The sequence below is a fragment of the Streptosporangium sp. NPDC002544 genome (assembly GCF_040295965.1).
Taxonomy (GTDB): domain Bacteria; phylum Actinomycetota; class Actinomycetes; order Streptosporangiales; family Streptosporangiaceae; genus Streptosporangium.
This window is the reverse complement of record NZ_JBEOWJ010000014.1, coordinates 115,343-173,013: the sequence shown is the minus strand read 5'-3', so window position 1 is coordinate 173,013 and position 57,671 is coordinate 115,343. Positions and strand designations below refer to the sequence as shown.

Genomic DNA, 57,671 nt, shown 5'->3' with positions numbered 1-57,671 from the left:
CACGGCGACCGCCCCGGCGAAGGCGCGGATCACGTGGCAGCCCGCGACCGCGACCAGGTCCACCACCACCTCGTGCTTGAGCCAGTAGGTGTAGGCGAAGGTCAGCGCCAGGTATCCGACGACGACGGCCGGCAGCCGCCAGTCACCCGACAGCGCGGCGAACACCGGGGCGAGCACGACGAGCAGGGCTCCGACGATCCAGGCGAGCCGTACCGAGACCAGACCCGCCGCGATGGGGCGGTGGCGCTTGCGCGGGTGGCGGCGGTCGGCCTCGACATCGGCGGCGTCGTTGAGCAGGTAGGTGCCGCCGGCGGCCAGGCAGAACGCCACGAAGGCGATCAGCGCGCCCAGCAGGCCCTGGGCGGTCCCCAGCACGCCGGCCGCCGCCGGGGCCGCGAACACCAGGGCGTTCTTCAGCCACTGGCGCGGGCGGCAGGCCCGGACAAGGGCGACGGGCGAGAGGCGCCGGGCGCCCGGGAGGGGGAGCTCCGGCGCGGCCAGGGCGGCCGTCGGCGGATTCGCCGACGGCCACGCGGCCACCGCTTTCTCGTTCACCGGATCCTGGCTCGCCAGGATCCGGTCACCGGAGCTCACCGCATTCCGATCGTCAGCCCCGGCCGGTCCTGCGGACCAGGAGGAATCCGGTGACCAGCAGGGCGAGGCCCACCAGCAGCAGGATCACCGGGATCGTCACCTTGAGCAGGGTGATCTGACTCTTGCCCTCGGTGGCGTTGCGCACCAGCTCGTCGACGGTCTGCGGGGTCATCTTGGCCGTCGCCGCGAAGGCGATGATGCTGTGGGCGCCGTCCTGGGTCCTCAGGACGTCGTTGCGCTGCTGCTCCTGCTTGACCGGCGAGCCGGTCACCGGCTCGATCCAGTAGGTGTTCTTGCCCTCGTAGAACCGGTCCACCTGGACGTCGCCCGTCACGTCCGTCACGCCCATGATCGAGGCGGGGACGGTGCGGGTCTCGGTCTTCGTCTCCGGAGCCACCTGCTCGAACTTGTACGCCGGCAGGCCGTTGACGTCCTCCTCGCCGACGAACGTGGCGTCGAAGGCCATGCCCGCGGTGGAGTTGAAGACCTTGTAGGTCTTCTTCTCGACGTCGAAGGGGAACTTGTAGATCTGGCCTTCAAGCTTGCTGGGCTTCTTGTCGATATTCACCGCGCAGCAGTTGATGCCCTCGCCGGTGTACTTGTTGAAGGCGCTACGCCGTTCGTTGAGCGCGATGCCCGGGTTACCGTTCGTCGGGTCGTTGACCGCGGTGAACTCGTCCCAGACGACCCGGTCGCCCTGGGACTGGGACACGTCCCCGCGGGTGGTGACGGTGATGGCGAGGTCGCCGGTCATCACCTTGAGGTCCTTGGCGCTGAAGTACTGCGCTCCGGTGGCCTCCAGCTTGCTGATCCCGTATTGGGCGGCCGGAGCCGCGATCAGGCTGCCGCCGATCTGGAAACGCACCAGTGGCGCGAGCACAATGAGGAACGCCCCGACGGCTAACAGGATTACTCCGACGACCCGACGCATCTACCCTCCTGGGGGATTACAGCATGGGGGGTTTGGGGGGAAATATGTGGATTGACAAGGCTACTGACCAGTATGTTAGGTGCAGAGAGTGATCGACGTCACCGGGGGATGCGGAAAAGTGACCGAAACAAGTTCTAGATCGGAACAGCTCTCTCCGCAGGTTCCATCCAAAATAGTCGGTCATCTGGACACTCTGGACGGCGTGCGCGCCGTTGCCTCGCTCGCGGTGCTCGTCTTCCACGTCGCGAGCGAGTCCGGTGCCGCGCTCCGCGAAGGCTTCACCGGCGCGCTGCTCTCCCGCGGCGACGTGGCGGTGCCGATCTTCTTCGCGCTCTCCGGTCTGCTGCTCTACCGCCCCTACGCGGCCGCGCTGCTGTGCCGGACCCCCGCCGTCCGCACCCGCGTCTACCTGTGGAAGCGGGCGGTGCGCATCCTGCCCGCCTACTGGCTGGTGGTCGTGGTGGCCATGTTCATCTGGTCACGCGACCACACCTCCGACGCCTGGAGCTGGCTGACGCTGCTGACCCTCAACCAGAACTACGTCACCGAGACCTGGTGGTTCGGCCTGGGGCCCCAGGGCCTGGCCCAGATGTGGAGCCTCTCCGTCGAGGTGGCCTTCTACCTGCTGCTCCCCCTGCTCGCGGCGGGCCTGGCCGCCTTCGCCCGGCGCGGCGGGGCGGACGCGCACCGGCGGGCCCGGCGGCTGCTGATGGGCCTGGGCGTGCTGATCGCGCTCTCCTTCGCCTGGACACTGCTGACCTACTACCCGGAGTACCGGCCCTTCCTGAACAGCTGGCCGCCCCGGTCGATGATCTTCTTCGCCGTGGGGATGGCGCTGGCCGTGGTGCTGGCCTGGATACGCGCCACCCCGGACACCGACTCCCCCGCCCGGCGTTTCGAACGGGCGGTGTGGGCCTCCCCCGGCTCGTGGTGGCTGGTCGCCGCCCTGGCGTACGCCGTCGCCGCCTCCCCCGTGACCGGAACCCGCTTCCTCGGCATCGACGGCGTCTGGTCGGGCCTGTTCGAGCTGGCCCTCTACGCGATCGTGGCCCTGTGCCTGCTCGTCCCGGCCACGCTGCCACCGCCGGGCGACTCACCGGTGAAGGTCCTGCTCGCCAACCCGGTGATGGGCTTCCTCGGCCGCATCTCCTACGGCGTCTTCCTCTGGCAGTTCGTGGCCATCTACCTGTGGTACGGCTTCACCGAGCAGCAGCAGTTCTCCGGCAACTTCCTGGGCAACCTGGTACCCATCACCGTCATGACGCTCGTGATGGCCACCCTGACCTACCGGTTCGTGGAACGGCCCGCCCAGCGCCTCAACCGCCTCGTGCGCCCGCCCCTCCGCCCCGCGCCGGCGGAGGGCTAGGAGGGCTGCTCGCCTTCGGCGACCGGCGCCCCGAGGGCGACGCCGGTCATGCAGAGCGGGGCCGTCGGGTCGTCCATCACGATCTTCATCCCCTTGCCCACCCCCGTCACCGGGAAGTGGACGAGGCCGCCGGAGGTCTGCTGCAGGCTGAGCACGATCCGTTCCTCACCGACCTGCACGGTCACCGAGACCGGCCGGTCGGAGATGTAGACCAGCGCGCCCGCCGTGGCCTTCCCGCCGAAGGAGACCGCGTCGGGGAAGAACGCGGTGCCGTCCAGGGTCCGTATGCACTGCTCGCCCTCGCCCCGGGTGGCCAGGAAGCCGAAGATGCTCATCCGCACCAGCCTGCCTTCACGGTTGAAGACCTTGGCGTCCTCCGAGGGTTCCGGGTGCGCCATCCTGACCCGTACGGTCGGGCGGGCCAGCGGGGCGAGCAGATGGCTGCTGAGCCGCCGCTCGCCGTTGACCGGGAGCACGATGTCGTCGGGGACCGGGGTCGGATAGATCACCACATTGTCCGGCGCCGCGGCGAGCTGCCCGGCGACCGTTTCAAGATATGTCCGGACGTGGTCGCCGGTGAGGGTGTCCCGATAGGCCCCGATCGAGATCACCGACAGCATGAGGTAGGCACCCGAGGTCAACCCCGCGGCGAGGACGAGCGAGGACCGCGCGGGCAGCGCGCGGCGGTAGGCACCGCTCTCCCCGCTGACCGGCAGCAGGGCGAGCCCCAGGCAGATCATCAGGACGACCACCGCGTCCGCGACGTAACGGCTCTCCAGGCCCACCAGCGACGTGTAGTTGCCCCGGGCGATCACCGTGGGGATCGCGTCGGCGAGCAGCAGGTAGCCGCCCAGGACGAGCCACGCCCGCAGCGCGCGGCGCCGGTAGCAAACGGTGATCACAAGCAGGACCGCCAGGACCGCCCAGGAGACGGCGACGAGGGCGTCGGAGGGGGCGGTCAGGCCGCCGGTCGGGGTCGGCGCCCAGTCGACCGGACCCCCGATCGCCCCGCTGGGGAACGTCCGGCCCAGCAGAAGCGAGAGCAGGTCGGCGGTCACGCCGGGATCGGGCACCGAGGCGCCCTCCCCCGGCGCCGTGCTCATCCTGGCGAGGTAGAGGATCGTGTAGGTGGCGAGCACCATCACGTGCGCCGACCAGAGCCGCCAGTGCCGCCGCACCTCGCCGAGCGCCGAGGTGATCCAGCCCTTCTCCCGCTCCCGCAGGAAGGCGGTGGTCAGGGCGAAGAGCAGGAAGGTGACGAAGACCCCCTTGGTGCTGAAGGCCATGCCGACCACGCACCACGCCAGCGCGTGCCGGCCGTACCGGGTGCCCTCGCCGCGGGCGAAGCGGACCTGGTCGGTCAGCGCGAGTACCAGGACGAGCTGGAGCGGCACCGCGTTGATGGCGGCCGCCCACCAGCCGAACGCCGGAATCGTCAGCGGGGAGAACAGGAACAGGGTCAGCAGCGGCAGGATCGCCGGCCGGGTGCCGAACAGCATCCGCAGCAGCCGGAGCGCCAGCACGCTGAGCAGCGCCTGCGCGACGAACGTGACACCGGCCACCAGCAGCCAGTCGTAGGGCGCAATGCGCGAGAGCACCCAGGTCAGCGCGAGGGCGCCGGGCATGAAGTGGCCCTTGTGCACCCGGGTCACGAAGTCGAGGGTGAGGTCGCTCCGGTAGGCGTCGCCGACGAAGAGCAGGTCGTCCTCGACGAAGTAGGAGTCGCGCAGGATCAGCAGCCGCAGCACCAGCGACACCACGATGAGCAGGGCGGCGCCGAGCAGCACCGGACTGCGGAGGGCCGCCAGCCAGCCGGGCAGCACGATCCGCAGCGCCGGTGGCTCCGGCCGCTCCGGCCGTTCTGTCTCCGTGGCCTCCACTGGCCCCTCCCCTGCTGATCCCCGTGTTCCGGCGGAACACCCTACGAGTGTGAAAAGTTCGCTGGCGATGCGGTGTTATGCTCCGCCCCACCTGGTTTGTTCTACTCCGTAGAGGAGCAGCGTTGGAGACCCACCCGGCATCGTTCCGTGCCACCCTGGGCCGGTCCGTCGCCCTGCTCGGCGGCTTCCGCAAGGAGCAGAGCGACCCGGACTTCTTCTACGGCATGCTGGCCAGGGACACGGTGGCCCAGCTCGCCTCCTACACCGAGCTGGACGGCGCGCTCGTCGCCGACGTCGGTGGCGGCCCCGGCTACTTCACGGACGTGCTGCGGTCCGTGGGCGCCCGGCCGGTCTGCGTGGACTGCGACGCGGGCGAGATGATGGCCCGCCAGGGCGCCGCCCCGGAGGGCGCCGTGCTGGGCAGCGCGCTCGACCTGCCGCTGGCGACCGGCTCGGTGGACGTCTGCTTCTCCTCCAACGTGCTGGAGCACGTGCCGCAACCGTGGCGGATGGCCGACGAGATGGTCAGGGTGACCCGTCCCGGTGGTGTGATCTACCTGTCCTTCACCAACTGGCTCTCGCCCTGGGGCGGCCACGAGACCTCGCCCTGGCACTACCTCGGCGGCCACCGCGCCGCCGAACGCTACACCCGCAAGTACGGCAAGCCGCCCAAGAACCGCTACGGCGCCGGCCTCTACCCGGTCTCGATCGGTGCGGCGCTGCGCTGGGCGAAGCGGCAGCCGGACGCCACGGTCCTGGACGCCCTGCCCCGCTACCATCCGCGCTGGGCGACCCCGGTGATCCACGTTCCCGGGCTGCGCGAGATCGTGAGCTGGAACCTGCTGCTCATCCTGCGCCGCCACTGACCACCTCCTCCGGTACCGCCATGCCGAGCACCACCGCGCGCAGGCAGACCCCGTCGTCCTGGACCGAGATCCGTACCGGCCCCGAGGCGGCCCCGGCCGGCAGGTAGACCCGGTCCTGGCCGGCCCTGAGCGGGACCTCGGTCCGCCGCCCGTCCCTGAGCACCGTAGCGCGCGTGTCCCTCGGCACCCGGTAGTCGATGCGGAAGATGTTCCCCTCGTACCCGGCGGGCAGGTCGGCGACGGCGGTGCGGTCGCTCAGCGGGAGGCAGCCGCCGTCCCAGGCCGCCACCTGGGCGCCGAACACGGCGGCGGGCACCAGATGGCCGCGATCGTCGAAGGTCACCGCCTGATGAGCCGCCCCCGGGTACCTGATCCGCTCGCCGAGGGCGCCCTCGGCGAGCGGGCTGAGCGCCCGGGAGGTCAGCCGGTCCTCGACGGCCTGCCAGGGAAAGAACATCCGGTCGGGTATCAGCGAGGGGTAGACACCCGTCTGGGGGCCGAGCCTGGCCAGGTCCGCGCGGGCCGCGTCGAAGTAGGCGCGGTTGCGCTCGCCAGGCAGCCCCTGGGCGAACCCCGCGGCCGACACCAGGGTGAGCGCCACGTAGGCGCACGCGGCGGGAAGGACGAACGGCGAGACCGCACCGTTCCCGGGTGAGTCCTGCCCCGGGGGCCCGGTCTTCCGCCACGGCATCAGGGCCAGGGCCAGGCAGACGGCGAGCACCGGCGTCGCGTCGGCGATGTAGCGGCTCTCGAAGGCGTGCTGCACCGACCCCGACCGGCTGAACATGATCAGCAGTGCGTCCGCGACCAGCAGGTAGCCCACGGCCAGTGCCCAGGCACCGGCCGCCTCGGGGCGCCTGCGGCAGGTGCCCGCGACGACGGCCGCCAGGACCAGCCAGGCCACGATGACCTCGACGGCCCGGTGGGCGACCAGCGGGCCCGCCGTGGTCTCCGCCCCCCAGCTCAGCGGGCCGCCCACGAGCAGTGTCGGCACCGTGCCGCCGAGGAAGTTCCCGATGTACTCCATGGCCGTGTAGAACTCGGGGAGCGCGAACCCCTGACCGCCGCTCCGTCCCGAGGCCAGCAGGTAACCGGTCAGATAGGCGCCGCCCACCACCAGGTAGACCGACCAGAGTGCCCAGTGCCTGCGCACCGCCCCGACCACGCCGTGCTCGCCTGCCAGCAGCAGCACCGTGAACAGCAGCAGCACCGGCGGGATGAGCAGCGCCTTCTCGAAGAAGAGCAGCCCGGCGCACGTCCAGGCGATCCCGGCGAGCGCGTGTCCGGCGCGGCCGGTACGGATCAGCAGCAGCTGGGAGCGGATCGCCATGATCATGGCGATCTGCAGCGGCAGGATGTTGAGCGCCGCCGCGAACCAGGTGCCGGCCTGGAAGTTGGCGGGTGCGAACAGAAAGAGGGTGAACGGCACGAGGATGAGCGGCCTGGCACCGCAGATCAGGCGCAGCAACCGGTAGAGCGCCAGGGCCGCGCCCGCGTACAGCGCCATGATCACGATCGAGACCAGGCCCCAGTCGTAGGCGGAGATCGCCGTCAGGGCCCGGACCAGGGCGAGGGCGCCCGGCATCAGATGGCCGATGTGCACCCGGAACAGGTGGTCCCAGCCGAGGGGCTCGGCCAGCGCCCTGCCGACGAAGACGATGTCGTCCTCGGCGAAATAGGAACGGCTGAGCAGCCACCCCTTGACCGCGAGCCCCGCGAGCAGCAGGAGCAGCGCCGCGACCGTGAGCCCGTGCCGCCGCGCGAACGGGCTGTGCACCCAGCCGGGCAGCCGCAGCTCCACCTCCACCTGGCCGCCGCTCATCCGCGTTCACGCTCCGGTCCGGCACCGGCGGCCTTGGGAGGCCACACCCGCTCCATGAAGACATCGGCGGGCTTGGGGGGCCATACCCGCTCCATGAAGACGTCGGCGGACCGCGCGGGTCCGGCGAGCTCGGCCGGCCCCGGCTGCCCCGGACCGGCACCGGCAGGCTCCGGAGCCCGGGGAGGCCTACGGGGACGCAGGCCCCAGAGGACCAGCAGGAGTCCGGCGGCGAGGAAGACAGCGGGCAGCAGGTCGCGGACGACGAGGACCCAGCGGGTGAAGGCGCGGACGTCGGAGACCCTGGCGTCGACGTCCTCCTCGGACATCACCAGGTCGGCCCTGAGACTCTCCTTGCGCTCGATGCCGTCGGGGGTACGCAGGCCCTGGCGGTGCCGTTCCTCCACCTTCACGGTCAGGCCGCTCTCCGGCTCGACCCAGAGCGTGCGGGTCACCTGGGCGTAGCGGGAGACGCCGATGGCCCGCCAGGCGGGCAGTCCCAGCACCTTGCCGGGGAACTGCTCGGGGAAGTCCTCGATCTTCACCGGGCCGGCCGTGTAGGTGTAACGGTAGGTTCGCAGACCGTTGATCTGTTCCTGGCGCTCGTAGCGGAGCGGGACGGCCAGCCGGAGCGTCGTGTCGTACATCGGGTACGAGCGCGGCTCGGCGCGGAACGGCAGGCGGAAGGCCAGGCCCGACTGCCGGGCCTCGGGGTCCTCGTCGACATAGCTCTCGCAGCAGTCGACGGCCATCCCGGTACGGCGGTCGAAGGCGGTCCGGCGCTCGTGGTAGTCGATCCTGTTCCCGGCGGCGGTCGTCAGCGAGGTGAACTCCACCCACACCGCCGTGTCGGCGGTCCCGGCTCCCGCGTCCCCGCTCAACGTCGTGGTGGACACCAGCGGGACACCGGTGTGCGAGGTCAGCGTGCCGGTGTCGAAGTAGTCGGCGTCCAGCGTGACCATCCGGTAGGTCCTGCCCTGCTCCAGCGGCAGGACCAGCACGCTCTCGTAGACGTAGAAGCGGAGCAGCGCGGCGAGCGTGAGCAGGAAGGCGCCCGCGCCCGCGAACACCGTCCGGGGGATGCCGGCCCGGGTCACCGGCCCACCACCACCGATTCGGACTCGGGTTCGGGCCGCCGGGCCGTCCCGCGGCGCGACGGCGCGGGCGCCTCGGCCGCGGCGCGATCGGGAAGCCAGGCCGTCAGCCAGGCGAGCGCCAGCAGGCAGAGCACCTGCGGCACCACACCGGTCAGTGGCCCGGTGAGCACCTCGGTCGCGTCGACCCCGCCGTACCGGGTGCCGACGGCGAGCGCGAGACCGGCCAGGCCGGTCGGCACGACCAGTGCCCAGGGCGTGGCCACCGCGCCCGCCAGACCGGGGAGCACGCCGAGACGGGCGTGCCTGGCCTGGGCCACCGCCCCCAGCCAGGCGAACAGGAGTGCCGCCCCGGTGACGATCGCGACGCCCGCGAAGCCCCCGGTCCACAGGCCGAGAAGCGGGACGAACGGCCAGACCCAGAGCGCCCGGATCGCGACGGGCCCCGCTCCCGGCGACCGGGCAGGCCAGGCGGGACGGATGAGCGCCAGCGCCACCACCAGCAGCACCAGCGTCCAGCCGCCGACCAGCGCCGTGCGGTAGGCGGAGTCAGGCTCGTAGCGCATGGTCACGACGCCCTGGCCCGAAGGCAGTTCCCACGCCTGCCGCCAGCCGTCCAGCCTGACCGGCTTCAGTTGCCTGCCGTCGAGGTACGCCTGCCAGCCGACGTTGTGGTTCTCGTTGACCACCAGGTAGGAGGGGGCCGTGGCGGAGACCTGGACCCGGCGCTCCCCCTGCCCCCACGCCTGCACGGTGGCGGGCGTGGCCGTGACCGCGCCCCGGGCGCCGTCGTCGGACGTCCGCACCACCATCGACTCGATCCTGAAGGCGTCGCTGGGGGACGCGCTGATCCGCGCCTCCCCTACGCCCAGTTCGACCGGCTCGCAGGTCCGGTAGCCGAGCGGGCGGCCGTTGACCACGTCGTCCAGCGTGCCGCTGACGATCTCGGTGGCCGCCGGGTTGCCGTTCACGGTGAGCGTGGGACCGTAGCCGCAGGGCAGCCTCAGCGGGAAGGGCTCCAGCGAGCCGAGCGGTTTCACCCCCGGGATGGTGATCTCCGACACCTCGATCGACCGGGACGCCGGGGCGATGAAGCCGATCTCCAGGCGGTCGGCGCGGATCGGCGCGAAGGAGACGCGCCCGTCGGAGCCGACCCAGCCCTGTGCGGTGCGGCCGCCGCCGCGCACGCTCACCTTGATCGGCGGCTGCCCCAGGAACGAGTCGGGGAAGAGGACCATGATCTGCGAGATCGTGGTCTTCTTGCCGAGCTTGACGGTCAGCGTCGGGTGGCGGTCGGTGGTCTGGGCGTACCAGGCCGTGTCCAGGTCGCCGTCCATGGCCGCGCGGCCGAGCACGGCCGGATGGTCGACCAGCGTGGAGGAGGCGCTCACCTGGGGGTAGACGCCCGGGACGGTGGTGAGCAGATGGGCGGAGGCGGGGTCGGTGAGCACCGTCCTGCCGGTGACGACGCGTTCCCCCGCGTCCCGGACCGTGAAGGTGCGGTCGAAGCCGGAGCCGTCCTCGCCGGTGATCTCCAGGGACGGCGAGCAGGTCCAGGTCGCCGAGCCGTGCATGCACGGCGACGCGGACCCCTGGCGGGTCAGCAGCACCGTGCCCGGGTCCCGCTCGCCGTCGGCGGGAACGACGATGCTGCGCGTCGCCCGCACACCGGGAATCGCGACCTCGGTGATGCCGACCCGGGTGCCGACCCGCGACGCGGGCTCCGAGACCAGCTTGGTGACCCGGATCCGCAACCGGGAGGTCTTGCCGGCCGGCGGGTTCAGCAACTGCGGTTCCACCGAGTCCGCGACCGGCACCAGGCGCGTTCCCGCGTCGGTCTCCAGGGCGACCTCCGCCACGGCGGGTCCAAGCCTGCCCCTCTCGAACGCGACAGTGATCTTCGGCATGTCGATGGGCTCGACGAGGCGCACCTCCAGCCACTCCCCGACGGCTCCCTTCCAGCCGTCGGAGCGCCATCCGGTGCGCGGGTCGGCGTCGAGCGCCGCGTACGGCTGCCGCCCGGGGTCGCGCCGGTCGGCGGCCCCGATCCGCGACTCGGCGGAGGAGGCCCGCACGTCGAGGATGCTGGAGTAGCGGGCGGTCGCGGTGGCGGCGGTCCAGGCGGGGTCGGTGAGGTCGCTCTCCCTGCCACGTTCCAGCGGCTGGTCCTCGGTGAGCGTGGCGGTGCCGATCCGGCGCAGGTCGCCGAAGACGATCTCGCGGCGGCGCAGCGTGTCGGTCATCACGGTGTCCTCGGGGGGCGTCTCGCCCGTGCCCGGCTCGTCGCCGACCACCATGGGCCGGTCGTCGTCAAGCAGGTCCTCCTCGGCGAGGGCCAGCGCCGCCTCCGGGGCCCCGGTCACCCTGAGGGTTCCCTCGCGGGGCACCGTGGCGACGAGCGGCGCGGGGTCGGGGACCGCGTAGACCTCCAGTGCCTGGTAGGGCTGCTCGAACCAGCCCGCGGCCGTCGTGCTGGCCCTGGTCCCGAGCTCAGGGCCGAAGGCGGCGACCCGTTCCAGACCGGTGGACTCGGCGATGGTCTCGTGCACCCGCGCGGGCCAGGCGGTGCCCAGGCTCTCCCTGGCCAGGTCGTTGCGGACGAGCAGGTGGCTGACCCCCATCCGGCGCAGCGCCGAGGTGAGTCCCGGCGAGCCCCGGCCGGTGGCGAAGCGCTCGTCCACCGCCTGGACCAGCCTGGCCAGTCCCGGCGACCCCCAGGGGACGTTGGTGTGGGTGGCCCAGCGCACGGTCAGCAGCGACTGCATGGGCTCGTCCATCGGACGGCCCCACAGGTACTCGCCCCGGCGCGATCCGGGGGCGGCCAGCACCATGCCGTCCCCGGCGTTCTGGTTCAGCCAGGTCGCGGCCTCCCGCCAGTAGGCGGGCACGTCCTCGAACGCGCCGGCCGGGGTCGTGCCCGCGGTGGCGACGGGCGACGCGCCGAGTGCGACGAGGACCGCGGACGCCGCGAGGACAGGCCTGCGCCACCGCACCGGACCGGCCAGTGGCAGGGCGGCCAGGCCGAGGGCGAGCGGGAGTCGCAGCAGCGCGTCGAACTTGTGCAGGTTGCGGAAGGGCGCGAGAGGGCCGTCCAGCAGTGCCCGCACCTGCTCGGTCCACGGGTGGGCGAGCACGTCGGCGTGGCCGGCGGAGACGATCACGACCCCGGCCAGCAGGCTGATCGCGAGGAATCCCCGCTCCGGAGTGGCGCGGGCGGTGATCCCGGCCAGGCCGAGCCCGGCGACCAGCGCGGTCAGCGCGATCATCACGGGGCCCGTCGCCTGCTCGAACGCCGCGGGCAGGAACGCCGCCCCGTCGACCGGCAGGAACGCGATCCAGCCCGAGGTGCCGCGCAGGACGTTGATCAGCGAGGTGACGTACGTGGTGGCGTCGGCGGTCTCGATGAAGGGCAGGAAGGAGAAGATGTAGCGGCCCATCACCAGCAGGGGCAGCAGCCACCACATCGACACCGCACCCACACAACCCAGCCACCACAGCAGCAGGTGCCTCCGGCGAGGGCCGCGCTCACGGGTCAGCAGGTACAGCAACGGCACGACCAGCACGGCGAGCACGGCCACGGCGTTGATCCCACCGGCGAACAGGAAGGCCAGCGCCGACAGGGCCGCCGCCCTGCGCGGGCTCGCCCGCTGTCTGGCACCGTGCACGAGCGGCAGCAGGATCCAGGGCAGCACCGCGCTCGGCTGGAACTCCGAGGAGTTGACCCCGATCAGCGTGACGGCGTGCGGCGCCAGGGCGTAGGCGAGCCCGGCCAGTACGCGGGTGGCGGGGGTGCCGATGTCCATCGCGCGGGCCACCCGCTCGACGCCGACGAACGCGGCGCACAGCACCAGGGTCATCCACAGGCGCTGGATGTTCCAGGGAGGCATGTCCAGCGCCTCGAAGAGGGCGTAGAACGGGCCCATCGGGAACAGGTAGCCGTGCGCCTGGTTCTGCAGGTGACCGAAGAACGCGCCGTCCCACAGGTGCATCGCCCGGGCGAGGAAGCCGAGGGGGTTGAGCGCCATGTCGAGCTTGGTCTCGGAGATGACCTGGCCGGGCGAGGTGTTGAACGCGATGGCCCCGAGCAGGAGGCAGCCGGCCAGCAGGTGCAGCCGGTGTCGAAGCCGGGCGGGCCCGGTGTCCGTGCTGTCAGGGGTCAATGCGGTGCTCAAATGGGGTCGGTCTCACCCATGGCGAGATGGAGGTCGGGGGTCCTGACCGGCGAACTCACAGCGCTCACGGGCTGCTGTCGACGGGCGGCTACGGCGAGCTCTGTGGCGATAAGTCTGGTTATAGTAGCGCCAGTTCTTCCCCAGGTGAACTCGCCTGCCCAGGTCCGGCAGGCCTGCTGGACCGCCGCGCGCCGCACGGGGTCGGTCAGTTCCCCGATCGCCCGGTCCACCGCGTCCGCGAGCGTCTCGCCGTCCCGGACCAGCCAGCCGGTCACCCCGTCCTTGATCGAGTCGCGCAGCCCGGCGACGTCGTAGGCGACCGTGGGCACGCCGAAGGCGGCCGCCTCGATCACGGTGAGACCCCAGCCCTCGAACTCCGAGGCGGTCACGTTCAGCAGGGCCGAGCCGAGCACCGCGTTCTTGCCCGGCTCGCTGAGGAATCCGTGCAGGTGCACGCGGTCGGCGACGCCCAGGTCGGCCGCCACCGCCGCGAGGGCGTCGGACTCAGGCCCGCGGCCCACCACGTGTACCCGCAGCCCCGGACGGCTCTCGGCCAGCTCGGCCGCCAGGCCGACGACGCGGTCGACCCGCTTGTGGCCGACCAACCGGCCCAGGTAGACCACGGCGGGGTCGCCGGGCAGGGGATGCCGCGCGACCGAGCGGGCCACCGGGCTGCCGTTGGGGACGACCTGGATCGGGGCCAGCCAGCGCAGCCTGGCACGGAGGTCCGTCCTGGAGGACTCGGAAACCGTGATCGTGGTGCGGCGGCGGTAGAGCAGCCGGGCCACCGGCCCCTCGATGAAGCAGCCGATCCTGGCCAGCCAGGAGGGCAGGAAGGCGTGGAACTGCCGGTCGTGCACGTGATGCACCAGGCAGATCACCGTGGTGCGGCGCCGTACCACGAGGGGGGAGAAGAACGGGATGCCGTTCATCGAGTCGATGACCACGTCGAAGCGGCGGCGGTGCAGCAACAGCCAGAGCGGCACGAGCAGGTAGACGAGGTAGCGGTTGCCCATCCTGCGCAGCTCGACGCCGTTGCGCCGCTCGGCCCTGGTCTGGCCGGGCTCACGGCCGGTCACGAAGTGGACCAGGGCCCCCTGGGCGATCAGGTAGCGGCTGACCTGCCAGGCGTACTCCTCGGCGCCGCCGGCCGCCGACTGCTGTGGCTCGCGAAAGTTCAGCACCGCCACCCGAACCCCGCGCAGGGACGCCTCGGGGGTCTCGGTGACCTCCATGCTCAGGTTGGGCCACGACGGGTTGAACAGACGGGATCCGGCGTTCACGTTCCCGCCGGAAAAGGCCACGGTGTCGGCCACACTGTCTCCTCGGTCCTCTACGGCGACGCGCGCCCGACTCGGGGCACGGCGGAGCCACGCTCCGTACTGTCCATTGGTGTTCAGCCTGAGCGGCTGGGAGAAAACCGCGTCCGAGGGGCCCTTGTCCGGCCCCTCGGATCACCTGTCGCCGTAGTTGTACAGGGGCCGGTTGGGCGGCTCCGGGGTGGGGGCGGCCACGTTCACCACTGCCACGGAGGCACCCACCGCAAGCACCGTGCCAACGGCCAAGGCTGCGATCACTCGTAACACTGAGCTCTCCCTCCAGAATCCGGACAGTGTGCCGAGAGTAGAACGTGATTCATCTCATAAGCCATAGCTTTGGTGAAAATGTGACAAATAAAGTTACCCTCGGGTAGTTCGGAGGTCCGGGGATACGCCCAGCTCAGGAAGGTGCGTCAAGGCGCAGCAACCGGAGTTCGGACCCGTGGAAGACGGTCGCGGAACCGCGGAACGGGTCGTCGCCCCCCGGGATTTGGAACGGGTTGCCGCCCCCATAAATAAGAACATAACGGACATTCAGCCCTGCCAGTGCCGCCATCCGCCCACCCGGCTCGACGCCCAGCGCCGCCGCCACCTCGGCGGAAGCCGGATCCTCCGCCGCGACCCGCAGTCTGCCTCCGCCGGGCAGCCCCACCAGCAGCGCGTCGTTCCAGAGCACCCGGCGCCGGAACATCTTGGTCGCGGGGTCGAGGATCACCCGATCGCCGTTCCAGCCGAACGCCCGGTGCGCCCCCCACGGCAGCGAGAGCAACGCCCCCGGCGCGGGATCGGCGTTCACGATCGCCTGGACCTTTCGCCACTCGTCCGGGTAGTCCACCGCCGACAGCCTGCCGAACGCGCCGAGGGCGAAGGTGGGCAGGACCAGGACCGGGGTGGCCACCGCGACGGCCGCGACGGCACGCGAGTTCCAGCGCGCGACGACCGCGGCCAGGCCCACCGCCTGCAGCAGGACGAACGGGGCGAGGTACAGCTGCCCGTCACGGAGCGGCCCGAACCCGGGCCACCAGCCGATCAGGCCGCCCAGCACGCCGGGGGCGAAGGCCCCCACCAGCGCCACCGCCAGCCCGGCCACCGCCGCCACCGCCAGCCCCGCCCGGTACGGCTCCGCCGCCCCGGCGCCGTGGCGCGCCGGCGAGCCCGGCAGGCGAGCGAACCCCCAGACGGCGACCGCGGCGAGCAGCAGCCGTACGATCGCCGACCACCAGGTCTCCTGGCCGGGCAGGACGGCATGGGCGTTCCAGATCCCGCCCAGCGAGAGCAGGCTGCCGACCGTACCCAGTGGGCCGTCGGCCCTGGCCGCGAACGCCCAGGCCCCGGCCGGATCGGTCACGGCCCGGCTGCTCAGGGCGGGCACCAGCCAGGGCAGGCTCAGCACCGCCATGACCAGCGTGACCTCCAGCACCCGCCGGACCCGCACCCTCCTGGCGGGCGTCGCGGACCTTCCATCGGCTGTCACCGGCCCTGTCGCCGATGCTGTCACCGGCGCTGTCACCGCCGTCGCGAGCAGGGCCGGCGCGGCGACCAGCATCGCCTGGAATCCGCCCACCGCCGCCGGGAGCAGCGCGGCGACCAGCCGCGACCGCCCGCCGAGCGCCACCGCGCGCACCGCCCAGGGCAGTCCCGCGACTCCCAGCAGCAGTGCCCACTGGCCGAGCAGCAGCCGCTGGGCGAGGTAGGCGTTCCAGCTGTAGAAGGCCGCCGCCGCCAGACGGGGCCCCAGCCTCCGGGAGGGCGCCAGCGCGGCCGCGCCGGACGCGGCCAGCACGAAGATCCCCAGCAGCACGACCTTCTGGAGCACCTGTTCGGGGACGACCCGGGAGAGGAGCGCGACCACCAGGTCACTGGGCACCGCCCGGGGAAACCCCTCCCCGGGCAGCACCGGCGGCGGGTCGGGCACGAACACCATGTCGTACCTGAGCACGAATCCCGGTCCCAGAGCGGGCCCGAGAGCGAGCAGCCCGAACAGCAGGCCGAGCAGGGCAGGCGCGAACCGCTTCGCCGTCTCGCCCCACTCGCCGCCCATGCTGACCGACTTTATGTGCTTGCTCCGGATATACATGCATATATCCGGAGCTGTGGACTACTTACCCGGCTCGGGATCGCGGGGCAGGCCGAGCATGCGCTCGCCGATGATGTTGAGCTGCACCTCGGTGGTGCCGCCGTAGATCGTCATGGCGCGGGTGGCGAGCACGGCGCGGTTCCAGTAACCGGCGTCGCCGAGCTTCATGTCGGCGGCGACTACGGCCGAGGGGCCGAGCAGCGAGACCGCGCACTCCGAGACGTGCTGGGCGTGCGAGGTGGACAGCAGCTTGCGGACCGAGGCGTCGGCACCGGGCTCGGCGCCGGTCAGCTGCTTCAGGGTCACCCGCAGGCCGAGGGCGGCGATCGAGTGCCCCTCGCAGACGACCCGCGCCACCTCCTGGCGCTCGGCGGCGGTCAGCTCCCGGCCGAGGCGCCCGGCCAGGCCGAGCAGGTCCGGAACGGACGCGCCGGTGCCGCCCGAACCCCCCGAGAGCGAGACCCGCTCGTTGGACAGGGTGTTCCTGGCGACCTTCCAGCCCTGGCCCACCTCGCCGACGACCAGCTCGTCCGGGACGAACACGTCGTCGAGGAAGACCTCGTTGAACAGGTTCTCGCCGGTCATCTCGGTGAGCGGCCTGACGGTGACGCCGGCCCCCTTCATGTCGACGAGGAAATAGGTGATGCCCTCGTGCTTGGAACCCTCCGAGGAGTTGCGGGCGATGCAGATGCCCCACTCGGCGACGTGCGCCACCGAGGTCCAGATCTTCTGGCCGTTGAGCCGCCAGCCGCCCTCGACCTTCTCGGCCTTCATCTGCAGGGACGCGAGGTCGGAGCCGGCGCCGGGCTCGGAGAAGAGCTGGCACCAGATCATCTCGCCGCTCAGCGTGGGCGGCAGGAAGCGCTCCTGCTGCTCGGGGGTGCCGTACGCGGCGATCGACGGCACCACCCAGGCACCAATGATCATCTGGGGCAGCTTGACCCCGGCGGCCTTGAGCTCCTGGAAGATGAGAACCTGCTCCAGCGGCTTGGCGTCGCGGCCCCACGGCCTGGGCAGGTGCGGCATGACGTAGCCGGCCTCGGCCAACGCCCGCTTCTGCTCCCTGCCCTCCAGCGCGGCGAAGGCGGCGACCTCGGCCCGGATGCTCTCGCGCAGCTCGGCGGCCTCCTCGGGCAGCTCGATCTCCAGCTCCCTGCTCACCCCGTTCAGTGCCAGCTCGGCGACCGCCTCGGCCCACTCCGCCGAGGAGCCGAGCAGGGCGCGCAGGGTCAGCGCGCGGCGGTAGTACAGATGGGCGTCGTGCTCATAGGTGTAGCCGATGCCGCCGAAGATCTGCACGGCGTCCTTGGCGCAGAGCACGGCCGCGTCGGGGGCGACCACGCCCGCGATCGCGGTGGCGTAGGCCAGCTCGTCCGCCGGGACGTCGCCACCGTCCGCGGCACGGGCGGCGTCCCACACCGTCGCGCGGGCCTGCTCCAGGGCGACGAGCATCCGGGCGGCCTTGTGCTTGACCCCCTGGAACTGCCCGATCGGACGGCCGAACTGCACGCGGACCTTGGCGTACTCCGCGGCCGCGGTCACGCACCACGAGGCGACGCCCGCCGCCTCGGCCCCGAGCAGGATCACTGCCAGGTTGTGGACCGCGGAGGCCTGCAGCCCGTCGAGAACCCGCCCGGCCGGTACGGTGACCGCGTCCAGCTCGACCTTGGCCACGCCCCGGGTGAGGTCGAGCGAGCCGACCGGCGTCACGGTCGCCGCGGAGGCGTCCACCGCGACCCACTCCTCGCCACGGTCCGTGCTCACCGGGAGCACCAGGACGTCGGCCAGCGCGCCGCCCAGCACCAGATCCACGGTGCCGCCGATCGTCAGGGTGCCGTCCTCGCCTCGGGTACCGGTGATCGAGGAGAACGGCGCGACCGCACCGGTCAGCGTGCCGTCGGCGAGGCCGGGCAGCAGCTCGCCGTGCGCCTTGCCGTCGGAGGCGAGGATCGCGGCGCTGGCGAGCACCGTGGGAACGTAGGGCCCGGGAGCGACGCGCTCGCCGAGGGCCTCGACGGCGACGGCGGTCTCCAGCAGGCCGTAGCCGCTGCCGCCGTACTCCTCGGGGATGTGCAGGCCGAGCAGGCCCTGGTCGGCCAGTCCCGGCCAGAAGCCGGGGCGCTCCTCACCCTCGGCCGCGATGACGGCACGCACGACCTCGGACGGGATGTTGCGCTCCGCCCACCCGGTCACCGATTCCCGGAGCGCCTCGTGCTCCTCGCTCAATCCGATCGCCATGACAGCCTCCAGACGCGATTCAATGCCAGAACCATATTCTAGAAGGTGCTTCCATCACAACGCGCGACCCTCTTCCCCGGGTACGCCGCCCCCTTGCCGTCGCAGCCCACCGGTGACCGCGGAAGGCCCGGCTCTCACCGAACGGGCATGGCCGCAGGAGTGCGTCAGAGAGCGCGGACGCTCGCCACCACGGGGGCGATGTCGGCCCAGAGCCGCTTGCGCGTGTCGGGCACGGTCACGAAGAGCACCGAGGGCTTGCGGCGGCCGATGTCGATCACCGCGAGCGCCGCCTGGGAGGAATGCTCCTTGCCCTTGACCTCGTAGGTCACCCGGTAGGCGAGCACCCACCCCTTGCCGGTGGCCAGGCGCTGCGAGGCGGTCCAGGTGACCTTGCCTCCCTCGGGGTGGTGGTTGCGGATCGTCCACTTCACCGCGCTCAACGCCGCCTTGCGGTAGTCGGCGTCGCTCTTGAGCGGCTTGACCGGGGTGGCACCGGGCAGGGGTCCCGAGGCGATGACCGTGCGCGGCAGCCCGGCCGAGCCGACCTGCTGGCCGGCGGAGAACGACGGCACGGCCTTGGCGGCCCACGGCTTGCCCAGGCTGGCATAGGTCACCGCGGATTTGGCGTCGGTCACCGCGCCCAGCACCACGCTCGGCGTGCCCGGCAGCGCCTTCAGCGCCGTCGCGTCCGGCAGGGCGGGCAGCGTGATCGGAGACACGGTCGGCGAGGGCTGCACCGTGGGCGCCACGCTCTGGCGGGCCCCCACCGGGTCCGAGGGCTCGTCGCCGGAGAAGAGCATGAAGATCAGAACCACGATGACGCCGGTGATGACGGCGGCACCCAGGCTGTAGGCGACCCGGATCGGGATGTCGCCGATCCGCATCAGCAGGCCATCGGACTTCCGTCCCGCTCCGCTCGGCCCGCCGGGCCGGACCCGCCCGGCCGGTTGACCCTGCGCCCCCGGCTCGCCGAACACGCCGGGCCGCTGTGACGCGCCGGGCCACCCCGTCGCGACGCCGCCGTCCGCCCTGTCTCCCGTGCCCGCCCGACCGGACGCGCCTGTCTGACCGGAAGCACCTGTCTGACCGGACGTGCCCGTCCGACCGGAAGCACCGGCCCTGTCGGGACGCCAGGGGCCCGCGGAGCCGCCTATCCGCCTGACCGGGATCGTCCCGAGTCCACCGGACTCGCGCACCCGGTCGGTCTCCGCCCCCGGATCGTCCGCCCCGTCACCGGAAGTCGCGTCGGAACGGCCGGAATCGGGCGGCGGCGAGTGGGGGAACGATCCAGGCGGCGTTGGTCTGGAGACCAACACGGTCTCCTCACCGTCTCCGATGGGAAATCTTCTGGGCACCCGAGGGCTGATGACCGAACCGTCTTCAGCGGGAATGGCGGGAATGGGAGCCGTGGGCGCGTCATATGAGGGGATATATCTCTCGTTAGAGCGCCCGGAGGAGTTACCGCCGACGTCCGCCATACGCGTCAGGGTATGTCACCTGGGAAAGATTCGACGCATCGTCGTTTATTACGCTTCGGCCACGGGATGTGCATCAGCCCAGGTAACCGCCTTTCCCCTTCCATGAACAGAATGTCGTTCTGTATGGTCGCGGCTATGAGGGGCTTCTACGAGATCGCAACGGCCGATCCCGGACGTGTCGCCGTCGTCGCGGGCGACAACGTGACCTACGGCGAGCTGCACGATCGGGTCAACCAGGTCTCGTACGGCCTTCTGGCGCGCGGTACCCGGCCCGGCGACACGGTCGTGACGGTCCTGCCCAACGGGATCGACGCGATCACGATGATGCTCGCGACGTACCAGATCGGCGCCTATCACATCCCGGTGAACTGGCACTACACCGCCGAGGAGATCGGCTACATCATCACCGACTGCGCCGCGCGGGTGGTGGTCGGCTCCGAGCGGTACGGGCACGCCGTGCCGGGCGGGTTCGTGGAGACCGGTGCCCTCGCCGAGGGGCGGCCGACCACCCCGCCCGAGGGACGCAGGGCCGGGTCGATGATGCTCTACACCTCGGGCACCACCGGCAGGCCCAAGGGCGTACGGCGGCGGCTGATCGAGTTGACCCCGGAAGGCCTCCACCCGATCCTGATGCGCAAGAGCTGGCGGCACTTCGGGCTCGAATCCGGCGGGGTGCACCTACTACTGTCGCAGCTCTACCACTCCGCGCCGTACGGGCAGACGATGATGGCCCTGCACTTCGGCCACACGGTGGTGGTGACCGAGCGGTTCGACGCCGCGGAGACACTGGCGCTCATCGAGCGGCACCGGGTGACCAACGCCTTCATGGTGCCGACCATGTTCCACCGGCTGCTGGCCCTGCCCGCCTCCGTAAGAACAAAGCACGATTTATCATCGTTAACACGTCTCTTTCACGGCGCCGCCCCCTGCCCACCCGCCACCAAGCAGGCGATGATCGACTGGCTCGGCCCCGTGCTGTGGGAGTACTACGGCTCGACCGAGGCCGCCGTGGTCACCATGGTCTCCTCGGCGGAGTGGCTACAGCGGCCCGGCACGGTCGGCCGGGCCATCGACGGCATGGAGTTCACCGTCGTCGGCGACGACGGTGACGAGCTCCCGCCCGGCGAGCCGGGCCTGGTCTACATCGGCGGCATCAACCGCTTCGAGTACCACCAGGACCCGTCCAAGACCGCCTCGGCGATGCGCGGTCATCTCTACACCCCCGGCGACATCGGCTATCTGGACACCGACGGCTACCTGTTCCTCTGCGACCGGCGCACCGACCTGATCATCTCCGGCGGGGTCAACATCTACCCCGCCGAGATCGAGGCGGTACTCCAGGAACACCCCTCGGTGGCGGACGTCGCCGTGATCGGCGTACCCGACCCCGAATGGGGCCAGCGCGTCGTCGCGCTGGTCCAGCCCTCGGCGGACGCCGTGCCCGGCGCGGACCTCACCGGCGAGTTGCTGGCCCACTGCGCGGCCCGGCTGGCACGCCTCAAGCACCCCCGGGTGATCGAATATCGCGACCGGCTGCCGCGCACCCCCACCGGCAAGCTCAGCCGCAGCGGCCTTCGCGAGACGTATCTTCCTGCCTGAGCTGGGAAGATACCCATGCATGGGACGATCAAAGACAGGCGTCGCGTTGCTTGCGACCGCCGTCATGACGCTCGCGGGCTGCGGCCAGGGCATGAGTCTGCAACCACCCGGGACGGCCGGCTCACCCAGCGTCTCAGCGAGTACCTCCGTCGGTGCCTCTGTCGGCGCCTCCCCGGGAGGCCCGCCCGGGGCCACACCCGCTCCCGGAAGCGGACTCGGTTCCCTGGAGACCGCCTACGAGCAGATCATCACCAGTGCACTGCCGTCCATCGTGCAGATCACCACGAGGGAGAGCCTCGGCTCGGGGGTCGTGTTCGACACCGCCGGGCACATCGTCACCAACGCCCACGTGGTCAGGAACAGCAGGCGATTCGAGGTCGCGCTCGCCACGGGAGGCACCCCCCGGACGGCCAGACTGATCAACTCGTTCGAGCTGGGCGACCTGGCCGTGATCAAGGTGGACGACCCGACCGGGCTGAAGCCCGCCGTCTTCGGCGACTCCGCCAAGCTGCGGGTCGGCCAGATCGTGATGGCCATGGGAAACCCGCTGGGCCTGTCCGGCAGTGTCACCAACGGGATCATCTCCGCGCTCGGCCGCACCGTCACCGAGCCCTCGAACGACAACTCGCCCGGGGCGACGATCAGCGGGGCCATCCAGACCTCCGCGCCGATCAACCCGGGCAACAGTGGCGGCGCCCTGGTCGACCTCGCGGGCGAGGTCATCGGCGTGCCGACCCTGACCGCCGTCAACCCCGAACTCGGTAACGCCCAGGCCGCGGGCATCGGCTTCGCGATCCCCTCCAACACCGTCAAGGACATCGCCACGCAGATCATCAGGAACGGCAAGGTCACCAACACCCACCGGGCCGCGCTCGGTGTCGTGGTACGGACCGTGATCGACATGAGCGGGGAGCCCGCGGGCGTCAGCGTCGTACGGGTGCTGAAGAACAGCGGCGCGCAGCGGGCGGGACTCAAGGCCGGAGACCTGATCATCTCGATCAACGGCACGCCCACCCCGTCGACCCAGGACCTGTCGACGGTCCTGTCGTCCCTCAAGCCCGGCGAGGACGCGAAGGTCGAGATCCTGCGCCCCGACGGCTCAAGGACCACCCTCTCCGTTCCCCTTGAGGAGCTGCACGGGAGCTGAGCCGGGGCGGGACCGGGCTCAGTAGGGCAGGACGCGATCGCTGAAGGACTTGGCCACGAAGGGCGCCTTGAACTTGGGGAAGGCGATCGTCTTCGCGTCGCCGTCGGAGGTGTAACGCTCGTCGGCGTTCGCCTTCAACCAGTCGAGCCAGGCCACGGAGCAGAACTTGGCGCAGTCGCCCGTCTTGTCCATCGAGCGGATGCGCGGGATGCCGAGCGGGTCGAACTTCTTGTTGAACGGCGACAGCGCGGGGGTGTAGCCGGCGAGGAACACACCGCCGTAGTTGTAGGAGACATCACCCGAGGAGCCCTTGAGGCCCCACTCCTTGGTGTCGGGCTGGTTGCCGTACGGCAGCGCCAGCGTGACCGGGGGCGTCTTGATCAGCCCGGTGATGAGCCGGTGGCCCGCCGCCACCTCCGCGTTCACCGCCTTCTTCTCCTTGCCCCGCAGGTTGAGGTGGTCGCGGGTGTGGTTGCCGATGTCGAAGCCCTTGTCGGTGAGCCAGAGGAGCATCTGCGCCCCCTCCTCGGGCGTCTGCTTGCCGAACATGTCGCGCGTGACATAGAACGTGCCGACCGGGCGGAAGCCGGGGTGGGCCTTGGCGACGCTCTGCAGGATCGCGACCGCGGTGTTCGGCCGGGGGACACCCGTTCCGTCCAGCTCGAACTGCGAGGGTGAGGAGTCGTCGAAGGTGAGGACGACGGGATGCTTGCCCGCCGGGATGTCGATGCGCCCGGTGACGAACTCGGCCGCGGTGACGGGCACGTAGTCCTCCCTGGCCAGCCGCTCCAGCTCGGTGCGGAACTGTTTGGGAGTGCGGTCGTCCTGGGTCGCGGGCTTGTCGACCACCCGGTGGTACATGAGAACGGGGACCTGACCGAGCTCGTTGGCCTTGACCTTGGCGGCGGCCGCCGTCCTGGTCTTGAGGAGGTTGGCCTGCGAGGCCGCCGCGGCGGCCGACGCCTTGGCCGCGGCGGCCAGCTTCGCCTTCTGCTCGTCGGCCTCGTCCTGTCCCGATCCGCATCCGGCCAGCACGACTCCTGCCGCGACGACCACCACACCGACCCTGGCTATTCTGAGACGGCCCATCGAATCCTCCAAGCGCGCTGACGATACGCTTCTCATCCCCCTCTGACCTGCGGGTTGACCTCCGCCACTGGCAAAGGTTCGCGCCGGAGCCACTTTCGGCGACATCGCGCGGGCCCTGCCCTTTCCGCGTCGCACCGGCCCCGCCCAGAAGGGGCGTCCGCCGCGGGAAATCGATCGGCAGCGGGATTCTCACCCGGTGTGGAAGCCGCGGGTGACAGGCATCGTCCGGTATTTAGCGGTGTTACCGATGACTCATTTTGTTGACCATTATTCAATAATTCAGTCACGCTACCGTTGACCTCCCGCTATTTCGCACCTACCGTCCGGGCATCCGAGCAGGATCCGGACGGCATCGCAAGGAGGAGAGATGGCGGAGCAGCTGAGGGGCCGCGGGCTTCTCGGCGAGATGGCGGCCGAGTTCACCGGCACCCTGGTGCTGATCCTGTTCGGGGTCGCGGTGGTGGCCCAGGTCGTGGCGGCCGGGGTCGGCGACCACGACAGCATCGCCTGGGCATGGGGGCTCGGGGTGACGCTGGGCGTCTACGTCTCGGCGCGCACCAGTGGCGCCCACATCAACCCCGCCGTCACCGTCGCGCTGGCCGCTTTCAAGGGCTTCTCCTGGCACAAGGTCCTGCCGTACTGCCTGGCGCAGACCGCGGGCGCGTTCGTGGCGGCGCTCATCGTCCGCTTCAACTACGGCGAGGTGCTGGAGAAGGCCGACCCCGGGCTCACCATCAAGACCCAGGGCGTCTTCTCGACCCTGCCGGGCAACGGTTCCCTGCCCGTCGGCACCTGGGGCGCCTTCCGCGACCAGGTGATCGGCACCGCCATCCTGCTCCTGCTCGTCTTCGCCCTCTCCGACACGCGCAACACGGCACCCATGGCCAACCTCGCCCCCTTCGTGATCGGCCTGGTGGTCGTGGCCATCGGCATGGCCTGGGGCAGCAACGCCGGCTACGCCATCAACCCCGCCCGCGACTTCGGACCGCGGCTCGCCTCGTTCCTGACCGGGTACGAGACCGCCTGGCAGGACCAGTACGGGCAGCTCTACTTCTGGGTGCCGATCGTGGCGCCCCTCATCGGGGGGCTGATCGGGGCGTTCCTCTACGAGATCCTGGTGGCCAGATTCCTTCCTTCCGAGGAGACCGGCCCCGAGGTGGGGCGCGTAACGCCCGAAGACCCGCGCCACCCCTGAACGGGCGCGCGGCGACCGCGGGTAGGAACAGCAGCAGATCCCCGGAGAGTCTCACCAAGGAGGCACCACGCAATGCCTGACTTCGTCGGAGCGGTCGACCAGGGCACGACGAGCACCCGTTTCATGATCTTCGATCACGGCGGCAACGAGATCGCCCGGCACCAGCTCGAACACGAGCAGATCCTGCCGCGGGCGGGGTGGGTCGAGCACAACCCCACGGAGATCTGGGAGCGCACCAGGGCGGTGATCGAGACGGCGCTGAACAGGGCGGGCCTGGTCGCCGCCGACCTCGCCGCGCTCGGCATCACCAACCAGCGCGAGACCACGGTGGTCTGGAACCGGACCACCGGACGCCCGTACCACAACGCGATCGTCTGGCAGGACACCCGCACCGACCGGATCGCCTCGGCCCTGGACCGCGACGGCAGGGGCGACGTCATCCGGCACAGGGCGGGCCTCCCCCCGGCGACGTACTTCTCCGGCGGCAAGATCCAGTGGATCCTGGAGAACGTGGACGGGGTACGCGAGGCGGCCGAGGCCGGAGAGGCGATCTTCGGCAACACCGACACCTGGCTGCTGTGGAATCTCACCGGCGGTACCGACGGCGGCGTGCACGTCACCGACCCCACCAACGCCAGCCGCACGATGCTGATGGACCTGGAGACCCTCGACTGGGACGACGAGCTGCTGTCGTTCTTCGGCATCCCCCGCCGGATGCTGCCGGCCATCGCCCCCTCCTCCCACCCCGGTCTGTACGGCACCACCAGGAGGGGCGGCCCGCTACGTGGCGAGGTCCCGCTCTCCGGTGACCTGGGCGACCAGCAGGCCGCCACCGTCGGACAGGTCTGCTTCGAGGTGGGCGAGGCCAAGAACACCTACGGCACCGGCAACTTCCTGCTGCTCAACACCGGCACCGAGCTGGTCCGCTCGAAACACGGCCTGCTCACCACCGTCTGCTACCGCTTCGGTGAGGAGCCGCCGGTGTACGCGCTGGAGGGTTCCATAGCCGTGACCGGCTCCGCCGTGCAGTGGCTCCGCGACCAGCTCGGCATCATCTCGGGGGCGGCGCAGAGCGAGTCGCTCGCCCGGCAGGTCGAGGACAACGGCGGCGTCTACTTCGTGCCCGCCTTCTCCGGCCTCTTCGCGCCGTACTGGCGGTCGGACGCCCGGGGCGCGATCGTCGGCCTGTCGCGCTTCAACAACAACGCCCACCTCGCGCGGGCCACCCTGGAGGCGATCTGCTACCAGAGCCGCGACGTGGTCGAGGCGATGCGGCAGGACTCCGGCGTCACCCTCGACGTCCTGCGGGTCGACGGCGGCGTCACCGCCAACAACCTGTGCATGCAGATCCAGGCCGACCTGCTCGGCGTACCCGTCTCCAGGCCCGTGGTGGCCGAGACGACCGCGCTGGGGGCCGCCTACGCGGCGGGGCTGGCCGTCGGCTTCTGGAAGTCGAAGGACGAGCTCAAACAGAACTGGCAGGAGGGCCGCCGCTGGGAGCCGCAGTGGTCCGAGGAGCAGCGGGCCGTCGGCTACGCCGGCTGGAAGAAGGCAGTCGAACGCACCCTCAACTGGGTCGACGTGTCCTGAACGCCCCGCTCCGCACGCTCCGCCGCGCCGCCGCTTCGCATCGAGAGCTCGCTCACCATCTAGGCCCGGGAGAACCGCCGCCGAGTGCGAAAGGAATCCCGGCGCGCGAGTCCGCCACATCCGGCGGCGGCGCTCCCGACGAGGACGAGATCACCGTGCTGACAGCGGACGTCCCGCATGAACGAAGGCCCGCATGAACGAAGGGCGGTCGGGGCGGCGAGGTCGCCGCCCCGACCGCCCTTCGGCGATCTGTTCCGCACGGTTCGAGCGCGGAACGGGGGTGGAGGTGGCGGGAATCGAACCCGCGTCCTTCAACTCCAAGACAGGGCTTCTCCGGGTGCAGCCTGCTGTGCTTTTCTCAGCCCCGGCAATCACGCAGGCAAGTCGCCGACGGGCTCAGCCACTGTAAGATTTCCCGATCTTCCCCGTGGCCGGGTCGATCGGTTGAGCCTCCTAGCGATGCCGGATCCGGGCCGGAGGCGCTCCCGGGCCGGCAGAAGTCACTCGCTGCTTAGGCGGCGAGTGCCAGGTTGCCCTGGCTGACTTCGGAGTGCGTCTTATTGGCACTTATTGGTCGCGGTCACAGTGTTAACGAGGTTATGTCCGCAGTCCTCGACCCGCTTCACCTGGCTTGCAAAGCCAAAGTCGAAACCAGTCACCCCCCTGTTGAATTTTCAACCCGCCCCCGAGGGGGCGAGCTATCCGAAGATACCTGTTACAACAGAGGTAACGCCAATCGAATTCCCGCCCGGTGCGCCGGGCGAGGCGGTGGGGGCGCGGCGGAGTGCGGGCACCGGGCCGGGAACACCGAAACCCCGGGGACGCCCGCGAATCGCGAGCGTCCCCGGGGTCGACCGGCAGGGTCGAGCCGGTCCTGACGGGCAGGGCCTCCCCCGAGATGAGGCCCTGATCTCATCACAGCGACCGAGCCCGCAACCCCCCAAGCGGTGCCCGGTCACTTAGAAGGACGCAAACGAGGCACCCTGCGGTTGCTCAGGGTGAAAAGAATATTCCGGGAGATCACAGCCCAGCGTGGAGCCCCTGGAAGAAGCGTCCCGCGGCGGCCGCACCTGCCGTGGGGTCGGGACTCTGCATCAGCACGGCGACGGCCACGTCTCCCTGCCATCCCACGAACCAGGCGAACGGCTTGCGGTTCTGCGAGGCGACGGCCGTGATGCCGTGGACGGGGTCGCCGGGAGCCGCGGCGGCGCGTGCCGAGCCCGCGGTCACGCCACTGCGCATGAAGGTGCGGAGGGTGTCGACGGTCTTGTCGTCCAGTTTGATCGGATCGGGCGCCTTGTAGGGCTCGGTCTCCGTCGTGGGATCGGTGGTCCGAGGGTCGGTGACCAGAACCGGCGGACGCCAGGTGCCCGAGGCGACCGCCCCGGCGACCAGCGCCATGGAGAGCGGGCTGACCAGCACGTTCTGCCCGGCGAGTGCCTTCGCCGTGGCGGCGTCGTTCTTGAGCGGCCTCATGGAACCGCTGAACCCCTTCAACGGCAGGGCCCAGGGCGCCTCGATGCCGAACTTCGCGGCGGCGGACGCCAGTTCGGAGCCGTCGATCCTGCGGGCCAGCGAGGCGAGCGCGGTCACGCAACCGGTGGCGAAGTTGGCCTGAAGGGTCGGCGTCACCCCGATGGGCGCACCCTCCTGATGGAACGCGACACCGGCGACGGTCCTGTCCGCGGGGCAGGCCAGCTTCTGTTTGGGGCTGATCCGCGCCTTGAGCATGCCCTCGACGGACATGATGGAGAACGTGGTCCCCGCGGGGAACCTCCCGGCGAGGGCGTGCTTCTCCTGGTTGTACTCGTTGGTGCTGGACACCGCCAGGATGTCGCCGGTCGAGGCCTGAACCGCGACCATCATGCCGGACCCGCCCAGCAGCGCGCTGTCGGCCGCCTTCTGGTGGGCGCGGTCGAGCGTGGTCTGCACCGGCGAGGTGGAACGGTCGGGCCGCCACTTCTTGAGCTCGGTCACCTTGAGCGTCTTGAGATCGACAGTGATCACACGGGTGTCGGTCGAGCCGGTCAGGTTCTCCTGGTACGCCTTCTGCAGACCGGCCCTGCCGACCGTGTCCCCGGCCCGCTGCGGACCGCCGAGCTGCTGCTCGGTCTCGGGGGTGACGGCGGTGACGGTGCCGACGATCTGGGTGGGCGAGGCGGGGGCGACCGACTGCTCCTGCTGGGAGAGGATGATGCCGGGGATCGCCTCCAGCTGGGCGCGGAGCTGCCCGAACTTCGTACGGCCGAAGGTGACCAGCGGGACCTGGAGGTTGGGCTGGGCGGAACGGATCCGGCTCAGCAGGCGGTCATGCGGAAATCCAGTGATCTTGGAGAGCCGCTGGCAGAGCTTGTCCGCCTCGTCGTTCTTCAGATTGGCCGGAATCACGCTCGCCACGTGCAGGATGGCCTTCTCCTGCAGCGGGTCGCGGTTGCGGTCGAGGATCGGCTGACGCCCCTCGGGGGTGACCTTCACGGCGAACCGCTGCCCCTCGCGCAGCTGGGGGTGGAGAACGCTGGGCGACCAGCGCACCTTCCAGTTGCCGTCGACCAGGTGCAGCGGGAGCTTGCCCTCGTACTCCCACAGGGGGTTGTTCTCCCCCAGGTCGACCTCGGCGTCGAAGTCGGCCTCGACCTCGTCCGCGGCGCGCCGCATGCTCTTGACGTTGAAGCGGAACGAGGCCGCGTCCAGCTGGAGTTTGGCGTCTTCGAGCGCCTTGCTGACAACCTTCTCATCGCCGTCGGTGCGCTTGGCCGCCGCGGCGTAGTCGCCCGTCTGCCAGCCGATCAGGAAGTCGCGCACCGCCTCGTGGGCCGAGGGCTCCTCGAAGCAGGCGGACAGCATGGGAGCCGTCACCGCCAGCGCGAGCGCCGCGGAGGCGGCACGCCTGGCCCTTCCTCGCACCGTCATCTGTTCCTGTGCCTGAGCGCGCGTGCCATCTCCCGCTTGGCCTGGTTCTCGGCCAGCGTCTGCCGCTTGTCCCAGTCCTTCTTTCCCTTGGCGAGGCCGATCTCGATCTTGGCCCTGCCGTCCTTGAAGTAGATGGCGAGCGGCACCAGGGTCAGGCCGCCCTCCTTGGTCTTGGCGACCAGCTTGTCGATCTCCTTGCGGTGCAGCAGGAGCTTGCGGGATCGGCGTGCGGCATGGTTGGTCCAGGTACCCATGGTGTATTCGGGGATGTGGACGTTGATCAACCATGCCTCGCCGTCCTTGATGACGGCGTACCCGTCGAGGAGGGAGGCGCGGCCGAGCCGCAGCGACTTGACCTCCGTGCCCTGGAGCACAAGACCAGCCTCGTAGGTGTCCTCGATGTGGTAGTCGTGCCAGGCACGCTTGTTCTGGGCGATTACCTTCCGCCCGGTCTCACGTGGCATGTCTTGAGCCTACCGGTCAGCGGAGCCGCGAACCGCGCCCGAGAGCGGCGCGCGGGCGCCGGGCGCCCGCGCGACGGTCCTGGAGGGGCAGGGGGGTGTCACACCCGCAGGTAGCGGCGGAGCGTGACGAAGGAGGCCAGCACACAGATGAACACACCGATGACCATGGTGAGACTGATCACCGAGGCGACCGTCTCCCAGGAGAGCTGGCTGTTGGGAGAGAGGTAGAGCTGCACCCCGTCGAAGAGGAAGACCTTGCTGACGATCAGCATCACCGCGGACACCACACCACCGATCAGGCCGGCGATGACGCCCTCCATCACGAACGGGAGCTGGATGTAGAGGTTGGAGGCACCCACCAGGCGCATGATGCCGGTCTCACGCCTGCGGTTGTACGCCGAGAGCCTGACGGTGTTGCCGATCAGCAGGGTGGCCGCGAAGACCAGGATGATCGCCACGATGAGAGCGGCCCAGCGGAGCTTCTCCAGCAGCCCGAAGAACTTCTCCAGGAGCTCCTTCTGGTTGACCACGTTGGAGACTCCCGGGGCGCCCTTGACCGCCTCGATCACCGGCCCGTAGGCCTCCGGGTCCTTGAGCTTGACCCGCAGCGACTCGGGCATGTCCTCGACCTGGATGGCGGAGAGCAACACCGTGTTGTTGGCGTTCTGGTCCCGGAAGTTCTTGTAGGCCTCGGCCGCGTTCTCCACGGTGACCTGCTCGACCTGCGGCATGGCCTCGATGGTCGCCTTCAGCTCGGCCTGCTCCTGGGCGTTGACGCCGCCACTGCCCTTGCACTGCGGGAAGGGGTCGTTCTTCTTGCACAGGAAGACCGAGACCTCGACCTTGTCCGCCCAGAAGTCCTTCATGCTGGAGATCTGGGAGTTGATCATCAGACCGACGCCCAGCAACGCCATGCCGATCGCCACGGTCACGATGACCGCGATGGTCATCGTGAGGTTGCGGCGGAGGCCGATCCAGACCTCGGAGAAGATGAAGTTTGCCCGCATGCTCTTCCTGTCGCTCTTTCCGGTCCTGGTGTCAGTACGCCTGGCCGTACACGCCCCGCGACTGGTCACGGACGATCTTGCCGTCCTCCAGTTCCACCACCCGCTTGCGCATGGAGTCGACGATGGCCGCGTCGTGCGTGGCCATGACGACCGTGGTGCCGGTCCGGTTGATCCGGTCGAGCACCTTCATGATGCCGATGCTCGTCGCGGGGTCGATGTTTCCGGTCGGCTCGTCGGCCAGCAGGATCATCGGCCGGTTGACGAACGCCCGGGCCATCGCGACCCGCTGCTGCTCGCCACCGGACAGCTCGTCGGGCATTCGGTGTGCCTTGCCTTCAAGGCCGACGAGCTCGACGACCTCGGGGACCACCTTACGGATGAAACGCCGTGGCTTGCCGATCACCTCCAGAGCGAACGCGACATTTTCATACACGTTCTTGTTCGGGAGCAGCCGGAAGTCCTGGAAGACACAACCGATCCGGCGGCGCAGGTGCGGGATCTTGAAGTTGGACAGTCGGGCGAGGTCCTTGCCGGCCACGTGGATCGCGCCCGAGTTGGGGCGCTCCTCCTTCAGGACCAGGCGGAGAAAGGTCGATTTCCCGGACCCCGAGGGGCCAACGAGGAACACGAACTCGCCCTTGTCGACATCGACGCTGACGTGGTCCAGCGCGGGCCGGTTCTGGTTCGCGTAGACCTTGGTGACATTATCAAAATGGATCACGGGCGCATCACGGCATGCCAGTCTAGGGGGTAGGACGGTCGCAGGAGTGGCAGAGGGCCACTTCCACCTCTCGCCGGTCGGGGGGCGCCGGTCATTTACGCTTGATCGACGTTCCGGTTGGCCGGAGCCCAGTCTAGGGGGAAGACTGGCATGGAACGTCCATAACGGAAACAAAACGATTCGGCGCCCGGTAACGACCGGATAAAGTGGTTCTGACCTCGAAGAGGGAGGACGGCATGAGCTGTGAAGACCTGGTCTGCGCGGGGTGTGCTCACCCCGTGGCCGAGGGCCGCTGCCCTCGCTGCCGCGCGTACCGCGCTCAGCACCACCACGGCCTCGGCGGCATGACCCCCGCGTTCATCGCCCTGGTGCTGATCGTGCTCTTCTTCCTCACCCTGGCCCTGAGACACCTCAGCGGGACCTGACGGCGTCCCTGGGGGACAACGGCCTCACGGGCGCCTGGGCGTCCGTGAGGCGAGCACGCGGCCTAGCCGCCCTCGACGCCCGCCTCCTGGCGGCGGGTCCAGCGGATCTCGGCCTCGATGAAGCCGTCCAGGTCTCCGTCGAGCACCGCGCCCGGGTTGCCCGCCTCGGCGCCCGTCCGCAGGTCCTTGACGATCTGGTAGGGGTGCAGCACGTAGTTGCGGATCTGGGTGCCCCACGACGTGGTCGACTCGCCCCGGATCTCGTTCAGCGCCGCCGCCTCCTCCTGCCGCTTGCGCTCCAGCAGCTTGGACTGCAGGACCGCCATCGCGGTCGCCTTGTTCTGCAGCTGCGAGCGCTCGTTCTGGCAGGAGACCACGATGCCGGTGGGCAGGTGGGTCAGCCGGACCGCGGAGTCGGTCGTGTTGACGCCCTGGCCGCCGGGGCCCGAGGAGCGGTAGACGTCGACACGCAGATCGTCCTCGTTGATGTCGATGTGGTCCGTCGTCTCGACGACCGGCACCACGTCGACGCCCGCGAAGGAGGTCTGGCGGCGGCCCTGGTTGTCGAACGGGCTGATGCGGACCAGGCGGTGCGTGCCGTGCTCGCCGCGGAGGGTGCCGTACGCGTACGGCGCCTTGACCGTGAAGGTCGTCGACTTGATCCCGGCCTCCTCCGCGTAGGAGGTCTCGTAGATGTCCGTCGGGTAGCCCTTGCGCTCGGCCCACCGCAGGTACATCCGCTGGAGCATCTGGGCCCAGTCGGCGGCGTCCACGCCACCGGCCTGGGACTGGATGGTGACGACCGCCTCGCGGGCGTCGTACTCGCCGGACAGCAGGGTGCGGACCTCCAGCGCGCCGATGTCGCTCTTCAGGGACGCCAGCTCGCGGTCGGCCTCCTGCTGGGTGTCCTCGTCGTCCTCGGAGGCGGCCAGCTCGTACAGGACTGAGAGGTCGTCCAGCCTCCGCCCCAGCGACTCGACCCTGTTGACCTCGCCCTGGAGGTAGGAGAGCTTGCTGGTGACCTTCTGGGCACGCTCCTGGTCGTTCCACAGGTCCGGCGCGGCGGCCTGATCCTCCAGCTCCTCGATCTGCTTGCGAATCGCGCCGAGGTCGAGCACGTCCTGGATGCTGTTCAGCGTCCCGGTAAGCTCGTTGATCTGTTCTGCCGGATCGATGAGTGCCACGTCTGTAAAGGGTACGCGACCTTCGCACCCGATCGTGTACGGCACTCTCCCCCACCATGGCTAGCATGGCCCGCATCGGGGAGCATCGGGAGGTGGACGTGCGCGGACGCAGGCGAAGGGGCGTGCTCGCGCTCGCGCTGGCACTGGCCGCCGCGACCGCGGCGTGTTCCGATCCCCGTTCCGTCTCCGGTGACGCGCGGCCGGGGCGGAGCCCGTCGGGATCTCCGGCCGGTGACACGTCGGCCGCCCGCCCCACGACGGCGCCGTCGCTCCCAGCGCCTCCGGTCACGCTCGACGAGGCGGCGAAGGCCCTGGCCGGCATCCTGGGCGCCGACGGGGTGCTGGGTGCGGCGACGCCGCACCTGGACGCCGACCGCAGGCTCATGCGGGAGCAGACCCGCGACGGGCAGGAGGCCCTCACGGTGGCGGCCTTCAACGGCTCCGCCGGGGCACTCCCCTCGTACACGTGGGGCACCCCCGAGCTGCTGGTCCCGCGTGGGCAGGACGGTCCCCTCTGGTTCGCCGCGATCGTGGACCGCAGGGAGCCCTCCGGCGGGGTCCGCACCGCCGTGCTGACCCTCATGCGGTCACCCGGGGAGGATTGGCGGCTCAGCTCGACCTCGCTGCTCGATGAGGGCACCCGGCCCCCCGAGATCACCAAGGACGCCGACGGGTACGTGACGTCGCTGGGCGAGGATGACGCGACCGTGGCGATCAGCCCGCGGCTCATGGCCCCGCTGCACGCGACCTCGGCCGAGGAGGGCGAGCGGGGGTTCGCGGCCGGGCTGATCGAGAAGAGCCCGCACACGACCGGCTTCGCCGACGAGATCGCGAAGCGGCGCAGGGACGGGAAGAGCGCGTGCCTGGGCTACGACTCGATCTTCGCCGCGAGCAGCTACCCGGTGCACGCGTTGCGCACCACCGACGGCGGCGCGCTGGTCGTCTACTCGCTGATCAGGACGACGACCAGGAGCGTCAAGATCGATCCGTGCGCGTCGGACGCCCGTATCCCGCCGGACGCCAGGAAGCTGACGACCGAGAGCTTCATCCGTGAGGAACTGCGCACCGTGGAGACGCAGCTGTACGTGAGCACGGTCCCGGCCAAGGACAGCGGCCGGCCCGCCAGGGTCATCGGCTACCTGGGCGGCCTCACGAAGGTCATCGTGAGCTGACCGGTCCGCCCGGGTCCCCCGCGAGGGACCCGGGCGGGCGGCTCACGCCTCGGCGTGCGGGAGGTTGACGGTGGCCGCCAGCGTGCGGATCGCGCGCAGCGCCACCGACAGGGTCGCGAGGTCGAAGTTGTCGCTCTCCCAGATCTCCGACAGGGTCTGCTTCGCCCGCGAGACCGCGGCCGAGTTGGCCTCGGCCCAGCGTGCCAGACGCTCCTCGGGCGACAGCCCCGGCGCGCTGTGCACCAGGACGTTGTGGGTGAGCGCCGCGTGCGCGGCGTAGAGATCGTCGCGGAGCGCGGCCCGCGCCATGGAGTTCCAGCGGCTGTCCCTGGGCAGCGCGATGACGCGCTCGCGCAGCCTGGAGAGCTGAAGCCGGTCGGCGAGGTCGAAGTAGACCTCGGCGACGTCGTGCACCGGCCTGTCGGTGCGCGCGGCCGCCTCGACCAGATCGAAGGTGGAGTAGGCGGGCACCATCGCGGCGACGCGCTCGGCCAGCTCGGCGGGGACGCCCCGGGAGACGAAGCCGTCGCGCCGCTCCTCGAACGCGACCAGGTCGGCCCCGGTCAGCAGCTTGGGCAGGTGCGGCAGCAGGCCGTTCATGCTCTTGGCGAAGAAGTCGACCGTGGAGGCCAGGTCCAGCGGCGGGCGCCGGTTGCCCAGCAGCCACCTGGTGCCCCGCTCGACGAGCTTGCGGGCCTCCAGCTCCATGGCGATCTGGGCGGAGGTGTCGACCTTGTTGTCCAGCTCCTCGATCTGGCGCCAGAGGCTGGGCAGGTCGAAGACCTCGCGCGTCACCAGGTAGGCGCGGGCGATGTCGGGAGTGGACGCGCCGCTCTCCTCACCGAGGCGGAACATGAAGGTGGTCCCGCTGGAGTTGACCAGATCGTTCACCACACCGGTGGTGATGATCTCCCTCCGGAGCGGGTGGGTGTCCATGTAGGCGCGAACCTCCCCGTCGCGCAGTGCCGAGGGGAAGTAGGACACCAGCCAGGACGCCAGGTAGGGATCGTCCGGCAGGTCGGAGGCGAGGATCTCGGCGTCGGTCACCAGCTTGGTGTAGGCCAGCAGCACCGAGAACTCCGGCGCGGTGAGTCCGAGCCCGGCCTGACGGCGCTCGGCGAGCGTCTTGTCCGACGGCAGGAACTCCAGCTCCCGGTTGAGCAGGCCGGCCCGCTCCAGCTTGCGCAGCTGGCGCGAGTGGATGTGCAGCATGTCGGCCGCCTGCTCGCGGGCGGCGGCCAGAACCACGTTCTGGTCGTAGTTGTCACGCAGGACCAGCTGGGCCACCTCGCCGGTCATGTCGAGGAAGAGCTGGTTGCGCCGCTTGTCGGTGAGATCCCCCTCCCGGATCGCCCGGTCCAGGAGGATCTTGATGTTGACCTCGTGGTCGGAGGTGTCCACACCGGCGGAGTTGTCGATGAAGTCGGTGTTGATCAGCCCGCCGTTGAGCGCGAACTCTATCCGGGCGAGCTGGGTGAAGCCCAGGTTGCCGCCCTCGCCGATCACCTTGCAGCGCAGCTCGGCGGCGGTGACCCGCAGGCCGTCGTTGGCCTTGTCGCCGACGTCGGCGTTGGACTCGCTCGACGCCCTGACGTAGGTGCCGATGCCGCCGTTCCACAGCAGGTCGACCGGGGCTCGCAGGATGGCGCTGATCAGGTCGGCCGGGGCCAGCGACATCACGTCGTCGTCGAGGCCGAGCACGGCGCGCATCTGCGCGGAGATGGGGATCGACTTGGCCGTACGGGGCCAGACGCCACCTCCGGTGGAGATCAGCGAAGCGTCGTAGTCGGCCCATGAGCTGCGGGGCAGCGCGAACAGCCGGGCGCGCTCGGCGTAGCTCCGGGCGACGTCCGGGTGGGGGTCGACGAAGACGTGCCGGTGGTCGAACGCCGCGACCAGCCGGATGTGCTGGGAGAGCAGCATGCCGTTACCGAACACGTCACCGGACATGTCGCCGATTCCGGCCACGGTGAAGTCGGTGTTCTGGATGTCGACACCGGTCGTGCGGAAGTGGTACTTGACCGACTCCCAGGCGCCCCGGGCGGTGATGCCCATGGCCTTGTGGTCGTAGCCGATCGAGCCGCCGGAGGCGAAGGCGTCGCCCAGCCAGAAGCCGTACTCCTTGGACACGGCGTTGGCGATGTCGGAGAACGTCGCGGTGCCCTTGTCCGCGGCGACCACCAGGTAGGTGTCGTCCTCGTCGTGCCTGACCACGTCGGCGGGCGGGACGACCTGGCCGTCGACGAGGTTGTCCGTGAGGTCGAGCAGCCCGGAGATGAACATCCGGTAGCAGGCGATGCCCTCGGCCAGGGTGTCCTCCCGCGATCCCGACTTCGGCGGATTTTTGACGACAAAGCCACCCTTGGAGCCGGTGGGAACGATGACGGTGTTTTTCACCATCTGCGCCTTCACCAGCCCGAGCACTTCGGTGCGGAAGTCCTCCATCCGGTCCGACCAGCGCAACCCACCCCGCGCGACCTTGCCGAACCGCAGGTGAACACCCTCGACCCGGGGCGAGTAGACGAACACCTCGAACTTCGGCCGGGGCAGCGGCAGCACGCTGATCGACGGCGAGTCCAGCTTCAGGCTGACGTACGGCTTGCGCTCGCCGCCGACCCGCTGGAAGTAGTTGGTCCGGAGCGTGGCCCCGATCATCTCCAGGTAGGCCCGCAGGATCCGGTCCTCGTCCAGGGAGGCCACCTCGTCCAGGGCCGCGAGGATCTCCTCGTGCAGCGCGTCGGCCAGGTCCGTGCGGACCTCCGCCGGGCGCCGGGGGTTGAGCCTGGCCTCGAACAGGCGCACCAGCAACCGCGCGAGCCGCACGTTGCCCATCAGCACCCGCTCGATGTACTCCTGGCTGAACGTGGTGCCCGCCTGGCGCAGGTACCTGGCGTAGACGCGCAGGATCTCGGCCTGCTCCCAGGTCAGACCGGCGGTCAGGACCAGCCCGTTGAACCCGTCGCTCTCCACCCGCCCGGCCCACAGGGCGCCGAACGCGTCCTGGAAGAGCCGCTTGAACTCGTCCCTGTCCACCTCGGGCGAGGGCGTGTAGCGCAGGCCGAAGTCGTAGATCCAGGCGTCCTTGGTCGCCGGGTCGTTGTCACGGTCGATCTCGTACGGCCGCTCGTCGACCACCTCCACGCCCATCCGCTGGAGCAGCGGCAGCACCCTCGACAGGGAGACGGGCGCGCCGAGGCGATAGAGCTTGAAGCGACGCTCTCCCTCCGAGGCGTCGTAGGGCTCGTAGAGGTTCATCCCGATCTCGTCGGAGGAGCCGGCCAGCGCCTCCAGGCGACGCAGGTCGGCGACCGCCATCCGGGCGGGGAAGTCGGCCTTGTACCCCTCGGGGAACGCCGAGGCGTAGCGGCGGACGAGCCTGGGGGCCTCGTCCTCGGGGCTCAGCTCGGTGATCGCGGTGACCAGGTCGTCCTCCCAGGACCTGGTGGCGGCGGCCAGCCTCGCCTCCAGTTCCTCGACGTTCACCGCGTCGGCGTGCAGCGGCCTGCCGCGCTCGCCACGCACGACCACGTGCAGCCGGGCGAGGGCCGACTCGCCGATCATCGCGCTGTAGTCGAAGGAGGTGCCGCCGAGCGCCCTGAGCAGGATGTCCTGCATCTTGACGCGGATCTTGGTGGTGTAGCGGTCGCGCGGAAGGTAGATCATGCACGAGACATAACGGCCGTAGTCGTCAGGGCGGAGAAAGACCTTGACCTGCTTGCGCTCGCGGAGCCTGAGCACGCCGAGCGCGATCGGCAGCAGCTGCTCCACCGAGGTCTGGAAGAGCTCGTCCCTGGGGAAGGTCTCCAGGATCTCGATGAGGTCCTTGCCGTCGTGGCTGTCCGCGGTCAGGCCGGCGAGCACGATCACCTCGGCCAGCTTGCGCCGGAGCACCGGGACGCGCGAGATCGACTCGCTGTAGGCCACATGGGTGAAGAGGCCGAGGAAGCGCCGCTCACCGACGACCTCGCCCGAGGCGTCGAAGAGCTTGACGCCCACGTAGTCGAGGTAGGCGGGCCGGTGGACCGTGGCGCGGGTGTTGGCCTTGGTGATGATCAGCATCTGCTGTTTCTCACGGGCCTTGGCGCGCAGTTCGGGAGAGAGCGCGGCGAAGCTGCCGGAGTCGGCACGGTCGTTGCGGAGGATGCCCAGCCCGGCCCCGGGCATCGGGTGCAGCCTGTCGCCCTCCTCGCTCTCCTCCAGGCGGTATTCGCGGTAGCCCAGGAAGGTGAAGTGCCCGTCGGCCAGCCAGCGCATCAGCTCCAGGCTGTCCTCCACCCCGGCGGGGTCGAGGGGCGGCGGGTTGGCCGAGATGTCCTCGGCGGTCCGCAGGGCGAGCGCACGCATCTTGACGAAGTCCTCGACGGCGCCGCGCACGTCCTCCAGAACGCGCTGCAGTTCGGCCTCTATCGACCTGAGCACGGCGGGGTCGGTCTGCCTGTCGATCTCGAAGTGCATCCAGGACTCGGCGAGCATCTGCCCGGTGACGTCCTCCTGGCCGCGTCCGAGCAGCTTGCCGGTCATGTCCCTGCGCACCCGCATCTGCGGGTGGATGACCAGGTGGGTGCCGATGTCGTGGCGGTCGAGCTCCATCGTCACCGAGTCGACGAGGAAGGGCATGTCATCGGTGACGATCTCCACGATGGAGGACCCGGGGTCCCAGCCGTGTTCCTCCAGGCTCGGCGTGTAGGCCCGGACCAGGGCTCGGCCCTGGGGGCGCTCCCTGGCGAGCTGCCGCTGGGCGATCGCCGGGCCGTACAGATCGACCGGATTCCGGCTCAGCAGGTCCTCCGGGGCGACATGCCGGTAGTAGAGCCGCAGAAAGGCGAGCGCCTCCTCCACGCCCACGTGGTCGCTGCCAGGTGTGTGCGCGCACGTCTCGGCGGCACTCCTCAGCAGCTCGTCCTTGGCCTCGTCGAGCGGCATGTCGCTCTCACTCCTTTGTGAGGGATTTTGCACATTTTGATGAGGAACCATGTTGAAACTCATGATTCCCGCCAGGGAGAAAGTGATGTCTCCGCACCCGCGTTCCGGTGTGCGGCGCCCTCTTCGGGCCGCCCCTTCCCGGTCACGCTCCCCGTTCGGAGACCCGGGGCGCGGAACGCCCGCCACACGGTGGCCGTCTCGTCACGGGTGGGTGGGGTTCCGGCCGATCGCCTCGGCTCGTCATGTGAGCCGAGATCTCTCACCGTCGCCCGCGGAGAACGGAAGGTCTCCGGGCCGGAGACGACGGGCTCTCCCTGGGAGATGGCGGTAGGACAATCATCCCACAGGGTCGCCTCGGCGAGGCTACGGCGCAGCCGGGCGAGTCGGGGCTCGCCCCCTGCACCTCGCCCGGCGGGCGGGGCCGTCCAGCCCGCACTCCGCCCATCGGGCTTGGCCCGTGGCACGACACCTCCAGTGGCCCTTTGTCCCGATCCTCGTTGACCGGGGCACACCACCGTTACTGATATCACCCGAAAACCGGCCAAACGTCAATGTGACGTTCGACCGTCGTCCATGGAGTTGGAGCGGTCCCGCCGGACCACATCGAGGAATCCGGGAACCTCGCTCAGTTCCCGGAGCTCGATCTGGCACTCCTCGCACGTCATGAGGTGACGTTGGAACGCCTCGTGGTCCTCTTCGTCGAGCACCCCGAGGGCGTACGCCGCCACGTCATGATGCGGGGAGGGGAACATCAGCTCGCGACACCTCTCTCCTTCAGAACCTTTCGGAGAGCCCGGATCCCGTAGTAGAGCCGGGACTTGACCGTACCCGGCGGTATCCCGAGGATTTCCGCCGCCTCGTTAATCGTACGGTCCCGTAGGTAAGTCTGCTCGATGACTTCACGGTGTTCTGGGGACAGTTCTCGCAACGCCTCGGCGACGATCATCGCCTCCAGCGCGCGATCGGCTCCGTCGGGAACCGGCACAGCGTTCGCGTCGGCGGGTTCGACCTCCTGTGGTCTGGTCCCTCGCCTGCGACGACCGTCGATGACGATACGGCGGGCGACGGTGAGGAGCCAGGCCCACAACAGACCCGGCTCTCGTTGCAACCTCTCTGCGTTACGCCAGGCTCGGACGAGCGTCTCCTGGACGACGTCCTCCGCCCATTGCAGGTCGTTGCCTGTGGCCTTGCGCACATGACGGAGCAAGGGGACACCGAACTCCCGATACAGGTCCTCTACCAGGACGACATCGGTGTCCGTGCTCTCGAACCGACTGTCGAGTTGACGACGCACGGGCACATCTTTACACCTTCGTTATCAGTCACGTCTGCAACTCCTGCAACTCCGGTCATTTCTAACTATCTACTCACTTCCCATGAACCGGCCTGGGTGATACCGCGTACCTCCCCCCAAGTGCGCCCGCATCGGCGGGCCTCGGGGAAAGGAAACGACATGGCAGTGCGGCACATCCCGTGGCCGGTCGGAACTGTCCTCCTCCTGGCGTACCCGGTCCTCCCCGGGCCGGGCACCGAGAAGGCCCTGGTGAAGGCCGGTATCTGAGAGCGGAACCGGGTCATGTTCAGATCACTGTTCCGCCGCTTCAAGAACGGCGAACCCCTGCTGTTCGGGGTCTTCATCGCGGTCGCCGCGGTGGCGGTCGTCCTGATCACCCCACCCGGCGGCACCGCCTCCCTGGCCACCGAGGGCTGGACCCAGACCCCGCAGGGGCCCCTGGGACCGGCCGACCGCGACCTGCTGGTCAAGGTCCGCCTGGCCGGGCTCTGGGAGATTCCCAGCGGCCGGCAGGCCCAGCAGCGGGCCGCGGGCAAGCGGGTGAAGGAGGTCGGCATGCACCTGATGACCGACCACCTCAAGCTCGACGAGGAGGTTCGCGCCCTCGCCGCCAAGCTGAACGTGCCGCTGCCCAGCCGGCCCAACGCCGACCAGCAGTCCTGGATGGCGCAGCTGGCGGCGGTGAACGCCGGCGCCGAGTACGACCTGCTGTTCACCCGGCTGCTGCGGCAGGCCCACGGCAAGGTCTTCACGGTGGTCGCCGCGGTACGCGCGGGCACCCGCAACGACCTGGTCCGGCCATTCGCCCAGCGGGCGGTGGAGGTGGTCATGAAGCACATGACCCTGCTGGAGAGCACGGGGCTGGTCGACTACTCGACCCTGCCGGAACCCCCCGCGCCCTCGCCACCGCCCGTCACAGCCGCTCTCGACACACCTGTGAGGAGAGAACACGCTTGAAACGCATGAAACGCTCGCTCGTCTCCCTGTCAGCGCTGGCGCTCGCCGCCGGCACGCTCACCACCGTCACGTTCACGGCGGCGCGCACGGCCCCCGCCTACGCCGACCACTGCGATCCCGCCGAGCAGGGCCAGAACCAGCGGAGCCGACAGAACCAGGAGCCCCCCACGCAGGACGCCCCGGCCGAGAATCCGCCGGCCCAGGACCAGCCCGCGCAGAACCCTCCGGCCCAGGACCAACCCGCCCAGGACCAGCCCCCGCAAGATCAGCCGGCTCAGAACCCGCCGGCGCAGGACCAGCCCGCCCAGGACCAGCCCCCGCAAGATCAGCCCCCGCAAGATCAGGCCGCCAACGCGCCCCCCGCGGCCGGAAGCCTCATCCAGGCGGCTCCCACGCCGCCGGCCGCCCCCGAGGAGTCCGTCGACCGGCAGACCGCCCAGAACAACATCGACTCCCGCCGCGGGCAGCCCACGCAGGCCCCCACTCAGGCGCCCACCGATGCCCCGCCGGCCGACGCGCCCACGGACGCTCCCCCCGGCCAGACCCCCGCTCCCCCGCAGGACGAGCAGGAGTGCGCCGACCTCGGGCCGTTCCCCGAGGACTTCATAGACATCCGGCAGGTCCAGCGGAACCTCCAGGACGTCAGGACCCGGCGCGGCGGCTCGGGCGGCACCTTCACCTCCCGGTGCGGCAGAAACGAGAACGGCCACCGCAACCCGGACAACTTCATCGTGGCCCCGGGGGTGAGCAACGGCGCCCACCACATCCACGACTACGTCGGGAACCTGTCGACCGACGCCTTCAGCACCGACCAGTCCCTGGCCGCAGCGGGCACCACGTGCGCGCTCGGCGACCGCTCGACCTACTTCTGGCCGGTCCTGCGCGACCGCACGTCCGACGCCAACGCCACCGACCCGGACGGCAACGTCGGCACCATCCTGCGGGCCCGCCAGGTGAGCCTGCAGTTCCGCGGCAACCCGGTGGCCAGGGTGACCGCCATGCCGCGCTTCATCAGGATGATCACCGGTGACGCCAAGGCCGCCACGAACGGCGGTGCGAACGCCCTGGCCAAGTGGACCTGCACCGGGTTCACCAACCGGATCACCACCAAGTACCCGCTCTGCCCCCGAGGCAGCCTGCTCGTGCGGATCCTGGACTTCCCCAGCTGCTGGGACGGCCAGAACACGGACAGCGCCAACCACCGCACGCACGTGCTGTTCCCCGACGCGGGCGGCGCCTGCCCGTCCGGTACCAGGCCGATCCCGCAGCTGCGGATGACCCTGGTCTACTCCACCCCGCGTACGGCCTCCTTCGCGCTGGACGCCTTCCCCGAGCAGCGCCACAGCCCCGTCACCGACCACGCCGACTTCGCGAACGTGATGCCCGACCGGCTCATGAGGTTCGCCGTCGACTGCATCAACCGGGGGCGTCGCTGCTGACGATGTCCCCCGGAGTCCCCCGGAGTCCCCCGGAGTCCCCCGGAGTCCCCCGGAGTCCCCCGGAGTCCCCCGGAGCCGCCGCTCCCCGTCTCCGCGCCTCTTCCACACCCCCGCGGAGGCCGGGGAGCGGCATCTCGCAGTACCAGAGTCCATCTCCCTCGCACGCAGACGTCGTCGAGCCGCTTCGCAGACAGGAGCAACAGGTGGGTAACAGACGGACTCCGCGACACACCCGCTCGGAGGCCGGGACAGGTCTCGACCGAAGACCCGCCAGGATCGGTCTCGGTGCCACGATCACGGTCTCCGTGGTCGGCCTGCTCATGCTCGGGCGGACCGGGCCCGGCATGGAGATGGCCGCGACCGTCCGTGGGGTCTTCTCGTTCTTCGGGGGCGTGATCGCCCTCGTGTCGTTCACCGCGACCGTGGCACTCGGCCTGCTGTCGGCCGACCGGATCGTGCTGCCCGTCCCGGGCCGGATCCGCTCCCAGTTCGTGCACCGGGCCACCGCCATGATCGGTATGGGCTCCCTGGGCATCCACGTCATCATGAAGATCATCGAAAGCAGGACCTCCCCCGCCTCCGCCGTGGTCCCCCTGGCCACCGGCGGCCAGGGGCTGTACGTCGGTTTCGGCGCCATCGCCTCCGACCTGATGATCCTCGTCTTCCTCACCGGGGTCGCCCGGGCCAGGTTCGCGGAGAACAACAGGCCGTGGCTCTGGCGGCTGCTGCACGGCTCCGCCTACCTGGCGTGGCCGCTGGCGGTCCTGCACGGGCTGACCGCGGGCCGCCGTCCCGCCGAGTGGGTGACCTGGAGCTACGTGATCTGCCTGGTCGCGGTGGGCGCGGCCCTGCTGATCAGGGTGATCTCCGAGCTGCAGCCCGGGCGGATCCCGGTACGCGAGGAGGCCGCCGAGGTCGCCCCCGCCGCCGTGGAGCTGACCCCGCCCACGAGCATCATCGGCCGCATCCCGCGCCAGGTGCGCGAGAACCCACCGGAGCTTCGCCGCATCGGAGGCGTTGGATGATCCCTTACCGCGTTCCCCCGGTCCGGCAGCTGGGGCCGGCCCGGCTGACCGCCGGGCTGGAGGACTGCCGCAGGATGGACCTCGCGGCCCACCGCGACATGCACGGCACGGCGCCCGGCATGTCCGGCGAGGAACTGGCGGCGCTGGCCGACGAGGTGGACATGCGCGGGCGGGGCGGGGCCGCCTTCCCCTTCGCCCGCAAGGTCCGCGCGGTGATGGACAAGAAGCCGGAGAAGATCGTCCTGGTCAACGCGGCCGAGGGCGAGCCGGCCAGCAGCAAGGACACGATGCTGCTCACCAGAACCCCCCACCTGGTCATCGAGGGTGCGCTGCTCGCGGCGGGCGCGATCGGCGCCAAGCAGGTCGTGATCGCGACGGTCGAGGGCGGCATGGGCCAGACCTCCGTCACCGCCGCGGTCGAGGAGCGGGGCATCGGCGACCAGGTCCGGGTGGCCGGCATCGTCGAGCGGTTCATCTCCGGCGAGGGCGGTGCCCTGGTCAGGTCGGTGAACGGGCAGGTCGGAGAGCCGCCGGGCCGCAAGGTCAGGGCCGTCGAGAGCGGGGTGAACGGGCTGCCCACCCTGCTGTCCAACGCCGAGACCTACGCCCAGCTCGCGGTCCTCGCGACCCTGGGCGCCGAGCGGTACGCCGACGTCGGCACGGCGCGCGAGCCCGGCACGGTGCTGCTCACCGTGGGAGGTTCGGCCAAGGCCCCGGCCGTCGTCGAGGTCGCGACCGGCACGCCGCTCTACGCCGTCCTGGACGCCTGCCAGGCCTCCACCGGCGACGGCGTGCTGATCGGCGGCTACCACGGCGCGTGGCTCCACGCGGACGCCGCGGCCGTGGCGACCGTCTCCCGGCAGGGCATCGCCGAGGCGGGCGGCCGGCTCGGCGCCGGGATCATCGTGCCGCTCGGCGGGGAGAGCTGCCCGCTGGGCGAGACGGTCAGGGTGGCGAGATACCTGGCCGCCCAGTCGTCGGGGCAGTGCGGTCCGTGCCGTCTCGGCCTCCCGGGCGTCGCGCAGTCGATGGCCGAGGTCATGGGCGGCTCCGCCGCCGCCCTGGACGAACTGCGCGCCAGGGCGGCGAGCGTCAAGGGCAGGGGCGCGTGCTTCCACCCCGACGGTACGGCCAGGTTCGTGCTGTCGGCGCTGGACGCCTTCCCCGACGACATCGAGGAACACCTCCTGCACGGCACCTGCGGGCGCCCGGTGCACGGCGTGCTCCCCCTGCCCCCGCAGGAGAACGAGCCCGAGGTGAAGCTGACCGTGGACTGGACCCGCTGCCAGGGCCACGGCCTGTGCGCCCGGCTCGCCCCCGACCTCGTCCGGCTCGACGAGCACGGCTACCCGGTGTTCGGCCGCGACACCGTACCCGCCCAGTTCCGGCGGATGGCCCGCAGGGCCGTCGAGATGTGCCCCGCCCTCGCACTGCGCGTGGTGCAGGGGACCTGACCCCGTCGAGACCCGTCGCACGAACGGTGATGCGAATGTGACCAACCAGGTGACGGATGCGGTCGTCCTATCGGGTAGTCGACACGGAACCTCGGGGAGAACGCATGCGGACCGCTCCTGACAGGCGGGCATTCCTTCGTACCGGCGGCCTGGCCGCTCTGGCACTGGGCGCTCAGGGCACACCCGCCCTGGGCGCCACCGGCGTGACCGGCCGGGACACCACGGGCGCCGCGAGCGGCCCGCGCCCCGCCGACTGGCGGGCCCTGGCCGACGGGCTGGCCGGCAAGGTCATCCGGCCTGGCGACGCCTCGTACGACAGCGCACGCCGGCTGTTCAACCCCACCTTCGACGCGGTGCGGCCCGCGGGCGTGGCCTACTGCGCCAACCCCTCCGACGTCGCCGAGTGCGTCGGCTTCGCGCGCCGGCTGAACGTGCCGCTGGCCGTGCGGTCCGGCGGGCACTCCTACGCGGGCTGGTCCACCGGGACCGGCCTGGTCCTGGACGTGTCCCGGATGAGCAAGGTGAGCCACACCGCCGGGCGGGCGAGGGTCGGGGCGGGCGCCAAGCTGATCGACGTCTACGACAGGCTCGCCGCGAGCGGGGTCAGCATCCCCGCCGGGACCTGCGCCACGGTCGGGGTGAGCGGGCTGGCCCTGGGCGGCGGCATCGGCGTGGTCTCCAGGAAGTACGGCCTGACCTGCGACGTGATGGAGTCCGTCCAGATCGTCACGGCCGATGGACAGTTGCTGACCTGCGACGCGAACCACAACGCCGACCTGTACTGGGCCTCCCGGGGCGGCGGCGGGGGCAACCTCGGCGTGGCGGTCTCCTTCGAGTTCCGGACCCACCCGGCCCGCGAGGTCACGGTGTTCTTCCTGCACTGGCCGTGGTCGAAGGCGGCCAGGGCGCTGCGCGCCTGGCAGGCGTGGGGCCCCTCGGCCCCGGACGCCCTGTGGTCGGGCATGCACCTCAGCCGCGACGGCGGGATGGACGTGCAGGTCGTCGGGCTCTACCTCGGCGGCAGGGCCGACTGCGAGCGGCTGCTCGACCGGCTGGCCGACGCGGCCGGGTCGCCCTCGTCGAGCTACGTCCGGCAGACCTCCTACCGCCAGGCCATGCTGACCATGGCGGGTTGCGGCTCGCTCTCGGTCACCCAGTGCCACCTGGGCGGGTCCCTGCCGGGGCAGACCAGGGGCGGGCGGCTGTCCAGGGACACCTTCACCGCCAAGTCGCACATGGCCTACCGCCCGCTCTCCGAGGCCGGGGCCGGGGCCCTGGTCGCCCAGGTCGCCCGCCCCGGCAACCACACCGTGCTGCTGGACGCCCTCGGCGGCGCCGTCGCCCGGGTCCGCCCCGACGCCACCGCCTTCCCGCACCGGGCCGCCCTCTACAGCGTGCAGTACTACGCCCACCGCGCCGGAGCGGCCGCCTGGGCCAGGACCGCGCACGCGGCGATGCGACCCCACTTCGGCGACCACGCCTACGTCAACTACATCGACCCCGAGCTCGATGGCTGGCGCGCGGCCTACTACGGGGCGAACGCCACCAGGCTCGCCCAGATCAAGGCCGCCCGCGACCCGGGCCGGCTGTTCCGGCTCCCCCAGGGAATCTGACCCCGGGGGCCGCTCCTTTGATCGGCGAGTCCCACCCCGAGACATCGTCCCCCGGGCCGGATACGGTGTGGCGACCGGCTCGGGAGGCACAGTGGCGGCGGCAGCGGCGCGCATCGCGTGGTCATGGTGCGCCCTGACCCTGGTGCTGACCGCGCTCGGCGTCGTCCTGGCCGTTCTCAACGGGACGGATCCGCTCACCCTGTCCCATCTGCTGTTCGTGGCGGCCTGCGCGCTGGCGGGCGGCCTCATCGGCTCGCGCCGTCCCGAGCACGGGGTGGGCCTGCTGTTGACGGTGAGCGCGTTCTGCTTCGCGCTCATGGAGTTCTGCGGGCAGTACGCGATCCTCGGTCTCGTCACCCGTCCCGGGCTGCCCCTGGCCGAAGCCCTGGCCTGGCCGCAGACCTGGCTCTGGGTGCCGGCGAACCTGTCGGCCTGCCTGATCCCGCTGTTCTTCCCCGATGGGCGGCTGTCCTCGGCGGGAGCGCGCCGACTGGTGATCGGCGCCACCGCCGCGGGAGCGGTGGCCATGGTGGCCGGTGCCTTCCGGCCCGGTGAGAACAGCCAGGTCACCGAGGGCAGCGGCGTGGTCAACCCGCTCGGGGTGACCGCTCTCGCGGACGCGGCACCGGTGGCGGAGACGGCGATGACCGCCCTGTTCGCCGTGGTGTTCTTCGCGGGCGCGCTGGGGCTGGGCGTGCGGGCTCTTCGGAGCGGCGACCGGGAGCGCCGCCAGGTCGCCTGGCTGGTCTACGCGGTCGGTATCGAGGCGGTGGTCATCGCGGCCAGGTTGGCGGCCGGGCTGACCGACGACGTCCCCGGCTCCATCTGGCCCATGACCAACACCTCGTGGGAGCTGGTCGGCGGAGTCGGCGTGACCCTCCTGCCGGTCGCCATCTGCGTCGCGATCCTGCGCCACCGGCTCTTCGACATCGACCTGGTGATCAACCGGACGCTGGTCTACGCGCTGCTGTCGGGATGCGTGACCGGCGGCTACGTGCTCGTGGTCGGCTACCTCGGCGCGCTCTTCCCCACCGGGGACCTGCCGATCTCGATCCTGGCCGCCGGGCTCGTGGCCCTCGCCTTCGCGCCGCTGCGGGAACGGCTGCAGAGCTGGGTCAACCTGCTGACGTACGGGGAGCGCGACGATCCGTACGCGGCGCTCACCCGCCTGGGCCGCAGGCTGGAGAGCACCGCCGAGCCGGGCACCGTGCTGCCGGGGGTCGCCCGGTCGGTCACCGAGGCGCTGCGCCTGCCGTACGCGGCGGTCGAGACGGCCGGGGGCACGCGGTACGCGTCCGGCACGCCCGGCGGGGAGCTCCTGCGGCTGCCACTGACGCACAACGGCGAGCGGGCCGGTGACCTCATCCTGTCGCCCAGGCCGGGAGAGAGCGGGTTCGGCCCCCGCGACCTGCGCGTCCTCGGCGACCTGGCCAGGCAGATCGCGGTGGCCGTGCACGCCGTACGGCTCTCCGCCGACCTGCGGCGCTCGCGGGAGCGGCTGGTGATGGCCCGCGAGGAGGAGCGGCGCAGGCTGAGGCGCGATCTGCACGACGGGCTCGGGCCCACGCTGGCCGCGCTGACCATGCGTGCCGAGGCCGTGCACGACCTGGTCGAGGACGAGCACGCGCGGCGGCTGCTGGCCGAGATCGCCTCCGACGCCGAGGCCGCGGTGGCCGACGTGCGGACCCTGGTGGACGGCCTGCGCCCACCCGCGCTGGACTCCCTGGGGCTGCTCGGCGCGCTCCGCGCCCACACGATCCGGCAGCCGTCCGGCCTGCGGGTGGCCCTGCGCGCCCCGGACGACCTGCCGCCGCTACCGGCCGCCACCGAGGTCGCCGCCTACCGGATCGCGTCCGAGGCGCTGGCCAACGTGCGCAGGCACGCCGGAGCGACCCGCGCGGAGCTGCGGATCGAGGTGGCGGACGGCACGCTGAGGCTGGAGGTCTCCGACGACGGCCGGGGGATGCGCCAGGAGGCGCCCGTCCCCGACGGCCCCCAAGAGCCGGGCCGCGCGGGGGTCGGGCTGGCGTCGATGTGGGAGCGTGCCGTGGAGTTGGGCGGATCGTGCGTGTTCGAGGAGCATCCGGGAGGCGGGACCCTTGTCAGGGTCGTGCTGCCGGCGGCCGAGGAAGGAGGCGGTGGTGATCCGGATCCTGCTGGTTGACGACCATCCGGGTTTTCGCGCGGGGCTGCGGACCCTGCTGTCGACGACCGAGGGCATCGAAATCGCCGACGAGGCGGCCAGCGGCGAGCAGGCGCTGGCCCTGGTCGGGCGGGCGCAGCCCGACGTGGTCCTGATGGACCTGGCGATGCCGGGAATGGGCGGGGTCGCGGCCACCGAGCGGCTCACCCACGACCACCCGCACATCCGGGTGGTCGTGCTCAGCATGTCGGACGACGACGACTCGGTGTTCGCGGCCATGCGGGCCGGCGCCAGGGGCTACGTTCTCAAGGGCGCGAGGAAGGCGGAGATCGTCCGGTCCGTGCAGGCGGTGGCCGAGGGCGAGGCCATCTTCGGCCCGGCCATCGCCACCCGGCTGGCGAGCTACTTCGGCGAGCAGGGGCGCGAGCAGGGGCGGGAGGAGGCGCTGCCCGAGCTGACCAGACGGGAGCGGGAGATCCTCGGCCTGGTCGCCGAGCATCTGACGAACCCGCAGATCGCCGCCAGGCTCGGGCTGAGCCAGAAGACCGTGCGCAATCACGTGTCGGCCGTCTTCACCAAGCTCCAGGTGGCGGACCGGGCACAGGCGATCATGCGCGCGCGGGAAGCGGGGTTGTGACCTGCCCACTCCACTCGGCGTCCGGCATCCGCAGCACGCGCAGCGCGATCCAGCCGTACGCGGCCAGGTGGAACAGGGCGCCCGTAGCCTGTACGGCCGGTGCCTGGTCGATGGCCAGGAAGGGGACCAGCGTTCCCGCGAACGCGACGACCGGCACCCACCAGGGGGCGATCCTGACCGCGGCCAGCGCGATGAGCAGGGTGAACAGCCCGACGTGGGCGAGGAAGCCGGGCAGCAGCATGCCGTACAGGAATCCCCAGAGCTCGCCGGCCCGGGCCGTGACCGCCTCCGCCTGCGCGTCGGGCAGTATCTGGGCCAGGGCCAGGTCGTAGAAGTCGGTGGTGAAGAGCGTCAGCGCGTGCCCGCAGCCGATCAGGCCGATCGCGGCCCCCAGGTTGCTCGTCCTCGGGGCGCGCCCGCGCAGCAGGTGGGCCAGGGCGAAGGTCACCGGGATGAGGGCGAGCGCGGCCCACAGGTAGAGAAGCGCGCTGACCTGCACCGTCGTCGCGTTCTCCCGGAAGACCGCGGGGGCGTGGCTTCTTCCCGGCGGCGAGGTGAGAAAGGCGAGAAACTCCAGCAGCGGCCAGGCGAGCAGGGCGATGCCGGCGACGATCCGGCGGAACGAATCAGGATTTTTCATCACCTGGACAGCGAACCCGGCCCCCGTCCCAGGCCGCCTGGGCCGATGCCCCCGATTCCCGGGAGGAATGTCCCCGCAGCCCGGGATCACCCCGCCACGTCCCGCGGGGCGCATCTCGGCGGCCTCCGCGGTTCGGGCGGCGCCTGGGAAGGCCGGTCCTCGGGCCCGTGCCCGAGGAAACCGTGCTCAAGGAAACCGTGCCCGGTGACGTGGCGGGGCGGGGCGGTCAGCGCCGCGCGGTGTCGGCCTCCGGGACGAAGTGGGAGAGGACCTCGGGGTTGGCCATGGCGTCGAGATTGGCGGCCTTCTCCGGGGGGACACCGAGGAGGATCTTGCGGATCGGGACCTCCAGCTTCTTGCCGCTGAGGGTGCGGGGGATGCCGGGGACCTCGATGATCTCGTTCGGCACATGGCGCGGGGAGAGCCTCTCCCTGAGCTCCCGGCGCAGGCGCATGACCAGGTCGTCCCGGAGCGTCTCTCCCTCGGCCATGGTGACGTACAGCAGCAGGCGGCCCTCCTGCCCGAGCTGGCCGGTGTCGATCACCAGGCTGTCGGCGATCTCCTCGAAACCTTCCACCACGCGGTAGAACTCGCTGGTGCCCATCCGCACCCCGCCCCGGTTCAGTGTCGAGTCGGAGCGGCCGTAGATCACCGAGCCGCCGTCAGGAAGGATCTTGATCCAGTCACCGTGCCGCCAGACCCCGGGGTACTCGGAGAAGTAACTGTCGCGGTAGCGCGACCCGTCCGGGTCGTTCCAGAACATCACCGGCATCGACGGCATCGGCAGGGTCACCACCAGCTCGCCGACCTCGCCGATCACCGACCTGCCCGACGGATCGAAGGACTCCACCTTCGCCCCCAGGCAGCGGCAGGGGATCACGCCCGCCCGGACCGGGAGCAGCGGGACCGCGCCGACGAAACCGGTGCACACGTCGGTGCCCCCGGAGAACGAACCGAGCTGCACGTCCGGCAGCGCGTCGTGCACCCAGCCGAACCCCTCGGGCGGCAGCGGCGAGCCGGTGGAACCGAGCCCCCGCAGCCGGTCGAGGCCCGACGGCTTGAGGCCGGCCTTCATGGACGCGATCACGTACGGAGCGCCCGTACCGAAGTAGGTGACCCCCTCCTCGGCGGCCAGCCGCCAGAGCGCGTCGGTCTGGGGGTAGGTCGCCGCCCCGTCGTAGAGCACCACGGTCGAGCCGACCAGCAGTCCGCCGACGAGGTAGTTCCACATCATCCAGCCGGTGGTGGTGTACCAGAAGAAGACGTCGTCCTCACCCAGGTCCTGGTGGAAAGAGGTCGCCTTGAGGTGTTCGAGCACCACACCGCCGTGGCCGTGCACGATCGGCTTGGGCAGCCCGGTGGTGCCCGAGGAGTAGACGATCCAGAGCGGGTGCCCGAACGGCACCGGCTCGAAGTCGAGCGGCCCCGCGACGGAGCGCAGCTCCGCCCAGCTCACCGTACGGACCCCGGCCCCGGGCCCCGGAGCGTCCGCCGCGCCGGAACCGCCGGGGATGTCCGCGCCCGGCGTACTCCGCGCGCCCCGCACGTCCTCGGCCGAGATCCGGACCCGCGCCACCAGCGTCGGCAGCCTGGCCGCGATGTCGTCGACGACCGCGCTTCGGTCGAAGCTCCTGCCGTTGTAGTCGTAGCCGTCGACCGCGACGAGCACCTTCGGCTCGATCTGGGTGAAACGGTCGATCACGCTGGACGCCCCGAAGTCGGGCGAGCAGGAGGACCAGACGGCTCCCAGGGAGGCGGTCGCCAGGAAGGCGATCAGCGCCTCGGGGACGTTCGGTACGTAGGCCGCGACCCGGTCGCCCCGTCCGACTCCCAGTGCCGCCAGGCCCGCGCGGACCCGTGCCACCTCCTCGGCCAGCTCGCCCCTGGTGAACGTCCGCCGCCCGCCCGCCTCGTCGCGGGCGACCACCGCGAGCCGCCCGGGGTCGGAGGCGGCCCCGCGCAGCGCGTTGGCCGCGTAGTTCACCGTCGACCCGGCGAACCATTCCGTGCCGGGCATCTCCCCCGACAGGACCGGCCCGTCACCGCGCTCCCCCACGACCTCGAAGTAGTCCCAGATCGACGTCCAGAACTCGGCCGGGGCGTCAACCGACCACTGCCACAGCGACTCGTAGTCACCGGCCCGGCCCAGCCACTCCGCATAACGGGTGACCTTCGCGTTCCTCACAACCTCCGGGGAGGGCTCCCAGAGCAGCGCACCTTCCTCAACCATGGCCCTATCCTCTCGGCGCCCCAACCGAATGTCATCCCCAGGATTCACATATCGCCCCGGCGCACCGTGTGGACCGGCCACACACGCCCTCGCCACCACCCCCGGGAAACAGGTCACCACCAGCACCGATATCCATTCGGCTATCGATCTCCCCCTGTCCCAAATATTGGACATAAGGGACAACTCTCTGGTCTTCTCTGTCCCCGACGACGAAGGGCGACCACTGCCATGAGGCTGAGACACCTGGCCACCGCGACCGCGCTGGTGCTGGCGGCCGCGAGCGCGGGCACTGTATGGGCACTGCACACCGAGGGCTCGCCCGAGGAGACCGCGGAGATGTTCCTGACCGCGTGGGGCCGGCAGGACTACCCGGCGATGCGTGCGCTGACCGTCGAGCCGCCGGACGACTTCGAGCGCTGGTACCGGCGTTTCCGTACCGACCTGAAGCTGACGGGGGCCGCCTTCAGCGTCCTGGGAGACGCCCGGGACGGCGAACCCGCCACCGTCGGGTTCCGCGCGACGCTGGAGGGGCCCGTGAACTGGGCCTACGAGGGGTCACTGAGACTGGTCGAGCACGAGCGCACCTGGCGGGTGGAGTGGAGCCCGGCCGCCGTCCACCCCAGGCTCGGAACGGGCCTGCGGATCAAGACCATGCTGGTCAAGGCCGAGCGGGCGCCGATCCTCGCCGCCGACGGCACCCGGATCGACACCCCCGCCACGCAAGGCTCGGTGCAGCAACTCGTCGAGGGACTCACCCAGACGTACGCCTCCCGCCTCACCGGCACCTCGTCCGCGCGGATCGACCTGGTGAAGGGCACCGAGAAGGTCGCCACGCTCGCCACCGCCACCGCCACGGCCGGCCGGGAACTGCGCACCACCATCGACCTGGACGTCCACCGCGCCGCCGCCTCGGCACTGGAAGCGGTGAACAGGCCCGCCTCGCTGGTCGCGCTCCGGCCCTCGACCGGGGAGATCCTCGCCGTGGCCAACAAGCCCGGCGGGTTCAACCGGGCGCTGCTGGGCCACTACCCGCCGGGCTCGACCTTCAAAGTGATCACCACCTCGGCCCTGGTCGCCGACGGCATGACCGCGGACGAGCGGGTGAGCTGCCCGGCCGAGCAGAACATCGGCGGCTTCGCCTTCCACAACGCCGGGTTCAAGGACTACGGCACGCTCCCGTTGCGCACGGCGTTCGCGCACTCGTGCAACACCACGTTCGGCGCGCTCACCGTGGACCGGCTCGGCGGGCGGCGGCTCGCCGCCGTCGCCGGGAGCTTCGGGTTCGGCGCCCCCGTCCGGCCCGGCGTGCCCGCGGTACGGGCCGAGTTCCCCGCGCCCAAGGACGACACCGACCTCGCATCGGCCTCGATCGGCCAGGGCCGGGTGCTGGCGAGCCCGCTCAACATGGCCACGGTCGCCGCGGCGATCGCCGACGGCTCCTGGCGCCCACCCCGCCTGGTGGCGGCCTCCCTGCTGCCCGAGGCCGAGCCGCGGAAGCTGGAACCCGAGATCCTGCGGGCACTGCGCACGCTGATGCCCGCGGTGGTGGTGGAGGGCACCGCGAGCGCGGTCCCCTTCCCCTCCGGCACGGCGGGCAAGACCGGGACCGCGGAGTTCGGCTCGGGCAAGGAACCGCCGTCGCACGCCTGGTTCATCGGCTACCGGGGAGACCTGGCGTTCTCCATCGTGGTGGAGGGCGGCGGCGCCGGCTCCACGGTGGCCGCCCCCATCGCGAGCCGCTTCCTGACCGGCCTCCCGCAGCGGTGACCTTCACCCGCGGGCCGCTCCCGCCCTCCGGCACGCGAAGGTAGTCGATCACCGTTCGGCGTCATCCGTGCCCGGCGGCGGTGTTCGATCGGAGGATGGGGCACATGACGGATCAGCGAAGGTCGTCGCGTGAGAAGCCGCCGGTAGCGGTCTCCGCCGTGGTGGCCGACTTCACCGCCCGGCCGCCGGTGCGTGAGCAGATCGTCGAGGGCGCCGTCCCCGCACCTCCGGCGGGGTTTCAGGTGCGCGAGGATCTGCTGGCGCAACTCGCCGCCACGGAGGCGGTGTGCGCGCTGACCGGCGCTCCGGGGGTGGGCAAAACGCTGCTGGCCGCCTCGTACGCGTGGGCCTGCCAGGCGGCGGGGTGGCCGGTGGTGGCCTGGATTCCCGCCGCGACCACCGATCAGATCCTCGCCGGGCTGGAGGACCTCGCCCATCGGCTGGGGGTGCGCGTCCCCGTTGACACCATCGAGAGTGCCTCGGACAAGGCGAAGGCGTGGCTGTCGGGGACGCATCAGCCGTGCCTGGTGGTGTTCGACGGCGCCACCGACATCCAGGCGGTGCGGCGCTGGTGTCCGGCCGGCGGAGCGGCCCGGGTGGTGATCACCTCCCGCGACCGTGCCTTCGGGGATCACTACGCCTCGATGGAGGTGGACGCCTTCACCCCGGCCCAGGCGGTGGCGTTCCTGGCCGGCCGCACCGGCCTGGCCGATGAGGACGCGGCCGCCGAGCTGGCCGAGGAGCTGGGGCGTCTGCCGCTGGCGCTGGCCCAGGCGGGCGCGGTCATCGCCCGGGAGAAGACCGGCTACCGCGGCTACCTGCGCTCGCTGCGCGACCTGTCCCCGGATCGGCAGCTGACCGCCCTGGCGGACGACGGCTATCCGGCCGGGGTGGCACAGGCGGTCCTTGTCTCGCTCTGCCACGCCGAGGAGGCCGTCGCGGGTGCCCGCCCGGTGCTGGAGAGGCTGGCGGTGCTCTCTTCGTTCGGCGTGGCCAGGTCGCTGCTGCCCGGTGGTGCGGAACCCGGGAAGCGATCGGGCGTCGACGAGCTGCTGTCCGGGTTGGCCGACACCTCGCTGATCACCTTCAGCGACGATGGCCGGGTGGTGCTGATGCACGGCCTGATCCAGCGAGTGCTGCGCGAACGCGCCCGGCACGACGACCGCCTGGGGCAGGTGCTGGCCGATGCCGTCGGCCCGCTGCGCGCGTTGAACGACCTGATCAACGAGGAGACCACGCCCTGGAAAGCCAGGGGCATGGCGAAGTCCCTGCGGGAACACATCGGTGTCCTCCATGCCACCGCCTCCCCCGTCGGCCTCCTGACACCTGACCTGCTACTGCTGCGCGGCTGGTCCGGCGACTACCTGCGGGAGATGGGCGACCTGTCCCGCGCCATCACCCTGCATGAGGTGACACTGGCCGAATCCGAGCGGCTGCTGGGCACCGACCACCCCGCCACCCTGAGCAGCCGCCACGACCTCGCCTGCAGCTATCAGGCGGCGGAGCGGGCGCAGGAGACCATCGCCCTGTTCGAGCAGGTCCTGGCCGAACGGGAGCGGGTGCTGGGGGTCGACCACCTCGACACCCTGACCAGCCGCCAGGTCCTTGCCTACACCTACCAGTGGGGAGAACGGACTCAGGAGGCCATCACCCTGTATGAGCGGGCTGTGGCCGACTGCGAGCGGGTGCTGGGCAGCGACCACCATCTCACCCTGGGCACCCGCCATGACCTCGCCGACACCTATCGGGCTGCGGGGCGTACGCGGGAGGCCATCACCCTGTTCGAGCAGGTCCTGCCCGACTGCGAGCGGGTGCTGGGCCGCGACCACGTCTTCAGCCTGGCCAGTCGCCACAACCTCGCCGACGCCCATCAGCTGGAGGGGCGGCCACAGAAGGCCGTCACCCTGTACGAGCAGCTCCTGCCCGACTGCGAGCGAGCGCTTGGCCGCGACCACCTCCTCACCTTGACCACCCGCGGCAACCTCTCCGGCGCCTATCGGGCGGCGGGGCGGACACAGAGGGCCATCACCTCGTATGAGGCGATGCTGACCGACTGCGAGCTGCTGCTGGACGCCGATGCTCCCCTCACCCTGACCGGCCGCCACAACCTCGCCGAGATTTACCTGGAGGCGGGTCGGCTGCGGGAGGCCATCGCCCTGTACGAGCGGGTCGTGGCCGAACGGGAACGGACACTGGGCGCCGACCACCTTGACACCCTGACCAGCCGCCACCACCTCGCCTACGCCCACGACTCGGCGGGACGGACACGAGAGGCCATCGCCATGTTCAAGCGGGTCCTGGCCGACTGCGAGCGGGTGCTGGGCGCCGACCATCCGAACACGCGGGCGGCCCGGGAGAGCATTGACAATGTCCGCTCCTTCTTGCCGAGGTGGCGACGCCTGATCGGCCGGTGAGCCCGAGGTGGCCGGCAAGGAGGAGGGGAAGACAGCGCTGTCGAGTTCACCCGGCCCGCCTACCGGACAGGAATCAGCGGTCGGCGGGGTGGTGACCGGCGCGGCGGGCCGGGGAGGTGAGGCCGGCGACGGCGGCCACCACCTCGGAGGGGTTGGCGAGGTCGGGCAGGACCGCGTCCGCCCCGGCCTCGTGCAGCTCGGCCGCCAGGGAGCGCCCGGAGGCGACGCCGATCATCGCGGCCCCGGCGATCCTGGCGGCCTGGACGTCCCTGGCCGAGTCGCCGATCAGCACGGTGTTGCTCCCGTCGAAGGTCGCCCCGTACTTCTGCTTGGCCCGGCCCTGCGCGACCTGCAGGAGGGTGGCCTTGGGATAGACCTCCTCGCCATAGCCGCCGATCTCGAAGTCGACGTACTTGTCGAGGCCGAACGCGGTCAGCTTGTGCACGGCGTTGCTCTTGATCGTGCCGGTGAGCACCGACTGGACCACGCCGTCGAGCTTTGCCACCGCCTTCAGCGCGTCGCGGGCCCCGGACATCATCCGGCCGTCCTTGGCCAGGCGCCTGCGCCTGGCTCCGAAGGATTCGGCCAGCGCGTCGAGGAACCTGGGGAGGTGGTCGTCCCCGGCGACGATCCCGTTGATGGCGAGCATCTCGAAGACGATCTCAGAGTCCGGGCGCCCGTTGGGCTGGGTCAGCTTGACCAGGGGCCTGCCGGTGACAGCGCGGAAGGCCTCCGCGTATGCCTCGCGGGTGACGATGGACACGTCGACCAGGGTGAGGTCGATGTTCCAGAGAACGA

Annotated in this window: 40 protein-coding genes and 1 other RNA gene (2 of these 41 running past the window's edge); 17 read left to right on the top strand and 24 right to left on the bottom strand. The window is 70.8% G+C overall.

The window, feature by feature from the left end:
* Positions 1-555, bottom strand: the 5' portion of a protein-coding gene (locus tag ABT061_RS22540; RefSeq protein ID WP_502991464.1) for a decaprenyl-phosphate phosphoribosyltransferase. Its footprint begins 396 nt before the window's first position; only the first 555 of its 951 coding nucleotides appear in the window; its start codon is at positions 553-555; its stop codon lies off the left edge, out of view.
* Positions 556-607: 52 nt separating this feature from the next.
* Positions 608-1,525: a cell envelope lipid trafficking protein PgfA gene (gene pgfA, locus ABT061_RS22535; protein WP_350920986.1), complete on the bottom strand. Its 918-nt coding sequence runs from the start codon at positions 1,523-1,525 to the stop codon at positions 608-610.
* A 202-nt stretch (positions 1,526-1,727) separates the two neighbouring features.
* On the opposite strand from pgfA (ABT061_RS22535), the gene ABT061_RS22530 reads away from it, so the two are divergent.
* Positions 1,728-2,891, top strand: a complete 1,164-nt coding sequence (locus tag ABT061_RS22530; protein ID WP_350920984.1) for an acyltransferase family protein — start codon at positions 1,728-1,730, stop codon at positions 2,889-2,891.
* Here ABT061_RS22530 and ABT061_RS22525 read toward each other — a convergent pair.
* Positions 2,888-4,771 carry a hypothetical protein gene (locus ABT061_RS22525; protein ID WP_350920981.1) on the bottom strand — a complete coding sequence of 628 codons (1,884 nt, stop codon included), beginning with the start codon at positions 4,769-4,771 and terminating at the stop codon, positions 2,888-2,890. The genes ABT061_RS22530 and ABT061_RS22525 overlap by 4 nt on opposite strands.
* A 77-nt stretch (positions 4,772-4,848) precedes the next feature.
* Here ABT061_RS22525 and ABT061_RS22520 point away from each other — a divergent pair, with 77 nt between their 5' ends.
* Complete coding sequence (locus ABT061_RS22520) at positions 4,849-5,637, top strand: class I SAM-dependent methyltransferase (protein ID WP_451935324.1); 789 nt, start codon at positions 4,849-4,851, stop codon at positions 5,635-5,637.
* Here the strand turns inward: ABT061_RS22520 and ABT061_RS22515 are convergent.
* The 8 genes from ABT061_RS22515 to ABT061_RS22480 all read right to left on the bottom strand — a co-directional run bounded on the left by ABT061_RS22515 (position 5,618) and on the right by ABT061_RS22480 (position 19,333).
* Positions 5,618-7,459, bottom strand: a complete 1,842-nt coding sequence (locus tag ABT061_RS22515) for a hypothetical protein (protein ID WP_350920976.1) — start codon at positions 7,457-7,459, stop codon at positions 5,618-5,620. The two genes, ABT061_RS22520 and ABT061_RS22515, sit on opposite strands and share 20 nt — an antisense overlap.
* Positions 7,456-8,553: a cell envelope lipid trafficking protein PgfA gene (pgfA, locus tag ABT061_RS22510; RefSeq protein WP_350920974.1), complete on the bottom strand. Its 1,098-nt coding sequence runs from the start codon at positions 8,551-8,553 to the stop codon at positions 7,456-7,458. Before pgfA (ABT061_RS22510) ends, ABT061_RS22515 begins: the two co-directional genes overlap by 4 nt.
* Positions 8,550-12,722, bottom strand: a complete 4,173-nt coding sequence (locus ABT061_RS22505; RefSeq protein WP_350920972.1) for an alpha-(1->3)-arabinofuranosyltransferase domain-containing protein — start codon at positions 12,720-12,722, stop codon at positions 8,550-8,552. Before ABT061_RS22505 ends, pgfA (ABT061_RS22510) begins: the two co-directional genes overlap by 4 nt.
* A complete protein-coding gene (locus ABT061_RS22500) occupies positions 12,719-14,038 on the bottom strand; it encodes a glycosyltransferase family 4 protein (RefSeq protein WP_350920969.1) in 1,320 nt (439 codons plus the stop codon). Before ABT061_RS22500 ends, ABT061_RS22505 begins: the two co-directional genes overlap by 4 nt.
* Before the next feature lie 138 nt (positions 14,039-14,176).
* On the bottom strand, positions 14,177-14,299 hold the full coding sequence (locus ABT061_RS22495; RefSeq protein ID WP_350920967.1) for a hypothetical protein: 123 nt from the start codon (positions 14,297-14,299) through the stop codon (positions 14,177-14,179).
* A gap of 142 nt (positions 14,300-14,441) precedes the next feature.
* Entirely contained in the window at positions 14,442-16,082 is a 1,641-nt protein-coding gene (locus ABT061_RS22490; RefSeq protein ID WP_350920964.1) for an MmpA family trehalose lipid delivery protein, read from the bottom strand.
* Between the two features lie 57 nt (positions 16,083-16,139).
* Entirely contained in the window at positions 16,140-18,356 is a 2,217-nt protein-coding gene (locus ABT061_RS22485) for an acyl-CoA dehydrogenase family protein (RefSeq protein ID WP_350920963.1), read from the bottom strand.
* A 164-nt stretch (positions 18,357-18,520) separates the two neighbouring features.
* Positions 18,521-19,333, bottom strand: coding sequence for a hypothetical protein (locus tag ABT061_RS22480; RefSeq protein WP_350920961.1), 813 nt, complete (start codon positions 19,331-19,333; stop codon positions 18,521-18,523).
* A gap of 636 nt (positions 19,334-19,969) precedes the next feature.
* Here ABT061_RS22480 and ABT061_RS22475 point away from each other — a divergent pair.
* Positions 19,970-21,433, top strand: a complete 1,464-nt coding sequence (locus ABT061_RS22475) for an AMP-binding protein (protein WP_350920958.1) — start codon at positions 19,970-19,972, stop codon at positions 21,431-21,433.
* Positions 21,434-21,452: 19 nt separating this feature from the next.
* Positions 21,453-22,580 (top strand): S1C family serine protease, encoded by a 1,128-nt coding sequence (locus tag ABT061_RS22470; protein ID WP_350920956.1) that lies wholly within the window; start codon positions 21,453-21,455, stop codon positions 22,578-22,580.
* 18 nt (positions 22,581-22,598) lie between these two features.
* On the opposite strand, the gene ABT061_RS22465 is transcribed toward ABT061_RS22470, so the two are convergent.
* A complete protein-coding gene (locus ABT061_RS22465) occupies positions 22,599-23,669 on the bottom strand; it encodes a polysaccharide deacetylase family protein (RefSeq protein WP_350920954.1) in 1,071 nt (356 codons plus the stop codon).
* Between the two features lie 367 nt (positions 23,670-24,036).
* On the opposite strand from ABT061_RS22465, the gene ABT061_RS22460 reads away from it, so the two are divergent.
* Both ABT061_RS22460 and glpK read left to right on the top strand, forming a co-directional pair.
* Entirely contained in the window at positions 24,037-24,864 is an 828-nt protein-coding gene (locus ABT061_RS22460) for an MIP/aquaporin family protein (protein WP_350920952.1), read from the top strand.
* 72 nt (positions 24,865-24,936) lie between these two features.
* Positions 24,937-26,454 (top strand): glycerol kinase GlpK, encoded by a 1,518-nt coding sequence (gene glpK / locus ABT061_RS22455; RefSeq protein ID WP_350920949.1) that lies wholly within the window; start codon positions 24,937-24,939, stop codon positions 26,452-26,454.
* A 278-nt stretch (positions 26,455-26,732) separates the two neighbouring features.
* Here glpK and ssrA read toward each other — a convergent pair.
* The 5 genes from ssrA to ftsE form a co-directional block, all read right to left on the bottom strand.
* Positions 26,733-27,117: a transfer-messenger RNA gene (gene ssrA / locus ABT061_RS22450) on the bottom strand.
* Between the two features lie 357 nt (positions 27,118-27,474).
* Positions 27,475-29,364, bottom strand: a complete 1,890-nt coding sequence (locus ABT061_RS22445; RefSeq protein WP_350920947.1) for a penicillin-binding transpeptidase domain-containing protein — start codon at positions 29,362-29,364, stop codon at positions 27,475-27,477.
* Positions 29,361-29,828 carry an SsrA-binding protein SmpB gene (smpB, locus tag ABT061_RS22440; RefSeq protein WP_350920945.1) on the bottom strand — a complete coding sequence of 156 codons (468 nt, stop codon included), beginning with the start codon at positions 29,826-29,828 and terminating at the stop codon, positions 29,361-29,363. Before smpB ends, ABT061_RS22445 begins: the two co-directional genes overlap by 4 nt.
* Positions 29,829-29,926: 98 nt before the next feature.
* Positions 29,927-30,835, bottom strand: coding sequence for a permease-like cell division protein FtsX (gene ftsX, locus ABT061_RS22435; protein WP_350920942.1), 909 nt, complete (start codon positions 30,833-30,835; stop codon positions 29,927-29,929).
* Positions 30,836-30,866: 31 nt separating this feature from the next.
* On the bottom strand, positions 30,867-31,556 hold the full coding sequence (gene ftsE / locus ABT061_RS22430) for a cell division ATP-binding protein FtsE (protein WP_012888192.1): 690 nt from the start codon (positions 31,554-31,556) through the stop codon (positions 30,867-30,869).
* Positions 31,557-31,792: 236 nt separating this feature from the next.
* Here ftsE and ABT061_RS22425 point away from each other — a divergent pair, with 236 nt between their 5' ends.
* The gene (locus tag ABT061_RS22425) at positions 31,793-31,981 is read left to right on the top strand and encodes a hypothetical protein (RefSeq protein ID WP_350920940.1); all 189 of its coding nucleotides are present in this window, start codon (positions 31,793-31,795) and stop codon (positions 31,979-31,981) included.
* Between the two features lie 62 nt (positions 31,982-32,043).
* On the opposite strand, the gene prfB is transcribed toward ABT061_RS22425, so the two are convergent.
* Entirely contained in the window at positions 32,044-33,165 is a 1,122-nt protein-coding gene (prfB, locus tag ABT061_RS22420) for a peptide chain release factor 2 (RefSeq protein ID WP_350920937.1), read from the bottom strand.
* Positions 33,166-33,230: 65 nt separating this feature from the next.
* Between prfB and ABT061_RS22415 the strand changes: the two genes are divergently transcribed.
* Positions 33,231-34,337, top strand: coding sequence for a DUF8094 domain-containing protein (locus tag ABT061_RS22415; protein WP_350920935.1), 1,107 nt, complete (start codon positions 33,231-33,233; stop codon positions 34,335-34,337).
* Between the two features lie 42 nt (positions 34,338-34,379).
* On the opposite strand, the gene ABT061_RS22410 is transcribed toward ABT061_RS22415, so the two are convergent.
* The 3 genes from ABT061_RS22410 to ABT061_RS22400 form a co-directional block, all read right to left on the bottom strand.
* On the bottom strand, positions 34,380-39,260 hold the full coding sequence (locus ABT061_RS22410) for an NAD-glutamate dehydrogenase (protein ID WP_350920933.1): 4,881 nt from the start codon (positions 39,258-39,260) through the stop codon (positions 34,380-34,382).
* Positions 39,261-39,808: 548 nt separating this feature from the next.
* The gene (locus ABT061_RS22405; protein ID WP_350920930.1) at positions 39,809-40,012 is read right to left on the bottom strand and encodes a zf-HC2 domain-containing protein; all 204 of its coding nucleotides are present in this window, start codon (positions 40,010-40,012) and stop codon (positions 39,809-39,811) included.
* Complete coding sequence (locus ABT061_RS22400) at positions 40,012-40,560, bottom strand: sigma-70 family RNA polymerase sigma factor (protein WP_451934903.1); 549 nt, start codon at positions 40,558-40,560, stop codon at positions 40,012-40,014. Before ABT061_RS22400 ends, ABT061_RS22405 begins: the two co-directional genes overlap by 1 nt.
* Before the next feature lie 276 nt (positions 40,561-40,836).
* Here ABT061_RS22400 and ABT061_RS22395 point away from each other — a divergent pair, with 276 nt between their 5' ends.
* From ABT061_RS22395 to ABT061_RS22365, 7 genes are all read left to right on the top strand, one after another.
* Complete coding sequence (locus ABT061_RS22395; protein ID WP_350920928.1) at positions 40,837-41,511, top strand: DUF4142 domain-containing protein; 675 nt, start codon at positions 40,837-40,839, stop codon at positions 41,509-41,511.
* 5 nt (positions 41,512-41,516) lie between these two features.
* A complete protein-coding gene (locus tag ABT061_RS22390) occupies positions 41,517-42,950 on the top strand; it encodes a DUF1996 domain-containing protein (protein WP_350920926.1) in 1,434 nt (477 codons plus the stop codon).
* Positions 42,951-43,153: 203 nt separating this feature from the next.
* Positions 43,154-43,975 (top strand): ferric reductase-like transmembrane domain-containing protein, encoded by an 822-nt coding sequence (locus ABT061_RS22385; protein WP_350920923.1) that lies wholly within the window; start codon positions 43,154-43,156, stop codon positions 43,973-43,975.
* A complete protein-coding gene (locus tag ABT061_RS22380) occupies positions 43,972-45,429 on the top strand; it encodes an NADH-ubiquinone oxidoreductase-F iron-sulfur binding region domain-containing protein (RefSeq protein WP_350920921.1) in 1,458 nt (485 codons plus the stop codon). The genes ABT061_RS22385 and ABT061_RS22380 overlap by 4 nt, the downstream gene beginning before the upstream one ends.
* 104 nt (positions 45,430-45,533) lie before the next feature.
* The gene (locus ABT061_RS22375) at positions 45,534-47,042 is read left to right on the top strand and encodes an FAD-binding oxidoreductase (protein WP_350920919.1); all 1,509 of its coding nucleotides are present in this window, start codon (positions 45,534-45,536) and stop codon (positions 47,040-47,042) included.
* 91 nt (positions 47,043-47,133) lie between these two features.
* The gene (locus ABT061_RS22370) at positions 47,134-49,206 is read left to right on the top strand and encodes a sensor histidine kinase (protein WP_350920916.1); all 2,073 of its coding nucleotides are present in this window, start codon (positions 47,134-47,136) and stop codon (positions 49,204-49,206) included.
* Positions 49,184-49,822: a response regulator gene (locus tag ABT061_RS22365; RefSeq protein WP_350920913.1), complete on the top strand. Its 639-nt coding sequence runs from the start codon at positions 49,184-49,186 to the stop codon at positions 49,820-49,822. The genes ABT061_RS22370 and ABT061_RS22365 overlap by 23 nt, the downstream gene beginning before the upstream one ends.
* On the opposite strand, the gene ABT061_RS22360 is transcribed toward ABT061_RS22365, so the two are convergent.
* The gene (locus ABT061_RS22360; RefSeq protein ID WP_350920911.1) at positions 49,794-50,462 is read right to left on the bottom strand and encodes a hypothetical protein; all 669 of its coding nucleotides are present in this window, start codon (positions 50,460-50,462) and stop codon (positions 49,794-49,796) included. The two genes, ABT061_RS22365 and ABT061_RS22360, sit on opposite strands and share 29 nt — an antisense overlap.
* A gap of 226 nt (positions 50,463-50,688) precedes the next feature.
* On the bottom strand, positions 50,689-52,692 hold the full coding sequence (locus tag ABT061_RS22355) for an acetoacetate--CoA ligase (protein WP_350920908.1): 2,004 nt from the start codon (positions 52,690-52,692) through the stop codon (positions 50,689-50,691).
* A 228-nt stretch (positions 52,693-52,920) separates the two neighbouring features.
* Between ABT061_RS22355 and ABT061_RS22350 the strand changes: the two genes are divergently transcribed.
* Both ABT061_RS22350 and ABT061_RS22345 read left to right on the top strand, forming a co-directional pair.
* Entirely contained in the window at positions 52,921-54,459 is a 1,539-nt protein-coding gene (locus ABT061_RS22350) for a penicillin-binding transpeptidase domain-containing protein (RefSeq protein WP_350920905.1), read from the top strand.
* 104 nt (positions 54,460-54,563) lie between these two features.
* The gene (locus ABT061_RS22345; protein ID WP_350920902.1) at positions 54,564-56,873 is read left to right on the top strand and encodes a tetratricopeptide repeat protein; all 2,310 of its coding nucleotides are present in this window, start codon (positions 54,564-54,566) and stop codon (positions 56,871-56,873) included.
* 73 nt (positions 56,874-56,946) lie between these two features.
* Here ABT061_RS22345 and ABT061_RS22340 read toward each other — a convergent pair whose 3' ends face one another.
* On the bottom strand, positions 56,947-57,671 hold the 3' portion of the coding sequence (locus tag ABT061_RS22340; protein ID WP_350921121.1) for an HAD family hydrolase. Its footprint extends 61 nt past the window's final position; the window shows 725 of its 786 coding nt (coding positions 62-786); the start codon falls outside the window, past its right edge — the gene reads right to left on this strand; the stop codon is at positions 56,947-56,949.

Excerpts from the sequence above, each read along its gene's own strand:
- ABT061_RS22520 (WP_451935324.1), top strand. The coding sequence starts at position 4,849 with ATGCTCCGCCCCACCTGGTTTGTTCTACTCCGTAGAGGAGCAGCGTTG.
- ABT061_RS22405 (WP_350920930.1), bottom strand. The coding sequence starts at position 40,012 with ATGTTCCCCTCCCCGCATCATGACGTGGCGGCGTACGCCCTCGGGGTG.
- ABT061_RS22470 (WP_350920956.1), top strand. The coding sequence starts at position 21,453 with ATGGGACGATCAAAGACAGGCGTCGCGTTGCTTGCGACCGCCGTCATG.
- ABT061_RS22395 (WP_350920928.1), top strand. The coding sequence starts at position 40,837 with ATGTTCAGATCACTGTTCCGCCGCTTCAAGAACGGCGAACCCCTGCTG.
- ABT061_RS22490 (WP_350920964.1), bottom strand. The coding sequence starts at position 16,082 with ATGGGCGGCGAGTGGGGCGAGACGGCGAAGCGGTTCGCGCCTGCCCTG.
- ABT061_RS22355 (WP_350920908.1), bottom strand. The coding sequence starts at position 52,692 with ATGGTTGAGGAAGGTGCGCTGCTCTGGGAGCCCTCCCCGGAGGTTGTG.
- ABT061_RS22485 (WP_350920963.1), bottom strand. The coding sequence starts at position 18,356 with ATGGCGATCGGATTGAGCGAGGAGCACGAGGCGCTCCGGGAATCGGTG.
- ABT061_RS22475 (WP_350920958.1), top strand. The coding sequence starts at position 19,970 with ATGAGGGGCTTCTACGAGATCGCAACGGCCGATCCCGGACGTGTCGCC.
- glpK (WP_350920949.1), top strand. The coding sequence starts at position 24,937 with ATGCCTGACTTCGTCGGAGCGGTCGACCAGGGCACGACGAGCACCCGT.
- ABT061_RS22380 (WP_350920921.1), top strand. The coding sequence starts at position 43,972 with ATGATCCCTTACCGCGTTCCCCCGGTCCGGCAGCTGGGGCCGGCCCGG.
- ABT061_RS22350 (WP_350920905.1), top strand. The coding sequence starts at position 52,921 with ATGAGGCTGAGACACCTGGCCACCGCGACCGCGCTGGTGCTGGCGGCC.
- smpB (WP_350920945.1), bottom strand. The coding sequence starts at position 29,828 with ATGCCACGTGAGACCGGGCGGAAGGTAATCGCCCAGAACAAGCGTGCC.
- ABT061_RS22410 (WP_350920933.1), bottom strand. The coding sequence starts at position 39,260 with ATGCCGCTCGACGAGGCCAAGGACGAGCTGCTGAGGAGTGCCGCCGAG.
- ABT061_RS22345 (WP_350920902.1), top strand. The coding sequence starts at position 54,564 with ATGACGGATCAGCGAAGGTCGTCGCGTGAGAAGCCGCCGGTAGCGGTC.
- ABT061_RS22445 (WP_350920947.1), bottom strand. The coding sequence starts at position 29,364 with ATGACGGTGCGAGGAAGGGCCAGGCGTGCCGCCTCCGCGGCGCTCGCG.
- ABT061_RS22460 (WP_350920952.1), top strand. The coding sequence starts at position 24,037 with ATGGCGGAGCAGCTGAGGGGCCGCGGGCTTCTCGGCGAGATGGCGGCC.
- ABT061_RS22415 (WP_350920935.1), top strand. The coding sequence starts at position 33,231 with ATGGCCCGCATCGGGGAGCATCGGGAGGTGGACGTGCGCGGACGCAGG.
- ABT061_RS22515 (WP_350920976.1), bottom strand. The coding sequence starts at position 7,459 with ATGAGCGGCGGCCAGGTGGAGGTGGAGCTGCGGCTGCCCGGCTGGGTG.
- ABT061_RS22375 (WP_350920919.1), top strand. The coding sequence starts at position 45,534 with ATGCGGACCGCTCCTGACAGGCGGGCATTCCTTCGTACCGGCGGCCTG.
- ABT061_RS22390 (WP_350920926.1), top strand. The coding sequence starts at position 41,517 with ATGAAACGCTCGCTCGTCTCCCTGTCAGCGCTGGCGCTCGCCGCCGGC.
- ABT061_RS22465 (WP_350920954.1), bottom strand. The coding sequence starts at position 23,669 with ATGGGCCGTCTCAGAATAGCCAGGGTCGGTGTGGTGGTCGTCGCGGCA.
- ftsX (WP_350920942.1), bottom strand. The coding sequence starts at position 30,835 with ATGCGGGCAAACTTCATCTTCTCCGAGGTCTGGATCGGCCTCCGCCGC.
- ABT061_RS22360 (WP_350920911.1), bottom strand. The coding sequence starts at position 50,462 with ATGAAAAATCCTGATTCGTTCCGCCGGATCGTCGCCGGCATCGCCCTG.
- pgfA (WP_350920986.1), bottom strand. The coding sequence starts at position 1,525 with ATGCGTCGGGTCGTCGGAGTAATCCTGTTAGCCGTCGGGGCGTTCCTC.
- ABT061_RS22425 (WP_350920940.1), top strand. The coding sequence starts at position 31,793 with ATGAGCTGTGAAGACCTGGTCTGCGCGGGGTGTGCTCACCCCGTGGCC.